At 70.1% G+C, this 44,526-nt stretch carries 40 protein-coding genes and 2 pseudogenes (1 of these 42 running past the window's edge); 27 read left to right on the top strand and 15 right to left on the bottom strand.

The window, feature by feature from the left end:
* From ACYVO6_RS26040 to ccrA, 3 genes are all read left to right on the top strand, one after another.
* Positions 1-1,095, top strand: a 1,095-nt coding sequence (locus ACYVO6_RS26040; protein ID WP_461065121.1) for a non-ribosomal peptide synthetase, incomplete at its 5' end; no start/stop codon positions are given.
* Positions 1,096-1,119: 24 nt separating this feature from the next.
* Entirely contained in the window at positions 1,120-2,124 is a 1,005-nt protein-coding gene (locus tag ACYVO6_RS26035) for an alpha/beta hydrolase (RefSeq protein ID WP_461065119.1), read from the top strand.
* Positions 2,125-2,153: 29 nt separating this feature from the next.
* Complete coding sequence (gene ccrA, locus ACYVO6_RS26030; RefSeq protein WP_461065117.1) at positions 2,154-3,458, top strand: crotonyl-CoA carboxylase/reductase; 1,305 nt, start codon at positions 2,154-2,156, stop codon at positions 3,456-3,458.
* 28 nt (positions 3,459-3,486) lie between these two features.
* Here ccrA and ACYVO6_RS26025 read toward each other — a convergent pair whose 3' ends face one another.
* Entirely contained in the window at positions 3,487-4,968 is a 1,482-nt protein-coding gene (locus ACYVO6_RS26025) for a cytochrome P450 (protein WP_461065115.1), read from the bottom strand.
* A 370-nt stretch (positions 4,969-5,338) separates the two neighbouring features.
* Between ACYVO6_RS26025 and ACYVO6_RS26020 the strand changes: the two genes are divergently transcribed.
* From ACYVO6_RS26020 to ACYVO6_RS26000, 5 genes are read left to right on the top strand one after another with little or no spacing between them, the layout of a single operon-like run.
* Entirely contained in the window at positions 5,339-7,024 is a 1,686-nt protein-coding gene (locus ACYVO6_RS26020; RefSeq protein WP_461065113.1) for an ATP-binding protein, read from the top strand.
* A gap of 5 nt (positions 7,025-7,029) precedes the next feature.
* Positions 7,030-7,440 carry a roadblock/LC7 domain-containing protein gene (locus ACYVO6_RS26015; protein WP_033319016.1) on the top strand — a complete coding sequence of 137 codons (411 nt, stop codon included), beginning with the start codon at positions 7,030-7,032 and terminating at the stop codon, positions 7,438-7,440.
* The gene (locus ACYVO6_RS26010; RefSeq protein ID WP_165254733.1) at positions 7,437-7,808 is read left to right on the top strand and encodes a DUF742 domain-containing protein; all 372 of its coding nucleotides are present in this window, start codon (positions 7,437-7,439) and stop codon (positions 7,806-7,808) included. The genes ACYVO6_RS26015 and ACYVO6_RS26010 overlap by 4 nt, the downstream gene beginning before the upstream one ends.
* Entirely contained in the window at positions 7,789-8,409 is a 621-nt protein-coding gene (locus tag ACYVO6_RS26005; protein WP_461065110.1) for a GTP-binding protein, read from the top strand. Before ACYVO6_RS26010 ends, ACYVO6_RS26005 begins: the two co-directional genes overlap by 20 nt.
* Positions 8,406-9,659: a cytochrome P450 gene (locus tag ACYVO6_RS26000; RefSeq protein WP_461065108.1), complete on the top strand. Its 1,254-nt coding sequence runs from the start codon at positions 8,406-8,408 to the stop codon at positions 9,657-9,659. The genes ACYVO6_RS26005 and ACYVO6_RS26000 overlap by 4 nt, the downstream gene beginning before the upstream one ends.
* A 94-nt stretch (positions 9,660-9,753) precedes the next feature.
* Here ACYVO6_RS26000 and ACYVO6_RS25995 read toward each other — a convergent pair whose 3' ends face one another.
* From ACYVO6_RS25995 to ACYVO6_RS25980, 4 genes are all read right to left on the bottom strand, one after another.
* A complete protein-coding gene (locus tag ACYVO6_RS25995) occupies positions 9,754-10,785 on the bottom strand; it encodes a 7-epi-alpha-eudesmol synthase (RefSeq protein WP_461065106.1) in 1,032 nt (343 codons plus the stop codon).
* 273 nt (positions 10,786-11,058) lie between these two features.
* The gene (locus ACYVO6_RS25990; RefSeq protein ID WP_461065104.1) at positions 11,059-11,520 is read right to left on the bottom strand and encodes a peroxiredoxin; all 462 of its coding nucleotides are present in this window, start codon (positions 11,518-11,520) and stop codon (positions 11,059-11,061) included.
* 63 nt (positions 11,521-11,583) lie between these two features.
* The gene (locus ACYVO6_RS25985; RefSeq protein ID WP_461065102.1) at positions 11,584-11,892 is read right to left on the bottom strand and encodes a DUF4235 domain-containing protein; all 309 of its coding nucleotides are present in this window, start codon (positions 11,890-11,892) and stop codon (positions 11,584-11,586) included.
* A 57-nt stretch (positions 11,893-11,949) separates the two neighbouring features.
* Positions 11,950-12,990 (bottom strand): glutathione S-transferase family protein, encoded by a 1,041-nt coding sequence (locus tag ACYVO6_RS25980; RefSeq protein WP_461065100.1) that lies wholly within the window; start codon positions 12,988-12,990, stop codon positions 11,950-11,952.
* Positions 12,991-13,052: 62 nt separating this feature from the next.
* Here ACYVO6_RS25980 and ACYVO6_RS25975 point away from each other — a divergent pair.
* Positions 13,053-14,072, top strand: a pseudogene (locus tag ACYVO6_RS25975) (cation diffusion facilitator family transporter); the annotation flags it as partial.
* A gap of 156 nt (positions 14,073-14,228) precedes the next feature.
* Here the strand turns inward: ACYVO6_RS25975 and ACYVO6_RS25970 are convergent.
* Positions 14,229-14,678: a nitroreductase family deazaflavin-dependent oxidoreductase gene (locus tag ACYVO6_RS25970; RefSeq protein ID WP_461065098.1), complete on the bottom strand. Its 450-nt coding sequence runs from the start codon at positions 14,676-14,678 to the stop codon at positions 14,229-14,231.
* Positions 14,679-14,768: 90 nt separating this feature from the next.
* Complete coding sequence (locus tag ACYVO6_RS25965) at positions 14,769-16,229, bottom strand: aldehyde dehydrogenase family protein (protein ID WP_461065096.1); 1,461 nt, start codon at positions 16,227-16,229, stop codon at positions 14,769-14,771.
* A gap of 184 nt (positions 16,230-16,413) precedes the next feature.
* Here ACYVO6_RS25965 and ACYVO6_RS25960 point away from each other — a divergent pair, with 184 nt between their 5' ends.
* Entirely contained in the window at positions 16,414-16,935 is a 522-nt protein-coding gene (locus ACYVO6_RS25960; RefSeq protein WP_461065094.1) for a flavoprotein, read from the top strand.
* Here ACYVO6_RS25960 and ACYVO6_RS25955 read toward each other — a convergent pair.
* A complete protein-coding gene (locus ACYVO6_RS25955) occupies positions 16,920-17,741 on the bottom strand; it encodes an endo alpha-1,4 polygalactosaminidase (protein ID WP_461065092.1) in 822 nt (273 codons plus the stop codon). The two genes, ACYVO6_RS25960 and ACYVO6_RS25955, sit on opposite strands and share 16 nt — an antisense overlap.
* 142 nt (positions 17,742-17,883) lie before the next feature.
* On the opposite strand from ACYVO6_RS25955, the gene ACYVO6_RS25950 reads away from it, so the two are divergent.
* Both ACYVO6_RS25950 and ACYVO6_RS25945 read left to right on the top strand, forming a co-directional pair.
* Positions 17,884-18,900 (top strand): NAD(P)-dependent oxidoreductase, encoded by a 1,017-nt coding sequence (locus ACYVO6_RS25950; RefSeq protein WP_461065090.1) that lies wholly within the window; start codon positions 17,884-17,886, stop codon positions 18,898-18,900.
* A 10-nt stretch (positions 18,901-18,910) separates the two neighbouring features.
* Positions 18,911-19,558 carry an HAD-IA family hydrolase gene (locus tag ACYVO6_RS25945; protein ID WP_461065088.1) on the top strand — a complete coding sequence of 216 codons (648 nt, stop codon included), beginning with the start codon at positions 18,911-18,913 and terminating at the stop codon, positions 19,556-19,558.
* A gap of 426 nt (positions 19,559-19,984) precedes the next feature.
* On the opposite strand, the gene ACYVO6_RS25940 is transcribed toward ACYVO6_RS25945, so the two are convergent.
* Positions 19,985-20,818 carry a phytanoyl-CoA dioxygenase family protein gene (locus ACYVO6_RS25940; protein ID WP_461065086.1) on the bottom strand — a complete coding sequence of 278 codons (834 nt, stop codon included), beginning with the start codon at positions 20,816-20,818 and terminating at the stop codon, positions 19,985-19,987.
* Positions 20,819-20,882: 64 nt separating this feature from the next.
* Between ACYVO6_RS25940 and ACYVO6_RS25935 the strand changes: the two genes are divergently transcribed.
* Both ACYVO6_RS25935 and ACYVO6_RS25930 read left to right on the top strand, forming a co-directional pair.
* Complete coding sequence (locus ACYVO6_RS25935; protein WP_461065084.1) at positions 20,883-21,803, top strand: helix-turn-helix domain-containing protein; 921 nt, start codon at positions 20,883-20,885, stop codon at positions 21,801-21,803.
* 255 nt (positions 21,804-22,058) lie between these two features.
* Positions 22,059-23,909 (top strand): ricin-type beta-trefoil lectin domain protein, encoded by a 1,851-nt coding sequence (locus tag ACYVO6_RS25930; RefSeq protein WP_461065082.1) that lies wholly within the window; start codon positions 22,059-22,061, stop codon positions 23,907-23,909.
* Positions 23,910-23,930: 21 nt separating this feature from the next.
* Here the strand turns inward: ACYVO6_RS25930 and ACYVO6_RS25925 are convergent, their stop codons facing one another.
* A complete protein-coding gene (locus tag ACYVO6_RS25925; protein WP_461065080.1) occupies positions 23,931-26,342 on the bottom strand; it encodes a SpoIIE family protein phosphatase in 2,412 nt (803 codons plus the stop codon).
* A gap of 108 nt (positions 26,343-26,450) precedes the next feature.
* Here ACYVO6_RS25925 and ACYVO6_RS25920 point away from each other — a divergent pair.
* A pseudogene (locus ACYVO6_RS25920) lies at positions 26,451-26,768 on the top strand (discoidin domain-containing protein); the annotation flags it as partial.
* Here the strand turns inward: ACYVO6_RS25920 and qcrB are convergent.
* The 3 genes from qcrB to ACYVO6_RS25905 form a co-directional block, all read right to left on the bottom strand.
* A complete protein-coding gene (gene qcrB, locus ACYVO6_RS25915; protein ID WP_461065078.1) occupies positions 26,740-28,431 on the bottom strand; it encodes a cytochrome bc1 complex cytochrome b subunit in 1,692 nt (563 codons plus the stop codon). The pseudogene ACYVO6_RS25920 and the gene qcrB sit on opposite strands and share 29 nt — an antisense overlap.
* Positions 28,428-29,381, bottom strand: coding sequence for an RNA polymerase sigma factor SigJ (sigJ, locus tag ACYVO6_RS25910; protein ID WP_461065076.1), 954 nt, complete (start codon positions 29,379-29,381; stop codon positions 28,428-28,430). Before sigJ ends, qcrB begins: the two co-directional genes overlap by 4 nt.
* Positions 29,382-29,495: 114 nt before the next feature.
* Entirely contained in the window at positions 29,496-30,008 is a 513-nt protein-coding gene (locus ACYVO6_RS25905; protein ID WP_461065074.1) for a methylated-DNA--[protein]-cysteine S-methyltransferase, read from the bottom strand.
* A 165-nt stretch (positions 30,009-30,173) separates the two neighbouring features.
* Here ACYVO6_RS25905 and ACYVO6_RS25900 point away from each other — a divergent pair, with 165 nt between their 5' ends.
* The 3 genes from ACYVO6_RS25900 (at position 30,174) to ACYVO6_RS25890 (ending at position 32,802) form a co-directional block, all read left to right on the top strand.
* On the top strand, positions 30,174-30,419 hold the full coding sequence (locus ACYVO6_RS25900; protein ID WP_461065072.1) for a hypothetical protein: 246 nt from the start codon (positions 30,174-30,176) through the stop codon (positions 30,417-30,419).
* A 3-nt stretch (positions 30,420-30,422) separates the two neighbouring features.
* Positions 30,423-30,803 (top strand): toxin Doc, encoded by a 381-nt coding sequence (locus ACYVO6_RS25895; RefSeq protein ID WP_461065070.1) that lies wholly within the window; start codon positions 30,423-30,425, stop codon positions 30,801-30,803.
* Positions 30,804-31,164: 361 nt separating this feature from the next.
* Positions 31,165-32,802 (top strand): RICIN domain-containing protein, encoded by a 1,638-nt coding sequence (locus ACYVO6_RS25890; protein ID WP_461065068.1) that lies wholly within the window; start codon positions 31,165-31,167, stop codon positions 32,800-32,802.
* Positions 32,803-32,841: 39 nt separating this feature from the next.
* Here ACYVO6_RS25890 and ACYVO6_RS25885 read toward each other — a convergent pair whose 3' ends face one another.
* A complete protein-coding gene (locus tag ACYVO6_RS25885) occupies positions 32,842-33,417 on the bottom strand; it encodes a hypothetical protein (RefSeq protein WP_461065066.1) in 576 nt (191 codons plus the stop codon).
* A gap of 334 nt (positions 33,418-33,751) precedes the next feature.
* Here ACYVO6_RS25885 and ACYVO6_RS25880 point away from each other — a divergent pair, with 334 nt between their 5' ends.
* The 6 genes from ACYVO6_RS25880 (at position 33,752) to ACYVO6_RS25855 (ending at position 41,197) form a co-directional block, all read left to right on the top strand.
* Entirely contained in the window at positions 33,752-34,189 is a 438-nt protein-coding gene (locus ACYVO6_RS25880; protein ID WP_461065064.1) for a protease inhibitor, read from the top strand.
* 403 nt (positions 34,190-34,592) lie between these two features.
* Positions 34,593-35,498, top strand: coding sequence for an ABC transporter permease (locus ACYVO6_RS25875; protein WP_461065062.1), 906 nt, complete (start codon positions 34,593-34,595; stop codon positions 35,496-35,498).
* Positions 35,495-36,382, top strand: coding sequence for a carbohydrate ABC transporter permease (locus ACYVO6_RS25870; RefSeq protein WP_461065060.1), 888 nt, complete (start codon positions 35,495-35,497; stop codon positions 36,380-36,382). Before ACYVO6_RS25875 ends, ACYVO6_RS25870 begins: the two co-directional genes overlap by 4 nt.
* A 53-nt stretch (positions 36,383-36,435) precedes the next feature.
* Positions 36,436-38,094 carry an extracellular solute-binding protein gene (locus tag ACYVO6_RS25865; RefSeq protein WP_461065058.1) on the top strand — a complete coding sequence of 553 codons (1,659 nt, stop codon included), beginning with the start codon at positions 36,436-36,438 and terminating at the stop codon, positions 38,092-38,094.
* A 55-nt stretch (positions 38,095-38,149) separates the two neighbouring features.
* The gene (locus ACYVO6_RS25860) at positions 38,150-39,217 is read left to right on the top strand and encodes a LacI family DNA-binding transcriptional regulator (RefSeq protein ID WP_461065056.1); all 1,068 of its coding nucleotides are present in this window, start codon (positions 38,150-38,152) and stop codon (positions 39,215-39,217) included.
* Positions 39,218-39,235: 18 nt separating this feature from the next.
* Positions 39,236-41,197: a DUF2264 domain-containing protein gene (locus ACYVO6_RS25855; protein WP_461065054.1), complete on the top strand. Its 1,962-nt coding sequence runs from the start codon at positions 39,236-39,238 to the stop codon at positions 41,195-41,197.
* Here the strand turns inward: ACYVO6_RS25855 and ACYVO6_RS25850 are convergent.
* Positions 41,115-41,555 (bottom strand): STAS domain-containing protein, encoded by a 441-nt coding sequence (locus ACYVO6_RS25850; protein ID WP_461065052.1) that lies wholly within the window; start codon positions 41,553-41,555, stop codon positions 41,115-41,117. The two genes, ACYVO6_RS25855 and ACYVO6_RS25850, sit on opposite strands and share 83 nt — an antisense overlap.
* A 213-nt stretch (positions 41,556-41,768) precedes the next feature.
* On the opposite strand from ACYVO6_RS25850, the gene ACYVO6_RS25845 reads away from it, so the two are divergent.
* The 3 genes in view from ACYVO6_RS25845 to ACYVO6_RS25835 are tightly spaced (at most 54 nt apart) and all read left to right on the top strand, a layout consistent with a single transcriptional unit that may run on beyond the window.
* On the top strand, positions 41,769-42,302 hold the full coding sequence (locus ACYVO6_RS25845) for a GNAT family N-acetyltransferase (RefSeq protein WP_461065050.1): 534 nt from the start codon (positions 41,769-41,771) through the stop codon (positions 42,300-42,302).
* A 54-nt stretch (positions 42,303-42,356) separates the two neighbouring features.
* Positions 42,357-43,850: an ABC transporter substrate-binding protein gene (locus ACYVO6_RS25840; RefSeq protein ID WP_461065048.1), complete on the top strand. Its 1,494-nt coding sequence runs from the start codon at positions 42,357-42,359 to the stop codon at positions 43,848-43,850.
* Positions 43,851-43,860: 10 nt separating this feature from the next.
* On the top strand, positions 43,861-44,526 hold the start of the coding sequence (locus ACYVO6_RS25835) for an ABC transporter permease subunit (RefSeq protein WP_461065477.1). Its footprint extends 1,167 nt past the window's final position; only the first 666 of its 1,833 coding nucleotides appear in the window; the start codon lies at positions 43,861-43,863; its stop codon lies beyond the right edge, outside the window.

Genomic DNA, 44,526 nt, shown 5'->3' with positions numbered 1-44,526 from the left:
GACCGCGACATGAGTCCCGTCGAACGGCTGCGGCTGTGCGTGGCCGGAGTGATGGGATACAGCCCCGAACACATCGATCCCGACACGCCGTTGACCGACCTCGGCCTGGACTCGCTCACGGCCGTGCGCATACGGGCCGTCGTGGAGCGGGAGTTCGATGTCGAGGTCGAGCCCGGAGTGCTGCTGAAGCAGGGGACGTTGCGGAGGATGGCCCAACTGCTGGGCGCTGACGCTGACTTGGGGCACCCGGCCCTCCCCGTACCCGAGGCCCTTCCCGCACGCGAGTGGCCCACCGCACCGGAGCGCCTCCGCGCCTTCCCCGCCACCGGCCCGCACGCCCCCCTCTTCCTGGCCCACGCCGCAGGCGGATCCGCCGACGTCTACGCCCGGTTGGCCGCACGACTCGACGGTGACCGCCCGGTCCACGGCTTCGACCGACAGCCGGATCCCGACGATGTGCCGGGCCGGGCCGCGGAGTTCGCCCGGCGTATCCGGGAGGTCAGCCCCAACGGGCCCTGGGCGGTGGGCGGTTGGTCGTACGGCGGTGTCGTCGCCCAGGAGACGGCCCGGCTCCTCTCTCCACACGGCACCGTCTCCGCCCTGGTCCTGCTCGACTCGGTCCTGCCGCTGTCGACCGGGCTCACCGCCACCGAGCTGGCCCTGCGCCACTTCCAGGATTTCGCCGCGTACGTGGAGCGCGACTACGGCACCCGCCTCGATCTGCCGTACGACGAACTCGCCGGACTCGACGACATGGGCCGCATCGACCTCGTCCTCAAGGTGCTGAGCGAGACCGTCGAGCTGCCCGACTCCGTACTGGAGCACCAGCGCACCTCGTATCTGGACCTCCGCAGCGGCGAACGCCACACACCCGGGCCCTACACCGGCCGCACCCTCCTCTACCGCGCGAGCGAGTCCGCCCCGCACACGGTCCGCGACCCCCGCTACGAGCGCGAAGACCGGGCGCTCGGCTGGGACGCCCACTGCACCGACCTCACCGTCGTCCCGCTGCCCGGCCACCACCTGTCACTGCTCGACCCACCGGTCGTCGACGTACTCGCCGGACTGCTGACACGCGATCTGCGGGACTCCTGAAGGAATCCTGAAGGGACTACACCTATGCCGCGTCCGATACCGCGTCTGCAGCGCCGCTGCGCTCTCGCCCTCGCGCTCACAACCTCCCTGTTCGGTACTGGAGTTGTGCTCGCCCCGCAGTCGTCCGCGGCACCCACGGCGGCGACCGTGGCAGACGTGGACGGCGCCGCCATCGTGGGGGAGAACTGGCTGGACGCCCGCACCGTGGACCTCATGGTCGACTCCCCGGCGGTCGGCGCCACCCTGCCCGTACGCGTGATCCTGCCGACGCGTTACACCGCGCAGCCGAACCGCACCTGGCCCGTCCTCTACCTCCTCCAGGGCGCCCACGACGACTACACCTCCTGGACCCGCGAGACGGACGTCGCCGACTTCATGGCGGACAAGGACGTCCTCACCGTGATGCCGGCATCGGGTCCCACCGGCATCCCCACCGACTGGTGGAACAACGGCAGCGCCGACGCACCGGACTACGAGACGTTCCAAGTCGACGAACTGATGGGCCTGTTGGCACAGAGATTCAGGGCCGGTACGAAGCGTGCCGTCGCAGGAGTCTCCACCGGCGGCTACGGAGCCCTCGCCTTCGCCGCGCGGCACCCAGGCACCTTCGGGGCGGCGGCCTCGTACAGCGGGATCCTCGACACCACCGCCTTCGGCATGCCCACCGTCCTCAACGCGATCGTCGCCCGTGAACAGTTGCCGCCCCTGACGCTGTGGGGCAGCCCGCTGTTCCAGCGTGACAACTGGACCCGGCACAACCCCTACGCCCAGGCACGTCACCTCAAGGGCACCAAGCTGTACATCTCGCAGGGCAGCGGACTGCCCAGCGATGACCTCGGCAACATCGAAGGTGCGGTGCTCGAAGGCGTCCTGTGGTCCCAAGCGCACCGATTCGCAAGGCAGTTGGAGGCTCTGAACATCCCGGCCGAGACGCACTTCTACAGCGGGGGAGTACACAACTGGCCGAACTGGCGGCAGGAGTTCAAGGCCTCGTGGCCGACGCTCGCAGCGGGCCTCGGCCTGAGCTGACCTCTCAAGGCCCCACCAAGGAGGAAAACATGGACGCGCTGGCCCAAGCCGTGGTGGCGGGAGCCACCCGTGCCGAACTGGAACAGCTTCCCCTGCCCGGTCACTACACCGCCGCCCATCTGCGGGCGGAGGACATCGACAGCTTCACCGGAGTCGCGGACAAGGACGTCCGCAAGTCCATCCACCTCGGCTCCGTACCGATGCCCGAACTCGCCCCGAACGAGGTGCTGGTGGCCGTCATGGCGAGCGGCATCAACTACAACACCGTCTGGTCGGCGATGTTCGAGCCCATCCCAACCTTCACCTTCCTGAAGCACTTCGGCCGCCAGGACCGCTGGGCGGCCCGGCACGACCAGCCCTTCCACGTCATCGGCTCCGACGCGTCCGGCGTCGTCGTCCGCACCGGCTCCGGCGTGCGCAGGTGGCGGGTCGGCGACCAGGTCGTCGTGAGCCCGGTGTACGTCGACGAGGAGGACCCGGCGACCCACGCCGACGGCATGCTCGGCTCAGGCATGCTGGCCTGGGGCTTCGAGACCAACTACGGCGGGCTGGCCCATTACTGCATCGCGCGCACCAGCCAACTCCTGCCGAAACCAGCCCACTTGACGTGGGAGGAGGCGGCCTCGAACCCCCTGTGCGCGGGCACGGCGTACCGCATGCTCGTCAGCGACCGGGGCGCCCGGATGACACAGGGCGACGTCGTCCTGATCTGGGGAGCGGCCGGCGGGCTCGGTGCGTACGCCGTCCAACTCGTCCGTAACGGCGGCGGGATCGCCGTCGGCGTCGTCAGCAATGAGCGGAAGGCGGAGTACGCCCGCAGCCTGGGCTGTCACGTGGTCATCAACCGGGAGGAGATCGGTCTCACCAGCAGTGCGGCGCCCGCCGATCCCACGGTGATCGGCAAGCGGCTCGGGAAGCTGATCCGGGCCGCGACGGGCGAGGATCCGCACATCGTCTTCGAGCACGTGGGCCGGGCCACCTTCGGTGTCTCCGTGTTCGTCGTGCGGCGTGGTGGCGCGGTCGTGACCTGTGGCTCCAGCACCGGCTATCAGCACGAGTTCGACAACCGCTACCTGTGGATGCGGCTCAAGCGCGTCATCGGCAGCCATGGCTCCAACCTGCAGGAACAGGCCGCCGTCGGCCGCCTCCTGGACCTCGGACACGTCACCCCCGCGCTCACCGAGACCTATCCCCTCACCGCCACGGCGGAGGCCGCCCGTCTGGTCCAGAACAACGAGCACCTCGGCAAGGTCGGCGTCCTCTCCCTGGCGCCCGCCCCCGGCCTCGGAGTCAGTGACCCCGAGCGCCGGGAACGCTTCATGGCGGGGGCGTGAGCGCGTTATACATGCGATATGCGCGCCATCAGACGGGCTGTTCCGCCTTCTCCTCCGTCGTCTTCGGCACCCTCAGCTGCGGTGTCATCGAGAGCTTGTCCGGCTTGACCGTGACGATGGCCTGTGGGCGTGGGGGAGCCGATGTCAGGGTCAGGCGCCAGCGCTGGACGACGGTGGCCAGGACGATGAGGAGCTCGGTCCAGGCGAACTCCTCGCCGATGCACTTGCGGCGGCCGTCGCCGAAGGCGAGGAACGAGGTGCGGTTGATGCTCTTGGCGCGCTCCGGCTCCCAGCGGTCCGGGTCGAAGGCCTTGGGGTCGGCGTAGACGTCGGGGTCGTGCTGGTGGACGTACGGGCTGTAGACGACGTCCGCGCCCTCGGGGATCGGGTGTCCGTCGAGGACGACCGGGCGCGTGGTGCTGCGCGTGACGAGCCAGGCGGGGCCGTACATGCGCATGGCTTCCTTGAGGACACTGCGCATGTACGGCAGCGAGCTCAGGTCCTCCTGGCGCAGCGGCCGGTCGCCGCACACGGCGTCGAGTTCGTCGTGCAGCCGCCGCTCGATCTCCGCGTTCCGGCTGATCTCGTACAGGGTCCAGGCGAGTGTCGTCCCCGTGGTCTCGATGGCGCCGGTGAGGAGCGTGATCGCCTCGTCCTGGAGCTGCTGGCGTGAGAGGGGGCCCGTCTCGGGGTCGTCGGCAGTGAGGAGGGTGGAGAAGAGGCCGCCTTCGGACGAGTTGCCCGTCGAGTTACCCGTGGGCCTGTCCGTCGGGCTGCCCGTGTGCGCGGGGCAGCCGGCGGGTGGCCCGGCCGACGTGTCCGGTGCCGCGGCCAGTTGGGCGCGGTGATGGTCGATGGCCTGGTCGATGAGCGTCCGCAGGCGCGCGACCCGCCGTTCGTGCGCGCGGTTCGCGGGCAGCGGCAGCTTCGTCACCCAGCCCGGCAGGATGGTCTGCCGGATCGTGCCGCGCATGATCGCCGGCATCAGGCTCTGGAACTCCTCCTCGACGTGCCCCGGCAGTCCCGAACCGAAGAGCGCGACGAGGAAGGTCGACAGTGTCAGGTCGTTCATGTCCTCGTACGTGTCCCGCGCGACCCCCTCCGCCCACGCCTCGGTCGCGGCCCGTACGTGTCTGATCATGACGTCGCCCCGGGTGGCGATGTGTGCCTTGTTGAACATGGGCTGCATCAGCCGTCGGTGCTTCAGGTGCAGGTCGCCGTCGGCGATTGTGGCGAGCCCGTCGCCGAAGAACACCCGCAGCGCATCGATGATCTTGCCGCCCTTGGCGAACGCGTCGACCTCCGTCACCAGCACCCGGCGGGTGACGGCCGGATCGGTGACCACATAGGCGGCGGTAGGTCCTATCAGGATTTTGACGACGCTGCCCTGACTGCGCAGCGAGTCCATGAACTCCAGGGGACGTCTGGCCAGTTGGTGCCCGTGCCCGATCAGGGGCAGGCGACCGGGCGCGGTGGGAGCCGCCGCAGAAGTACCTGATATGCCGCTCATTGGTACATCTCCTCAAGGTCAACCCGGGGTAGGGGGGCGATCATGGAATGCATGCCCGTGTGTCCCATGGCGTATCCGCGTGCTTGTGTCACACCGTCATGAAGGGTCGGGGAGACGGGTAAAGGGATTTGTCGACTCGAATGTCCCAGGTCGGAGCGTGGCGAAAGCCGTATGGATGTGGGCCGGGAGGTTGATAGTCAGGAGATCAAACCCGATAAGGTTCCTTGTGGCGCGGCGAGTTGGCGCGGTAGCACTCCGTTGTTAGCTCGCTGTCCACGCATGCCCGCCGCGCGGTTGACCGCCGCGCGTCGAGTGCGTCCACGAGCTTCTCCCACCCCCCTGTTCGACCGTGTTGCTTCGAAGGATGCAGATGGAACTTGCCACTCCGCCACCGGCGGCGCGGGCTCCGGTCTCCTGGTACGGCTGGTGGCTGCTGCCTCTGAGCCTGGGCGCCGGGACCGTGGTCGCCGCTTTCGCGGAATCCGATCAGACCCGAATAGCCGCGATCGTCGCCGGGGCTCTGACGACGACGGCAAGTGCCTTCTGCGTACGTTTACTGGTTCGCTCCCAGCATCAACTGCGACGTAGCGCGGGCGAGTTCAGGAACGCGCAGGCCGAGCATGCCCAGCAGTGGCAGCAGCATGTGGCCGGTCTTGAGCGGAAGTACGCCGCCGAGCGCGCGGCCCGCGACGCCCAACTGGGCGAGCAGGCCCAGGCGTACGAGGCGCGGATCGCCGAGCAGGCCCAGGCCTGGCAGGTGCAGCTGGACCGCCAGCAGGCCGCCGTGGCGCTGCTCGCCGACACCCAGCTGCCGGACGCGCTGAAACGGCTGCGCAGCGGTGAGGCCATCGACGATGTGCTGCCCACCGTCAACCAATGCGCGGAGGTCAGCGCCGACCTGCGGGCCGAGTTGCGCAAGGTGCTCAGGACCTCGCTGATCGGCGTGGAGGAGGAGTTCAACCGCTCCACCTCGGCCGAACAGGCCGTCATCAGCATGGGCAGCCGTATCCACGTGCTGACCAGCAAGCTGCGCGGACGCCTGCACGAGATGCAGGGCGAGCACGGCAGGCTGCCCGCCGTGGCCCAGGGCCTGATGGAACTCGACCAGGAGATCGGCCCCGCCGACTGTCTGGCCGCGAGCATCGGCGTACTCGGCGGCTCGGACCGGCCCGGCCGGCAGTGGCAGGAACCGCAGCGGCTGCTCAGCGTGGTCCGCGGCGGCATCGGCCGGATCAAGGACTTCGACCGGGTCCAGGTCCGCCATCTGCCCGAACTCGGCGTCGACGGCGGCCTGGTGGACCACCTCACGCTGATCTTCGCCCACCTTCTCGACAACGGCGCGCGCTACTCGCCGCCCACCGAGCCCGTGGTTGTCTCCGGCAAGGAGGTGCCGAACGGCGTCGGTATCGAGATCCAGGACTCCGGCAAGGGCCTGAACGAGGAGAAGAAGCAGGAGGCGCTCGCGGCGCTCGCGGGCGAAGCAGCGGGCCCCGGTCTCGGCGGTGTGTCCGAGGACGCCCACCTAGGGCTGCGCGTGGTGGGCGCCCTGGCCCGCCGCTACGGCATCAGGGTCACGTTCGCGGACTCGCCCTGGCTCGGCACCTCGGTCGTCGTGGTCGTACCGCACAAGTACTTCAGTCCGCTGCCCGCCGCCGTCGCGGCTCCGGCTCCCGCCGCACAGGTCTCTGCCACGCCCGCGGCGCCGAGCACCGAGGCCGCCGAGGCCGAGCCCGCTCATGCCTCGGCCGAGGAGGCCGGGGACGGCTGGGCTGCTGGGGCAGCCGTGGACACCACACCCGGCGGTCTGCCCAGGCGCCGCAGGCGCACGGAGTCGGGAACGGAGCCGGGACGGCCGAAGCCGGTCGTACGCGACGAGACGGCCGCGACATCTATGAACACGGCCTCGCACGCCGTGCCGCCGGACGCGTCCTTCGCCGGCCTGGCCGCCTTCGCCACGGCTGGACGCGAGCCGACCGACGGAGGCGGGTCCACCGCGGGACATGAGTCCGCCGCGGGACCCGAGTCCACCGAGCACCGCACTGAAGAGAGCGACTAGTCCACATGACGCAACAGGGAACCGACGTGAGCTGGGCGCTCCGCGACCTGGTCGAGAGCATCAAGGAGATCCGCTTCGCCCTGGTGGCCTCCAGCGACGGAAAGGCCATCACCTCCTACGGCGCCGACGACCCCGACGACGTGGACCGGTTCGCCGCCGTGGTGGCGGGACTGCAGGCGCTGGCCCAGCCGGTCGCCGGGCAGTTCCCTGCCTACGCCGGGCAGCTGCGCCTCGCGATGATCGAGGTCGACGGCGGCCACCTCTTCGTGGTGCGGGCCGGCGTGGAGACATACCTCGGAGTCCTCGCTAGGGAAGGCCTCGACCAGGGCCTGCTCGGCCATCAGATGAGGGATCTGGCCCGCAGAATGGGTGAGCTCCTCGGTACCACTCCGCGCCTGGAGGAGCACTCTGGATGAGTGGTCCCAGCCGACCCTTGAACCCGTCCGGTCTGGAGCGCTACTACGTCCTCACAGGCGGCCGCAGCGGACCGGGCGGTTCGGCGTCGAGCCTCGATGTGGCGACCCTCATCATCTCCCGCGCCGCCGCCGTCCCCGGCATGCAGCACGAGCACGAGGAGATCCTCCGGCGCTGCCGCGATCCGCTGTCGGTCGCCGAACTCGGCGCCCACCTCGGATTGCCGTTCAACATTCTCGCGGTGCTCCTGGCCGATCTGCTGGACGCAGGCCGTATCGAAGCCCGTGATCCCATCCCGGCGTCCGGCGCCGGTCGCGGGCCCGACCTCGCGCTCCTTGAGGAGGTACTCAGTGGACTTGAAAGGCTTTGACCATCCCGACCGGCAGTCGGCGGACGGCACGCTGCCGGCCGGCGCCCGCTCGGTGAAGGTGATGATCGCCGGCGGATTCGGCACCGGAAAGACCACCATGGTCCGCTCGGTCAGCGACATCAAGCCGCTCACCACCGAGGAGACCCTGACCCAGGCCAGCGCCGACGTCGACAACCTCATCGGGGTGGCGGACAAGCAGGAGACCACCGTCAGCCTCGACTTCGGCAAGATCGGCATCAATGAACAGCTGGTGCTGTACCTGTTCGGGACGCCCGGCCAGGAGCGGTTCTGGTTCCTGTGGAACGGACTGTTCAAGGGCGCGCTCGGCGCGGTCGTTCTGGTCGACACCCGTCGGCTGGCCTCCAGCTTCCGGGCCATCGAGGAGATGGAGCGGCAGAACGTCCCCTTCGTCATCGCCCTCAATGTCTTCCCCGACTCCAAGGAGCACCCGATCGAAGAGATCCGGGACGCCCTGGACATCTCCCCGCACACCCCGGTCGTGGCCTGCGACGCCCGCGACCGGGCCTCCAGCCGTGACGTACTCATCGCCCTGATACGTCACCTCAAGGAACGCTCCGCCGTCGCTCTGGAGTCCCGATGACCGACCAGCCCTTGAACGGCCCCGATGCCCCGAACGGCTGCCCCGTCGCGCACGGCGGGGGAGACGACTTCACCCGCCTCTACGGGCCCGAGGCGGCGAGCGACCCGCACGGCATCTACGCCAGGCTGCGCAAGGAACACGGGCCGGTCGCGCCGGTACTCCTCGAAGGCGACATCCCCGCCTGGCTGGTGCTCGGCTACCGGGAGAACAGACGGGTGCTCGACAACCCCCGTCAGTTCAGCCGCGACGCGCGGATCTGGCGGGACTGGAAGGAGGGCCGCGTCGAGAGCACCTCACCGCTGATCCCGATGCTGGGCTGGCGACCGGACTGCGTGTCCCAGGACGGCGAACCGCACCGCAGGCTGCGCGGCGCCGTCACCGACAACCTGCAGGCCGTGACGGGCCGCGGTATACGTCGCCACGTCACGCACTTCGCGAACAAGCAGATCGACGCCTTCGCGGGCGCGGGCAGCGCCGACCTCGTGGCCGAGTACGCCGAGTACCTGCCGATGCTCGTACTCACCAGGATCTACGGACTCGCGGAGGGGGAGGGGCGGCGGCTGGCCGAATCCTCCGCGCAGGTGCTCAAGGGCGGCGAGGACGCCGTCCTGCACAACGACCGCATCATGCAGATCCTCGGCGAACTCACCGAGCGCAAGCGCCTGGAGCCCGGCTCCGACTTCACCACCGGGCTGCTCGAGCACCACGCCGACCTCGACGACGACGAGGTCCTCAGCCACCTGCGACTGGTGCTGATCACCGCGCACACCACCACCAGCAACCTCCTCGCCAGGGTGCTGCAACTGCTCCTCACCGACACCACCCGGCTCGCCGGTCTTGTCAGCGGGCAGCTGAACATCTCCGCGGTCGTCGAGGAGGTGATGTGGAACACCCCGCCGCTGGCCGTCCTGCCGGGCCGGTTCGCCGCCACCGACCTCGAACTCGGCGGACACCGGCTCCAGGAGGGCGACCTGCTGGTGCTCGGCCTGACCGCGGGCAACGTCGACCCGGAGGTACGGCCCGACGTCGGTATCTCCGTGCACGGCAACCAGTCGCATCTCGCCTTCAGCGGCGGCCCGCACGAGTGCCCGGGGCAGAACATCGGCCAGGCCATCATCGAGACGGCCGTCGACGTCCTGCTGCACCGCCTGCCGGGCCTGCGCCTCGCGGTGGCAGCCGAGGAACTCACGTCGACGGCTTCCACGTGGGAGGCGCGGCTGGATCGGCTGCCGGTGGAGTTCGCGGCGTAGAAGTCCGTACGGCGGCTTGGGAGTTCGTTCGGCCGGTCACCAACGAGGGTGGCCGGCCGAACCGTTCCATACGTGTCTGTAAGTGCCGTACGCCTCAGACCGCGAGCAAGTCGTCCAGCGACCCCCGGCCCGCCAACTCGGCGGCAGCCGCCGGGCTTTCCTTGTCGGCGGCGTACCGGCCCGAGGTCAGGGCCCACTCGTAGTTGCCGTTGATCCAGTGCTGGATGGCCTCGACACCCATCCGAACTTGGTCCCGCTGTTCCTCGTCCAGGCCGAGCCCGTCGCACATCTTCGGTACCTGGGCCTCCAGTTCGAGGTACCTCTCGAGGCAGTCCGTGGTCATCCGGAACGCCTCGTCGGCCGCCTCCTCCCAGGTGCACCGGCGCTCCCGGTGCAGCACGGCTATCAGGTTGTGTCCGTCTCCTCTGCGCTTCTCGCGCTCGAAGGAGTGGATGTCGTTCATGAACCCGATGGTGTCCGCGGCCAGATCCCGCATCCTGATCATCAGCGGATGGGCCTGCACCTGCGCCGGAACCTCGAAGCCACGGCTGCGCTCACCGGCGTCGATGCTGTGGTGAATGCCGACCGTACGGCGGCGGAACTCGGCGTACTCCTCAAGACCGAGCGTGCCTTCCAGGCCGCGGGCCGCCAGGTCGACCTCCTCGGTGTGCGCCACGAGGAACCGGCCCCAGGAGGCCGCGAACCGCGTACGCCACGTCAGCGACATGTCCTCCGAAAGGTGCGCCCAGACCTCCGCCCAGGCCACCGTGATCGGGCAGTCCACCCGTGGCGTGCTCCCCGCCGGACGCAGTGGTGTGACGATGAGCTCGCGCGCCACCTCCGCTATGCGGTCGGCGCGGTCCGGCCTGCCGGCGTCGAACTGGTCGTCGAAAAGGAAGGCCAGCGAGAACCAGTTCATGAGGACGACCATGTCCTCGGCCGAAGCGTGCGGATACGTACGGGCGGCGGCCTGCGGCAGATCCCAGGACTGGTACTCCTCGAAACCTTCCTTGCTGCGGACCAGGCGACGGTCCCAGACCCAGCGCAGATGACGCGCCCGGGCGTACTCGAGATGCTCGCTGATGGGGGTGGTGAAGGGGAGGTCGAATTTGACGTCCTGCGGCATTCGCATCCTCTCTTGGAGACGATTCACAGGGCCCCCCACCCTGCGCGCGAGCGATCGGAACCGATCGACCGCTGACTCGAACTGCGCTTCCCGAGACGAAAGTTGACTCGATTGCGCTACGAGGCTGCCCCGATCGTAAATGATCTATGCCGTGACCTTCGTGACTTCGCCGTGACCTTGGTTACTCTTCAGACGATCTTGGCCAAAAGCCCGCGTTGGATGGGCGGCGGGTGGGAACACCGCCGCCAGGTCGGGCTGAGCGCAGAGTGGCAGTCAGGCTGAGCGCAGGGCCGCCAGGGCGCGGTCCGCGTGCGCGCTCATCCTGAACTCGCTGCGCACCACCTCGAGTACCTTCCGGTCCTTGGAGATGACGAACGTGACCCGCTTCGTGGGCGCCATCGTGAAACCGCGCTTCACGCCGAACCGCTCCCGGATCGCCCCGTCCGGGTCGGACAGCAGCGGAAACCCCAGCGTGTGCTTCCCGGCGAACTCCTGCTGCCGGTCGACCGGATCGCCGCTGATCCCCACCGGCCGCGCCCCGGCGGCGGCGAACTCGGCGGCCAGATCGCGGAAGTGGCACGCCTCGGCGGTACAGCCCGGCGTGAGGGCGGCCGGATAGAAGAACAGGACGACGGGACCCTCGGCCAGAAGCTCGGAGAGCTTCCGGGGCGTGCCGGTCTCGTCGGGCAACGCGAAGTCCTCGACGGTGTCGCCCACCTCTGGCTGGTTGCTCACAGCTCGCTCTCCTGCCTTCCGGCCGTCGATCCGGAAGCCAACCTTACGGGACGGTAAGGGAGTTCAGTCCCGGCCTCCCTTTTCGCCGGACGGCCACACTCCGGTCCTGCGCTCGATGAACGCGGCACCCGTACGGTCCACGGCGCTGCGGACGACGGCGAAGATGGCCCCCTGGACGGCTGCGGCCAGCAGGATCTCGCCCCAATTCCGCTCCTTGTCCAGTGCGTCGGGCGCGTCGTCCTCGTGCCGGATCGCCTTCCACGTCTTCTGGAAGGCCTTGGTGGCGAGCGTTCCGCTCGTCCAGCCGAGCAGGAAACCGAGGGGTTTGTAGGCGAGAGGCAGCTTCATCTTCTTCTTCTGCTTCTTCGGCATCGCTGACTCCTTATGTCTTTGTCCATATGTCGTTGACCGTGTTCTTGTACGCGCGGGTCAGGGCCGCCCGGCTGCCGGGACCCGCTCGCCCTCGGGCACGGGCCCCGGCGGGGTCCCGTCGCCGAACGGGCGGCCACCGAGCTCCTCACGGCGATGCGGCGTCAGCCAGCCGGACAGGTCGGGGCCGAGCGGCACGATGCGGGTCGGGTTGATGCCCGTGTGCACCTGGTAGTAGTGCCGCTTGATGTGGTCGAAGTCGACGGTGTCGCCGAAGCCGGGCGTCTGGTAGAGATCGCGGACGTACGCCCACATCACCTGATCCTCCGTCAACTTCCAGCGGTTGCACTTGAAGTGGCCGTGATAGACGGCGTCGAAACGGACCAGCGTGGTGAACAGCCGGATGTCTGCCTCCGTGATCGTGTCGCCGACCAGATAACGCCGGCGGGCGAGCCGCGCCGACAGCAGCTCCAGCCGCCGGAAGAGTTGCTCACAGGCCGCCTCGTACTCCTCCTGGCCGGTGGCGAAGCCGGCCCGGTACACCCCGTTGTTGACGTCCTCGTACGCCTCCTCCATGACCTCGTCGATCTCGTCGCGCAGCCGGGCCGGATACAGGTCCGGCGCTCCGTCCCGGTGCAGGGCCGTCCACTCGGTGGCCAGGTCCAGGGTGATCTGCTGGAAGTCGTTGGTGACCAGGCGGCCACTGGGGACGTCCACGATCGCGGGGACGCTGACGCCGCCCGGATAGTCCCTCTCGCGTGCGTCGTACGCCTCGCTGAGGAACCGGATGCCGAGTACGGGGTCACGGCCGTCCGGGTCCAGCGTGAAGCGCCAGCTGCGGTCGTCCTGGATGGGGTCGGCGATGGCCAGCGACAGGGCGTCCTCAAGACCCAGCAGCCGCCGGGAGATCACCGCGCGGCTCGCCCAGGGGCAGGCCCGGCTGACGACCAGCCGGTAGCGGCCGGCCTCGACCGGCCAGCCGTCCCGGGCGTCCGCCGTGATGCGGTCCGTGAAGTGGCTCTTGGACCGCTTGAACGACTTCCTGCCGTACGCCTCGTTGCCGTCGATGGCGCTCATGTCGTTGCCGTCGGTGTCACTCATGGCTCCCGTCCCTCCTGTCCTTCCTGGCCTGTCCTTCCTGAGGTGTGCCCCGACCTGCCCTGATGACAGGAGTTCCCCGAATTCGGCGCTCACCTCCGTGTGAGGGCGCGCGACTGGGGCAATCGGCCGAAGTGAGCCGTAAGCCGTTGACCACCTCGGACCGCAGAACCCGTGTCACCGTGCTGGTGGCGCTGGCCGCGAACGTCGTGATCGCCGTGGCCAAGACGGTGGGCGGCCTGGTCGCGGGCTCGCCCGCGCTGCTCTCGGAGGCGGCGCACTCCGTGGCCGACAGCATGAACGAGGTGTTCCTCCTCGCTGCCCTGAGCCGCAGCCGGCGTCCCGCCGACAGCCGCCATCCCTTCGGCTACGGCATGGAACGCTTCTTCTGGTCGCTCCTGGCAGCCGTCGGCATCTTCGTGATGGGCGGCTGCTTCTCCTTCTTGCAGGCCTTCGAGGCCTTGCGCAGGGGAGCAGCCGAGTCGTACGACGGCTATGTGGCGGGGCTCGTCGTCCTCGGGGTCGCCCTCGTCTCCGAGGGGATCTCCTTGCTGCGGGCCCTGCACCAGGTGCGCGTCCAGGGCGGCGCCTCCGGGGCTCGTGATCCGGCGCTGCGGACGGTCGTCGCCGAGGACGTCACCGCCGTGCTCGGCGTGACCCTCGCGATCGCCGGGATGGCGCTCCACATGGCCACAGGCCAGGTCGTCTGGGAGGCTATGGCCTCGCTCGCCATCGGGGCGCTGCTCGTGTACGTGGCGTACCGCCTGGGCCGCGACGCCCGCGACCAGTTGATCGGCCGGGCCGCGGACCCCGAGCAGAGCCGCCGTATCCGGGCCCTGCTGGAGGCGCAGCCGGAGATCGACTCCGTGGAGTCCCTGCTGACGATGGAGCTGGGCCTGGACTCGACCCTTGTGGCGGCCCGGATCGACCTGACTCCCGGCCTGGACAGCGAAGAGGTCGAACTGGTCGCAGAACGCATCAAGCGCACCGTGTCCTACGCGATCCCGGAAGCCGACCAGATCTTCCTCGACATCACGGACGCACTGACCGCGAAGCGAGCCGCCCGCCGCGAGCCACGCGGCGGCTGACCTGCGAGTTCTCCCCCGTCCCTGACAGCGGGCGACCCCGCCGCGACGGGGGAGCGCGGCGGGGCCTGAGGGTCGTGTGCCCGGCGCACGGCGCTTCAATCCTGCCGGACCTGCCGGATCGGAGGAACATCAGCACACGCCGGGTGCGGCGGATCAGCGCTCGTCGACCGGTTCCAGTACGAAGACCGGGATCTCGCGGTCCGTCTTCTTCTGGTAGTCGGCGTAGGGCGGGTATGCCGCGACGGCGCGTTCCCACCACACCGCCTTTTCCTCACCGGTCACCTCGCGTGCCGTCATGTCCTGGATGACCGTGCCATCCCGGAGTTCCACGTGGGGATCGGCCTTGACGTTGAAGTACCAGACCGGGTGCTTGGGGGCACCGCCCAGAGAGGCGACGGCGGCGTACGTGCCCTCGTGCTCCACGCGCATGAGGGGCGTCTTGCGTATCTTGCCGCTCTTGGCGCCTCGGGTGGTCATCAGGATCACGGGCATTCCCGTGTCCATCAACGTCGTCCCCTGCGTCCCGCCGGAGCTCTCGATCAACTCCACCTGCTCACGTACCCACCCGGCAGGGCTGGGCTCGTACTCACCTTCAAGAGGCATGCCATCGTTCCCATCGTCGTATACGTGGTGAACCACCACAGAGGCGCACTCACCACCTACTACCCCACAGCACCCGGTGAAACGAACGGCTCAGAACGGATAGTGCGCGTGCTGCGTAGCCAGTGTCACCCAGCGGGTGTTGCTGAACGCCTCGATGCCCCAGCGCCCGCCGAACCGGCCGTATCCGCTGGCCTTGAAGCCGCCGAAGGGAGCGTTCGGCTCATCGGCGACGGACTGGTCGTTGACGTGCACGATGCCGGTACGGATCCGGCGGGCGACGGTCAGCCCGTGGGTGCCGTTCTCGGTGATGATGCCGCACGTCAGCCCGTGCTCGGTGGAGTTGGCGAAGTCGATCGCCTCGTCGTCCGTGCCGAACGTACTGATCACGGCGAGCGGGCCGAAGGCCTCGCCGTGGTACAGCTCGGCGTTCTCCGGCAGATCGGTGAGCACGGTCGCCGGGTGTACGGCACCCTCGGGAGCCGTACCGCCGGTCAGCACGGTGGCGCCCTTGGCGACGGCGTCCTCGACCAGCGCCGCGACCCGGCGGGCGGCGTCCGGGGTGACCAGCGGGCCGACCACCGTGTGCGGGTTGGCCGGGTCGCCGGACACGAGCGACTCGGTCTTCGCGACGAACTTGGCTGTGAACTCCTCGGCGAGGCTCTCGTGGACGAGGAGCCGGTCGGCCGACATACAGATCTGGCCGGCGTTCATGAACACGGAGAAGACGGCGGCGTCGACCGCGTAGTCGACATCGGCGTCCGCCAGCACGATCACGGAGTTCTTGCCGCCGAGTTCGAGGAGCGCGGGCTTGAGGTGCCGGGCCGCGTGGACGCCTATGACGCGGCCGACGCCGGTGGAACCGGTGAAGTTGACGGACCGTACACGAGGGTCGGCGATCAGCGCCTCGGCGACGGTGGCCGCGTCCTCGGGGGCGTTGGTGATCACGTTCAGTACGCCGTCGGGCAGGCCCGCGTCCCGCAGGATGTCCGCGACGAAGAGACCGCAGGCCAGCGGGGCGTCCTCGCTCGGCTTCATCACGACGGTGTTGCCCGCGGCGAGCGGGGCGGCGACGGCACGGACGCCGAGGATGACCGGGGCGTTCCACGGCGAGAACGCCGCCACGACGCCGACGGGCTCCCGGACCGCGAGGCCGAGCGCACCCTCCGTCTGGGCGCTCAGCACCTCGCCGCGCGGGGCGGTGACCGCGGCGGCGGCCTCGCGGAGCATGTTCGCGGCGAGGCCGACATTGAACATGGCCCAGGGCCGCGTCCCGCCCACCTCGCCAGCCATCGTCCGTACGGCGTCCTCGACGCGGGACTCCAGCAGGTCGGCCGCGTCGAGGAAGATCTTGCGCCGGACCACCGGGCTGGTCGCGGCCCAGCCGGCGAACGCGGCATCCGCGGCGTCCACGGCGCGCGTGACATCCTCGACGCCGGCCGCGGCGACCGTGGCGTACACCTGGGAGCTGTACGGATTCACGTCCTCAGCGGTGCGGCCGGAGGCGGCGGGCAGGTCCTTGCCGCCGATCAGCAGGTCACGATGGAGGGTCATGGGGGGCTCTTCCCGTCGTGCGGGGCAAGACGACCAGGCCCCCGAGGCTCAGCCGCTTGTCCGCCTGGTGAACGTTTCTTCGTTGAATGTTGGATTGAGTCTGCAACGTGCCACGGTCCCAGTCAATCAGCGACGTTGATCGACCGCGCGTTGGATCCTAGATCCGTTGAGTACGGTTTCCAGGGTGACTGATCCAGCCCGGAAACCCTTCCTCTACGTCGTCGTCTGCGCTGCCGGAGTCGCCGAGGACGTCGGCGAGTTGATCAGCCTGGCGCAGGGGCGGGGCTGGGATGTCGGAGTCATCGCGACCCCGCCCGCCATGGGCTTCTTCGACACCGCGGCGGTCGAGGAACAGACCGGGCGGATCATCCGGTCCGCCTGGCGGTCGCCGGGCGACCCGCGCCCGTTCCCGGACCCGGACGCCGTCGTCGTGGCGCCCGCGACGTTCAACACCCTCAACAAATGGGCGGCCGGAATCGCCGACACCCTTGCCCTCGGCACCCTCTGCGAGGCGTACGGCCTCGGCGTGCCGATCGCCGTACTGCCCTGCGTGGGCGAGGCGTTGACCGCGCACCCCGCCTACCAGGAGAGCCTGAAGCGGCTGCGCGCGATGGGTGTCCGGTTCGGCGAGCGCGCCTTCGGCGGCCCGGACGACGGGTTCCGCTGGGAGCGGGGCCTGGAGCTGCTGGCTCACTCGCGGACGTAGCCGTCATCGCCCGGCGTCGACACCTGCACATCCCGGCGCACGATGCTCAGCCGGTCCCCGAAGCCCGAACGGGCCTTCTCCAGACCGCGGCCGGTGTACTCGATCACCACGACCCGGTCGTCGAAGGCCTCCGCGTACGCACCGCACTCGTTGTACGCGCCGCACTCCTCCGCCACCGCGAAGTCCAGCCCCGTACGGGACTTGAGGCCGGCCAGCTCCACGGTGTTCTTCTGCGCGATGGCCAGGCCACGGGCGTGCGCATGCACGGAGAGCAGCTTGATGAAGGACATGGCGTCGTTGGCGGTCAGCAGGCCGCGTGAACGGGTGTAGCTGTCGTAGTTGTCCGGTTCGACGGCGTCGTACCCCTTGGCCGCACAGTCGTCGACCCACTGGTTGATCCGGGCGGCGATGCGCCCCCGTTTCGCCGGCGTGCCGATGTCGAGCAGCGCCTCGTCCCAGTCGCCGTCCATCACGACCTCACCGTTCTTGTCGCGCAGCAGCAGGTCGGCGGGCCAGTCGTCCCGTGCGTCCGGCTGGGCCTGGAAGGCGTTGACGTAACAGATGTTGTAGAGGCCCGGGGCGGGGTCATCCCCGTGGTCGCGGGCGACGATACGGACGCCGGCCGGCGGGGGATAGGCGCCGCCGATCTGGTAGTCGAAGCCGGCGTTCCGGGGCGGCAGGCGAACGGTCCCGGGCTTCGGCGGTGCGGTGGTGTCCTCGCCGGACCCGGACGTACAGGCGGCCAGCGCCACGAGGGCGGCCAGGGCAACGGCAACCCGCTTGACGGGCCTGCCCGTTCGGTCCATCGCGAGTCCTGCACGCCTCGGCACGCCAGGATCAAAGCTGGGGGGCGACGCGCACGTCAAGTTCGCACAGCGGGGCCCATCGCGGAGGCGGTTACCGTTTCGTGAGGACGCCGCCTGTTCCCGTACGGATGCAAGGAGAGCCGTGAGCACCCCCGACAAGCCGCTCGTGATCCTGCGCGCCGCCCCCCACCCCACCGACCGCATCTTCACGCCGGACGCGCTCACCCGGCTGCACGACCGCTTCACCGTCATCGAACCGGACTCCGAAGCGGCCCTCGACGAGGCCCTGCCCGACGCTTTCGCCGTCGTCGGACAGCCCGAACTGCCGGCCGAACGGCTCGCTCGGGCAGGCAAGTTGAGGGCCGTGCTCAACGTCGAGGGCAACTTCTATCCGCACGTCGACTACGAATCCTGCTTCGAGCGCGGCATCCACCTCCTCAACTGCGGCCCCGCGTACGCCCAGGCCGTCGCCGAGTACGCACTCGGGCTCGCGCTCGACCTGGCGCGCGGCATCAGCCGCGAGGACCGGGCCTTCCGCGCCGGGCGGGAGCGGTATGTGTCCGAGGGTAACGCCGATGCCGTACTGCTGCGGGGCTCGGACATCGGCCTGATCGGCTTCGGCCAGCTCGGCCGTGCCCTCCACCCGCTGCTGGCGGCCTTCCGCCCGACCCTCCGGGTGTACGACCCCTGGCTGCCGCCCGCCGTCCTGCGCGAGCAGGGCCTTGTGCCCGCCACGCTGGACGAGACCCTGAGCCGCAGCCGGTTCGTGTTCGTGCTGGCCACCGTCACCGACGAGAGCCGCCATCTGCTCGGCGAGCGCGAACTGGACCTGCTGCCGGACGGTGCCCGGCTCGTGCTCATCAGCCGGGCACCCGTCGTCGACTTCCCGGCTCTGCTCACGCGGGTCGCCGAGGGCCGGCTGCTGGCGGGTATCGACGTCTGGCCCGAGGAACCCGTCGCCGCCGACGACCCCGCTCGCGGCCTGGACGGGCTGGTGCTCTCCGCCCACCGCGCGGGCGGCATCCCGGAGGCGTTCTGGACCATCGGTGACATGGTGGTCGACGACCTGACACTGATCGCCCGGGGCCTGCCGCCCGCCCGTATGCAGGTCGCCGCGCGCGAACTCGTCGGCCGATACCGCAACCGTCCCGTCAGCTGAAGGACCCCGCATGAAGATCCCCTGCCAAGGCCTCCTCTTCGACAACGACGGCGTCCTGGTCGACTCCGACGCGGGCGTCGACCAGGCATGGAGCCGGTGGGCCCGGGAGCGCGGCCTGCCGGCCGAGGAGGTCACCGCGATGGTGCACGGGCGGCGCTCCGCCGACACCGTCGCGCTGCTCGTCGCCGACCCGGACGAGCGGCCCGCAGCGCTCGCCGAGATCGACCGCCTGGAGCTGAAAGCCACGGCCCTCACGACCGCGCTGCCCGGCGCGCACGACCTGCTCACCAGCCTGCCGCAAGGGAGTTGGGCCATCGTGACCTCCGGCGTCACCGCCCTCGCCCGAGCCCGCCTCACTGCCGCCGGCCTGCCGCTGCCACCCGTGCTCATCACCGCGGACGACGTCACCCACGGCAAACCGGCCCCGGACGGCTACCGCGCGGCGGCCGAGAAGCTCGGACTCGCCCCGGCGACGACCGTCGTCTTCGAGGACAGCGTCGCGGGCGCGACCGCGGGGGCCGCGGCAGGGGCGTACGTCATCGGAGTCGGCGAACGGGGCCTGGCCACGGACGCCTCCGTCGTCGTGTCGGATCTGCGGGGGCTGACCTGGCAGGACGGCGTCCTGGACCTCACCGGGGCGCGGCTGTTGCGGTCCTGACGCCTACTGGGGTGGGGGGAGGTTTCTTTCCCCAGCCCCGCCCCTTCCCGAAACTGGGGCTGCGCCCCAGACCCCATCAGGGGGTGGGTGACACGCCGTGTCGCGGCTGCGGGTGCGTCGTGGCTGGTCGCGCCGTTCCCCGCGCCCCTGAAGGGGCGCTCCCGGAGCCGCCAGCCACCATGCTCACCAGCCCCCACGTGCCCGCAGCCTCCCACCGGCGGGAGGGGACGTGGGCCGGTGCGTCAAATGCCCGTCGCGTAGGTTCGGTCTCGGAGAACCAGGACCGTGTACCAACACCGGGTCGTACGCCCGGCCTGCGACGGGCTGACGCACCGGCCCACGGCCCCGACCCGCCCACCGGACCCAAAGGGGCGCGGGGAACGGCGCGAGCAACCACCCACCAACCCGCAGCTTCCCGCGGAGCGCTCAGTGTGGGCCCGCCGGAGCGAACTCCGTCCCGCAAGGCCCCGCCCCCTCGCTCTCCCGCAGCGGAACGGGATCACCGCTCATCGTCAGCGTGCGGTAGTGGCTCCCGATGCACTCGGCCGACCGCCCCACGTAGTGGGCGATGAACGACCGGCGGAACCGGTCGGCGCTACCGTTCGGCTGCGAGCCGTGCACCAGGGTGCCGTTGAAGAACAGAACGTCACCCGGCGACATGTCGACCGGCACGGCGGCGAGGCCGGGCGGCGGCGGTACGTACTCCCGCGCGAACGACAGCCCCTCGTCGGCCTCCTCCGGGCAGAACAGGTCCATCTTGTGCGTGCCGGGAACGACCTCCAGGCCGCCGTTCTCCCGGTCGATCACATCGCAGGCGATCCACGCGGCCACACAGGTGCCCGGCTCGACACGGAGATAGAAGTTGTCCTGGTGCAGGGCCTGGCCTCGGGCGCCCGGCGGCTTGAAGTAGAACATGCTCTGGGCGGCGAGGACCTCCTCGCCGAAGAGGGTCTCCAGGACGTCGCGCAGTCGCGGTTCGAGAAGGAAGCGCAGCGCCAGGTCGTTGATGCGGTGCGGATGCATCACGCGGGGGTAGCGGTGCAGCGGATCGGCGGGCCCCAGCGTTTCCGACACGCGCGGCTCGAAGTGGCCGGGCACCGGACCGGCGGCGTGCAGGGCCATGAACTCCGCGTTCAGCTCGGCGATCTCGTCCCGGCCGAACAGTCCGCGCAGCACCGTGAAGCCGTCCTCCTCGAACTGCCGGTGGCCGGCCTCGGGCAGGATGGGCTCATGGAAGGCGCCGATGTCCGTGACTGTCATGCGTTCACCCTTTCCGGCGGGGGCTTCGTCCATTCCACGCTAGGCCGCCGCGTCTTTCGGGAGGATGCCCGTGAACGCTGAGGGATTGCCCGAGCCTGCTGTCCCGGCCCCGCCGCCGGGTCTCGTCACCGTCGGCCGCTTCGACGAGCGGCCCGGCTACAGCGTCAACCGGCCGCGCGGCGCGGACAGTTGGCTGTTCACCTGGACCACGGGCGGGCACGGACGGCTGAGCCAGGGCGCCGTCGAAACGCGGGCGGGCTCGGGAGATCTGGTGGTCCTCGGACCGGACGTACCCCATCGGTACGCGGTCGCGCCGGGCGCGCGGCACTGGGCGTTCTGGTGGGTGCACTGCCAGGCCAGGCCGTCGTGGGCGGGCTGGCTGCGGCCGTACGCACGCGGGGACCGGCTGTACGTGGTGACGGTGGTCCCGGGCGACGTGCACGAGCGCGTGGAGTCGGCGTTCCGGCGGATGCTGGCCGACGCGCGGTGGACGGGGGAGGGCGCACCGCCCGGCCGGATCGCCACGCCGGGCTCCGCCGAGCCCGGTCAGGTCGCCATCGCCCATGGAGCCGCGGCCCGCGAACTGGCCCTCTGCTCCCTGGAGTCGATCGTGCTGCTCGCGGCCGCCACCGCGCGCTCGGAGCCGCAGCGGTCCGGCATCGACGTACGGATCCGCCGGGCCGAGGCGCTGATCGCGGCGGATCCGGGCGCGCCGCACACCGTGGAGTCGCTGGCCGCGGGCGTGTCGCTGTCGCCCTCTCGGTTCGCGCACCTGTTCAGCCAGCAGCTCGGTCAGTCCCCGATGCGGGCCCTGCTCGCCGCACGACTGCTGCACGCCGCCCGGCTTCTGGAGGCCACCGACCTGCCGGTGGAACGGGTGGCGGCGGCCTCCGGCTTCACCAGCCCGTTCCACTTCAACCGCGTCTTCAGACGGCGTTACGGGACGCCTCCCGGCGCGTATCGGGCCGGACTCCGCGCCCCGTAGAACATCCGACGTCTGCCCTTCCTGGACGGCAAATCGGCACATACTCCAGGTAACTTCGAGAAATGAAATTCGAATCACCTCGGAGCGAACTCTTGTTGACGCCTTGTCGGCTACAACTACTCGGGTAGAAACGGGCGTTGAGAGGTTTCGCTTGTACCGGGATGGTGCGCTGTGCAAGGGTGCGTTTGGTGGTGTGGCAATTCCATACCGACTGGTATGCACTGATTTCGGCAAGGTCCTTGGAGGAAAGTGCACGTGAACGGCGCGACGGACGAGCAACTGCTGGCACGACACTGGGCAGCGGTCCACTCGTACGCGCGACTGTGCACCAGCAGTACGCAGTACGCCGGAATGCTCACCACCGCCGCATTCACACGGGCGTTCGGTGAATACGAGCGGCGGACGGGATCGACCGTGGCATGGCTGCCGCGGCTGCTGGTCACCGTGCGCGGTATCGCGGCCGAATGGGACGCGGACCACCGGCGCTCCCAGCTCCACCCCGATCTCCACTCCGGCCCCGAGGACGGCGACCGCGCCACGGCACGGCTTCTTCCGCCGGAGAACCGGCGCCTGGTGTCCCGCGCATTTCAGGAGCTGCCGGAGCCCGCCCGCTGCATTCTGTGGCACGTGGAAGTCGAGGCGGAGGACCTCGCGATACCGGCCGAACTGCTCGGCCTGACCGCCGCCGACGCTCCCGCACAGCTGGAGCGGGCGCGTGACCTCTTACGTGTGGGCACTCTCGAGGCGCACAGCGAACTCGCCCCCCGGGAGGAGTGCCGTCGCTACAACCGACTGCTGGACGCCTCGCTCCGGCGCGGCAGCAATACCTGTCGCGACCTGCTACGGCACCTGAACAAATGCGGGTACTGCCGGTACGCGGCCGACCAACTGGACCAGTCCGGCGGCCGGCTGCCGGTGCTGCTGGCCGAGGCGGTGCTCGGCTGGGGAGCACGGCCCTATCTCGACTCCCGGCCCGGCCGCCGTGCCCGTTTCGAGGAAGCACAGGCGGGCCCCCTCGTGGCCCAGGCACCCACGGGCCCGCTCATGGAGGAGCCGCCGCCGGGCCCGGTCGTGCCCCTCACCTCGGGCGAATCCTGGACCACCGCCCCCGCGGGCGCTCACCACCACGAGGCGCAAGCCCCCACGTACCCCGACGACCTCACCGAGCAGCACTTCGACCTTCCTCCCGCGGAGCCTCACCTCCTCGAGCCCGGAAGGCGCTCGCGCGGCCGGAGAACCCTCGCCCTGGCCGCGCTCGCCGTGAGCGCGGGCGTCGTCGTATCGCTCGTCCTGTGGGCCGGCGACAGGGACGACTCTCAGCCCCCCTCCGACGCGGGAACGGGGACGGCGTCCAGGACACCCGGCTCCCAGGCGCCCGATGCCGATCCGTCCAGAGCCGGCTCGGACGACTCGCCGTCCGGCACCGTGCGCGGCCGGCTGCGCAATGCCGGGAACGATCTGTGCGTCGGCATCGCCGGCAGCAAGACGGTCAAGGACGCGGAAGCCGTGCTCACCACCTGCACCTCCTCCGCCCGGCAGCAGTGGTCGTACGAGAGCGACGGCCTCCTCCGCAGCCTCGACGCCCCCGAGCTGTGCCTCGACTCCCGCCTCGCCTCCTCGGTCCGGCTGGGCAAGTGCGAGGGCCGGACCAAGCAGGACACCAAGAACATGCGGTACGACCTCACCCTCGACGACAGCCTGGTGCCGCTCGCACGCGCGGAACTGGCCCTGACACCCGCCGCGCCAGAAGGCAAGACGGACCTCGTCCTCAAAACCCGGGACGACAGCGAAACCCAGCGCTGGCAGTTCGACACCTCGGTGGACTCGCTCCAGATGGAGTGGATCAACGCGTACACGGACGGCGACTCGCCAGAACCGACGCGCAGCGCCCGGCCCACTCCCGGCCGCACACCGTCTCCCACGCCGACGCCCACGCCGTCCGAGTCGACCCCCACGCCCGACCCCGACCAGCCCTGCTACGGCTACTTCTGCTCGAACGACGGTTCCGACGACAGGTACGACGGCGGACGCGACGGCGGGTACGGCTTCGGAGGCGGCGGCGGATACGACTTCGGAGGCGACGGAGGCGGGGGCGGCCGACGATGACCCGAAGGGCGCTGGAGGACGTCAGCCCTCGTCCAGCGTCAGCTCCGCCCAGATCGTCTTCCCCTCGGGCGTGTACCGGCTGCCCCACCGCTGGGTGAGCTGGGCGACCAGGAGCAGTCCGCGACCGCCCTCGTCGAAGGTCTTGGCGCGACGCAGATGCGGAGCCGTGTGGTTGGCGTCCGACACCTCGCAGATCAGCGTGTCGGCATCGTGGATGAGGCGCAGCCGGATGGGACGCTCGCCGTACCGGATGGCGTTGGTGACGAGTTCACTCACCACGAGCTCCGTCGTGAACGCCGCCTCGTCCAGGTCCCAGGTCCCCAGCTGCCGGACGACCTGCTTGCGGACCGGGGCGACGAGGGCGGGGTCGGCCGGGATGTCCCAGGTCGCCACCTGAGAGGCCGGAAGTCCACGGGTACGCGCGAGGAGCAGGGCCACGTCGTCGGCAACGCCGGTCGGCGGGAGCAGAGACTGGAGGACGTGGTGGCAGGTGTCGTCCAGGGAGCTCGAGGGGCGGGCCAGCGCCTGGCACAGCATTCGGTGGCTGATGTCGATGTCCCGGTCGCGGCTCTCTACCAGGCCGTCGGTGTAGAGGGCGAGCACGGTCCCTTCGGTGAGCGTGAGCTCGGTGGACTCGAACGGCAGCCCGCCGAGACCCAGAGGCGGCCCGGGCGGTACGTGGATCTCCTGGGGCGGGCCGTCCGGCGGCAGCATCACCGGAGGCGGATGCCCGGCCCGCGCGAGGGTGCAGCGGCGACTGATCGGGTCGTACACCGCGTACAGGCAGGTGGCGCCGACCTCGCCCGTCGTGCCGTCGGTGCCCGCCTCGGTGGACAGCCTGAGGACCAGGTCGTCGAGGTGGGTCAGCAGCTCGTCCGGAGCCAGGTCGATGTCGGCGAGCGTGCGGACGGCGGTCCGTAGGCGCCCCATCGTGGCCGACGCCTGGACGCCGTGGCCGACGACGTCCCCGACGACCATGGCGGCCCGCATGCCCGACAGCGGGATCACGTCGAACCAGTCGCCGCCGACCCCGGCCTGGGCCGCGGGCAGATAGCGGGAGGCCGCTTCGAGGGCGGCCGTGCGCGGCAGCGTCCGGGGCAGCAGGCTGCGCTGCAGGGCGAGCGCGGTCGCGCGTTCGCGGGAGTAGCGGCGGGCGTTGTCGATGCAGACGGCCGCCCTGGCCGCGACCTCCTCGGCCAGCAGGACGTCGTCGGGCGTGAAGGGCTCGGCCCGCCGGAACCGGGTGAAGACGACGACGCCCAGGGGCGCGCCGCGGGCCTGCATCGGGACCGACATCGTCGAGTGGATGCCGTACTCCTTGACGCGCTCGAAGCGCGGCCGGTCCCAGGCGAGCCACTCCGACAGCGTGGACGCGAGGTCCGAGGCCACGATGGGCCGGCCCGCCAGCAGGGAGTCGGCCTGCGGCGAGGACGCCGGGTAGACGTCGACCTGGCCCGGCTTGACCATCGCCTCGGGGTTGCCCGGGTTCACCGACCGGTGGGCGGCGCGGCGCAGGCTGACAGGGGCGGACAGCCGTCCGGAGTTCAGTTCGCCGCTCTGGTCCTCCGGATCGATCAGGTCGACGCTGACGAAGTCGGCGAGCGCGGGCACGCACACGTCGGCCAGTTCCTGGGCCGTGCGTCTGACGTCGAGGGTGGAGCCGATGCGGATGCTCGCCTCGTTGACGAGCTGCAGGCGTTCCCGGGCAAGGCGCTGCTCGGTGAAGTCGTGGGCGGTCAGACAGACGCCGCGCACCCTGCCCTCGGGATCCGTGAGCGGCGCGATGCGGGCCAGCCAGGCGTGCGGCTCCCGGACGTCGCCCACCCGCATGTACGTCTGCACATCCTCGGGCTGCCCGGACAGCAGCACCCGGATCAGATGCCGTTCGAGGTCCTCGCTCTGCGGCTTGCCGCCGATCTCGGGGAACCGCAGCCCGCGGATCCGTTCCTCCGGGAGGCCGATCGCGATGGCCATCGCCTCGTTGATCCGGCGCAGCCGCAGCCGCTCGTCGTAGATCGCCGTGGCGCAGGGGGACTGTTCCAGAAGCGCGGTCGTCAGGGGATCGCCGTCGGGCAGCGGGTCCCTGCCGCCCAGGGGCGAGACGAGGAGCCAGTCGCTGCGGTCGCCGCGCTCGGGCCGTCGCCGGTGCGCGAGCAGCCATACGTTCCGGGGGCGGCCGTCCTGATGGCGCAGCGCGAGCTCTCCGCTCCAGCGAGTGCTCGTCGACTCGGGCCCCGCGGCCTCGCCGCCCGGGGCCAGCAGATCCGCGGCGGGCCGGCCGAGGACATCGGCCGGGGCATGGCCGAGCAGGCGCCGGGCGCCCTCGCTCCACTCGACGATGATGCCGTCCGCGTCGAGGACGGCCCGTGCCGTGGCGGTCTCGTCGAAGGGGTAGTCCGGACCGTCGGGCGGTGTGTCGTCGTGGCTCCTCATCGTCGCCACACTCCATTGCGTCCCTTGCGGACACTGACAGTGATCAGATGCGTCACTTGGGTCCCAGGGTAGTCCGTGGAGGGGGCCGTACACCGCCTGGAGCACACCTTCAGCGGCGCTCGCGAGGAGGGCTGGGTCTCCGTCGACTGGGGACGTGCCCGCACCCTGGACCGTATCGAGGTCTCCTTCACCGTCGACGCCACGCACACCCTGCCCGCCACGGTCGAGGTCGCGTACTGGGACGGCCGCCGCTACCAGCCCGTCAAGGGAGCCGAGATCGACTGGGCCACCGCGTCCGATGCACCGACGGTGATCACCTTCGACGCGATACGCGGCAGCCGGATCCGGCTCACCATGACGAGCCGTCACCCGGGCGAGGCCCGGGGCGCCCAGCGGATCAGCCGTCTGGAGGCCCCGCCTCGCTGACCGCGCGGGCTTCCTGACGCTCCTCGACCTCCTCATCGGGATGGGCCTCGCGGTACTCCTCGGCCGTCGGCTTCGCCACCTGCGTTCCGGCGCCGTACAGACCGCGGGAGAGGAGAGCCCGCAGCCGCCCCTTCGAGCCGTTCGGGTTCGGGACGCCGTTCGCGTCGCGTGCCGGGCCCGCCTCGAGCGGCCGGGGCTGCTCGTGCTGGGTCAGGACATGCAGTTCGGCGGGGGAGAGCGGCTGGTGCACCTCGACGAACTCGCCGTGCGGCAGTCGTTTGATGACGCCGGTCTCGCGACCGTGCAACACCAGGTCGCGGTCCCGGCGTTGCAGCCCCAGACAGATGCGCCGGGTGACGATGAAGACCAGGACGGGGACGACGAGCACCGCGATCCGGGCCGCCCAGGTGACCGTGTTGATCGACAGATGGAAGCGGGTGGCCACGATGTCGTTGCCGCCGGCCGCGAACAGGATCAGATAGAGGCTGATCCAGGCCGTGCCGATGGAGGTACGGATGGGCCGGTTGCGCGGACGGTCCAGCAGGTGGTGCTCGCGCTTGTCGCCGGTGATCCAGGACTCCAGAAACGGATACACGCCGATGAAGACCAGCAGGAGCGGGAAGGCGACGATCGGGATCAGCACGCCCATGACCAGCGTATGGCCCGCCACATTGATCTCCCAGCCCGGCATGATGCGCACCAGACCCTCCGCGAAGCCCAGGTACCAGTCCGGCTGGGCTCCCGTGGACACCTGGTCGGCGCGGTAAGGGCCGTACGACCAGACCGGGTTGATCGTCGCGATCGCCGCGATCAGCGTGATCACCCCGAACACCAGGAAGAAGAACCCGCCCGCCTTCGCCATGTACACGGGCATGAACGGCGCGCCCACGACGTTCCGTTCGGTCTTTCCGGGCCCCGGGAACTGGGTGTGCTTGTGGTAGAAGACCAGGATCAGATGGGCCACCACCAGGGCCGCCATGATGCCGGGGATCACCAGGATGTGCAGCGAGTAGAAGCGGGCGATGACATCGTCCCCGGGGAACTCACCGCCGAACGTGAAGAACGACAGATACGTCCCGACGATCGGCACCGACAACAGCGCGCCGTCCACGAACCGCATCCCGGTGCCCGACAGCAGATCGTCCGGCAGCGAGTAGCCGAAGAGCCCCTCGAAGATGCCGAGGAACAGCAGCGTCCAGCCGAACAGCCAGTTGATCTCACGGGGTTTGCGGAACGAGCCGGTGAAGAAGTGCCGCATCATGTGCATGAGCATCCCGGCGATGAAGATCAGCGCGGCCCAGTGATGGATCTGCCGGATCAGCAGACCGCCCCGTACGTCGAAGCTGATGTCCAGCGTGGAGGCGTACGCCTCCGACATCCGGACGCCGTTCAGCGGGACGTAACTGCCGTGGTACGTCACCTCGTTCATCGACGGATGGAAGAACAGCGTCAGATAGACGCCCGTGAGGATCAGTACGACGAAGCTCCACAGGCAGATCTCCCCGAGCAGGAACGACCAGTGGTCCGGGAACACCTTGCGCAGATACTTCCTGCCGAGGCTGTGGATGCCAAGGCGGCCGTCGAACCAGTCGGCCACGCGCTGACCCGAGGACGCTTCGTCAGCCGCGGGACGGCGCGAGGGCGCCTTCTCGTACGTGGTCATGCGTCGTCGTCCTTGCGTACGTGGATGAGCTTGTCGGGGTTGGTGACGATGTAGACGTCACAGACCTGGTCGCCCTCCGGGGTGAGGTCCATGACCATCACGGCGTACGGGGACTTCCCCTCGAAGATCACCGCGGAGTCGTCGCCGTTGACGCGCCGGTAGCTGATGTCCAGCCGTGCCCCGCCCCTCCTCGTCAGCCCCGTGACCAGCCGCACGACCTTGTCCCGGCCCTGCACCGGCCGCAGCCCCGCCCCACGCGCTTTGCCCCCGCTGTCGCTCCACACCGTGACGTCGGGCGCGAGGATCTCCATCAGCGCACCGATGTCACCGCCGAGCGCGGCCTGCACGAACCGCTCGGTCGCCTCCCTGCGCACCCGCGGATGCGCCTCGTACCGCGGGCGCCGGGAGTGCACATGCTGCCGGGCGCGGTGCGCGAGCTGGCGTACGGCGGCGGGGCTGCGGTCGAGGACGTCGGCGATCTCGGTGTGGGCGTAGCCGAACACCTCGTTCAGGACGAACACCGCCCGCTCCAGCGGGGTCAGCGACTCCAGGACCACCAGCATCGCCATCGACACGGACTCGGCGCGCAGGGCGGGATCGGCGGCATCCGGGGGCGGCTCGTCGGTGGCCTGTGCGACGAGCGGCTCGGGCAACCACGGGCCGACGTACGTCTCGCGCCGCCGACTGATCACGGCCCGCCGCGTCAGCGCGTGGTTCACCGCGATGCGGACGAGATACGCACGCGGGTTGCCGATCTCCTTCAGCGGTGACCGGCTGCGACTCCCGGACCAGGACAGCCAGGTCTCCTGGAGCACGTCCTCGGTGTCGGCGACACTGCCGAGCATGTTGTAGACGATCGCGAACAGCAGCTCGCGATGGTCCATGAACAGGCGGGTCGCCGTGTTCAGGACCTCGTCGGTCGCCGTCTGCGGTACCGGACTTCTGGACATGCCTGTGCCTCCCGTAGCGCGCCTCACTACTGCGAGGGCTACGGAGGCCGGGAGTGTGACATCCGGCGGGGGAGAGTGACGTACGTCTCAGCCGGTACGTGTCGGGAGTACGGGTCAGATGAGCGTCGGCTGCAGCGCGCCCTCGAGCGTCAGCAGCCGTACCTTGCGCTCGACGCCGCCCGCGTACCCGCGCATCGAGCCGTCCGCGCCGATCACGCGATGGCAGGGACGTACGACGAGCAGGGGATTGGCCCCGATCGCGGCGCCCAGTGCACGGACCTGGGCCCGCGGCACGCCGAGCCGTTCGGCGAGCGCGCCGTACGTGGTCGTGGTGCCGTAGGGGATGTCCTCCAAGGCCCGCCAGACCTGCCGCTGGAACTCCGACCCGCTGACGGTGAACTCCAGCTCGAATGCGGTGAGTTGGCGTTCGAAGTACGCGGACAACTGCCGTGCCGCCTCCGCGAACGCTTCGTCGTCGCGCCGCCACGCCTTCCCGACGGCCGGGGCGTTCTTCTGCCCCGGGACGGACAGCGAGGCGAGGGCGATGCCGCCCGGTGCCGTGGCCGACTCCTCGCCCACGAGGAGCAGTTCGCCCAAGGGGCTGTCGATGGTCGTGTACGCCGTCATGGATCCGTTCCTTTCCCATCTCTCGATACGTACGAGTCTGGTGCCCGGAGCGTCGCATCACCGGCGGGAATCGGACATCACGCTCCCACCCGCTTGGTACCGCCATGCGTATCACCTGACCTGCAACTATTTACGAGTAAGTACCCGCGCGGTACCGTGAGGGGCATGCCAGCTCTCAACGTGGAATTCAGCGAGCGCGAGCTCGAGGATCTGCGGCAGATCGCCAAGGAGCGCGGTACGTCGATGAAAGCCCTGGTACGCGAGGCGGCGGCGGCCGACATCGTGCGGCACCGCGCGTTGCAGGAAGGTGCGGACGTTTTCCGCCGGTTCTTCGCGGCGCACGCCGATGAGTTCGCCGCCGCCTTCCCCGAGGACGAACCACCGGGCACAGGCGAGGGGCGGGCCGCCTGAGCCATGGCCGCTTCCGTCATCCATATCGACGTTCCGTGGCTGCTCCAGCGCCACGAAGAGGTCCTGCCCGACCAGCCCACGGTGAACGACTTCTCCGTGCTCGTGGCCGCCGTGGCCCGGCACCGCGTGGACCCGCCGCGGCTCGGCGTGGACTCGGACCCGGCCTGGCGCGCCGCCGCGCTGCTGCACACCCTGGCCATGCTCAAACCCCTGCCGTCCGCCAACGCCCGCTTCGCCTGCGCGACGGCGGTCTCGTACATGTTCGTCAGTGGCGTCGGCATCGACCCGCCCTACGGGGCCCTCGTCGACCTCGCGCGCGACCTGATGTCCGGCAAGGCGGACGTCTTCGGGGCGGCCGACCGCCTGCGCTCCTGGCAGATCTGAAGGCGCACGCCTGCCGGCAGTTCGATTTTGAAAACCGTTGCAAGACAGGCGACTTGGCGGCCGACCTTGACTTTCCTTCAGACGTCGGATGTTGCTGAAGTCGCCCAAGTGGCTTGTTGGCTGTGAGGGATTTGTGCAAGGGTGAACTTCCTCGTACATGGTTAATGGCCGGGTCTGATTCGATGCTCGAGTTTTAGTTCTGCCGGTTTTGCTCAAAAGGCGGTCGGCCGACGGCTCGACCGGGCCACCCCTCCGGCCGCTTTCCATGCGCCAAGCCAGAAAGGTATGCACCAACCAGGAGCACCTTTTCGGCGGTCAGAACTTCTGTGTGCCATCTTGTGCCTTGGAAGGACCCCGCTCAGTGCACACCCCCCACCCGCCTCGTCCTACATATCCCCCGCGCCCCGGCGTCGCCATCCCCGGGGGTGCCGCCGCTCCCGGGGAGTCGGACGAGAGTCTCGCCGCTCTCCTGCGGGCGCAGCCGGAGGGCGAACTCGCCCAGTCCGTCGCGCTGTTGATGGCGCGTCACTGGCAGCCCGCGTACGACTACGCGGTCATCTGCCTGGCCACCTCGGCGAGCGTCGCCTCGATGGTCACAGCCGCCGCTTTCCAGCAGGTCCTCGACCGCCTCAAACGCGCCGAGTCCGCCGCCGCGCTGCGCCCCCACCTGCTGGTGACCGTGCGGGACACGGTCCGGGCCTGGTCCGCCGCGGACCGCATATCCGGCGTTCTGCCGGAACTCCGGAAACCCGCCGGAGGCCGTGGTATGCGCGCCACGAAGTCGATGACGCCGGAAAATCGCAAGCTCGCCGAGCGTTCTTTCCAGGCCCTCCCGGGACTCGCCCAGTGCGTGCTGTGGCACACCGAGGTCGAGGCAGAGCACATATCCGTACCCGCTGGTCTGTTGGGTATGGATCCCGACACCGCGTCGGCCGCTCTGGACCAGGCACGGGAGCAATTCCGCCAGGGCTGCGTACGGGCCCACCGCGAACTCGCGCCGAACAAGGACTGCCGCTACTACAACCGTCTCCTGGACGTCCCGATTCGGCGTGGCGGCACCTTGCTCCCCGATGTCCAGCAACATCTGCTGGAGTGCCGCTTCTGCCGTTACGCGGCCGAGCAGCTCAGCCATTTCGAGGGCCCTCTCGGCGTTCTGCTCGCCGAATCGGTGCTCGGCTGGGGCGCCCGCCGCTATCTCGACTCACGTCCGGGGCGGGGCCAGTCCGCAGCGCGGCCCAGCCGTTCCGGCGGCAGACGGCAGGGCGGCGGCGGCCGTCATCGCGGGCGCGTGCTGCCCCAGTTCCCCTCCGGGGGCCGAAGGGCCGCGCAGGGCCCGGGGAACTCGAAGGCCCTGCTCACCGGGGTGGGCGTGGTCTCGGGGGCACTGCTGGCGACCGTACTGATCACCACCCTGTGGCCGCAGGACGACGGAGGTGACCCCTCCGCCTCCGGCACCCCCGGCCCCGAACAGAGCGCCACTCCCGGTCCCCAGGCGCCGCCCGCCGGGTCGACGTCCCCGCCCCCCGCACTTCCCACGCCTCCCGTTCAGACCCGGCTACGCAATCTCGCCGCGGATCTCTGCCTGGACATCAAGGGGGGCAAGGCGCAGTCCGGTGCCTCGCTCAAGCTGGAGGCGTGCTCCTCCGCTGGCACCCAGCAGTGGTCCTACGAGGAGGACGGACTGCTGCGCAGCGTCGCGAACCCCGACCTGTGCGTGGACTCCCACGTGGACGCCGGCGTGGTCGTCCTCGGCAGCTGCGCCTCCGCGGGCTCCAAGCGGGCCGACGACGTCCGCTACGACCTCACGGTCCAGGGCGAGTTGCTGCCGCGCTGGCAGGAAGACCTCGCGGTCGCCCCCGCCGCCAAGGACGAGGACGCGGACGTGGTCGTCAAGATCCGCGACAGGACGGACGAGCAGCGCTGGCGCTCGGACGGCAGCACGTCCTCGGCGAGCCCGGAGTCCTTGTCGGTGGCGGAACCGGTGAGCGACTCGGACTGAGGGCTCCGCCCGGCGCTCTGCGGGGGCCATCAACTCCGGTCACTTCTCGGTCTGTTCGTCGCTTGGCGTGTCCTCCGGTTCGGCCTCTTGAGCCGGGGCGTCGGGGCCCTGTGCGCGGACTCGCTGGACGTGCTCCAGGGAGTCCCTCAGTTCCGTGAGCCAGTCGTCCGTGTTGCGCTCGACGAGGCGTACGCACCAGGCGAGTGCGTCGCTGCGGCTGCGGGCGACACCGGCGGCGATCAGGGTGTCCAGAACCTGCCGCTGGGGCTGCCGCAGCCGGGTCATGACGGGGGCGGCGACATGGGTGAACAGAGCGCGCTCGCCCCCGCACTCCACGCCCCACGAGACCTTCTTGCGGAAGCGGTGCTCGGCCTCGCGGGCCACCGCGACCCGGTCGTCGCGGGTGCGCTCCCGGAACTCCTGGATACGGGCCTTGACGGCCGCCTCCTTCTCGGCGTCCGAGACGCCCTCGGCGAGCCGGGGCTCGGCTATGCGGCCGACGACGGTGATCTCCTCGCGGTCGACCGTCACTTCACTGAGGCTCTCGAAGAGATCGTCGGGCAGTCGGCCGGCGAACCAGCCGCGCAGTTTCTCGTGCTGCTCCGTTGTAATCATGTAATGAGCCTTACTCCGCCGCGCAGTGAAGGCAAGGCTTCCGCTTCCGCTGGAAGCGGAATGTTTCCGGCCTATTGCTGAGCGGTGCAAATCCGGCCAGGGCGCCTCTTCCGCACCGCGGCACCCGCTCGGTTACGGGCTCGGCGCGCTCAACTTCCGTAACTTCACGCCACTGATTCAACACACAACGTTACTGAAACGTGCGGGTTCGACGTGTGTTTCCGTCGCGGACTCGGCAGACTCGCGCTCGCCGGTCCGGCACTCAGGATCCGGCACCCGAATGTTCCGGAACGCAAACGATCCGGAACGCCATCCAAGCGGAAGGATGCACACAATGCCGAACACCGCGCGCTGGGCAGCGACCCTCACCCTGACGGCCACCGCCGTCTGCGGCCCCCTCGCCGGAGCCGCCCACGCCGCCCCCGAGCCCGCCCCGTCCACGCTGTACGCTCCCTCGGCCCTCGTGCTCACCGTGGGCCGAGGCGAGAGCGCGGCCACCGCCGCACCCGAGCGTGCGGTCACCCTGACCTGTGCCCCGACCGCCTCGGGCACGCACCCGGTCGCGGCACAGGCCTGCGCCGAACTGCGCGCGTCCGGCGGGGACTTCGATGCCCTGGCCGGCAGAGGCCAGGGCATGTGCACCCGCGAGTACCGGCCCGTGGTCGTCACGGTCGACGGCGTCTGGCAGGGCCGTCGCATCTCCTACGAGCGCACCTTCGCGAACGAGTGCGTGAAGAACAACTCCCACGGGAGAGCCGTCTTCACGTTCTGAGGGACCGGGATCGCGCACCGCCCGCGAACCTCGACCCGGGGCCCGCAGTTGGGGAGTGCGGCCCCTGTCGCGGACGCCACGCGATCTCGCACCGGGGGTCGGCAGGGACGGAGTGGGGCCGTCCTGCCGACCCCCGGCATTTGCGGCCGGGTTCGGTCGAACCCGTTCCCCGTCGTACGTTGCTCGCTAAAAACGTTTTCAATAATCAGTGCAGGTCGGGGTACAAGCATCGCCAAGTCCCAACAGCCAGCTGTGTCAGAACTGTTGACCCCGTGTTGGAAACGTTTTAATTTCTCCGCACCCCGACAGCCAGAGGTGAGGAGGCTCCGTGGCCGCGGTGTTGCGGGAGCGCACGGGCAAGGAGGCGGTGAGCCCTTCTCGCCGTCGTCCGCCTGATGCGCGTATGAAGCGAAAAGGTTTCCGTGCCCGCAGAAGCCGGACCTTGTTCCTGCTGATGCTGCCCGGGCTCGTGTATTTCCTCGTGTTCCACTACGGCGCGCTGGTGGGCAACGTCATCGCGTTCAAGGACTACGTGCCCTTCGACGGCATCTGGGGCAGCCCGTGGGTCGGCCTGGAGAACTTCCAGCGGATGTTCCAGGACACCGCGTTCTGGGACGCGGTCCTCAACACGCTCTGGATCGCGGTCCTGCAGATCGTCTTCTACTTCCCCGTCCCGCTCGCGCTCGCCCTGCTCCTGCACACCCTCACCTGGAGCACCGTCCGGCGTTTCGTGCAGTCGGTGGCGTATCTGCCGCACTTCATCTCATGGGTGATCGTCGTCGCCCTGTTCCAGCAAGTCCTCGGCGACACCGGCCTGGTGAACAGCTATCTCGGCGACGCCGGACTGAGCACCGTCGACATCATCGGCAACCCGGACGCCTTCAAACCGCTCACCGTCGCCCAGGTGATCTGGAAGGACGCCGGCTGGGGAACGATCATCTTCCTCGCCGCGCTCTCGCAGGTCGACGAGCAGCAGTACGAGGCCGCCGCCATCGACGGCGCCGGACCCTGGCGGCGCTTCTGGCACGTCACCCTGCCCGCGATCCGCCCGGTGATCGTCCTGCTGCTCATCATGCGGCTCGGCGACATCCTCTCCGTCGGCTTCGAGCAGATGCTGCTCCAGCGCGACGCGGTGGGACCGGAGGCCGCCGAGATCATCGACACCTTCGTCTACTACCAGGGCATCGTCGGCGGCGACTACGGATTCGCCGCGGCGGCGGGCCTGTTCAAGGGCGTCATCGGCGCCCTGCTCGTCTACGCGGCCAACAAGGTCGCCCACCGACTCGGCGAACAGGGGGTCTACAAGTGAGTGCCCATGTCCGGCCCGGCTGGATGGAGAAGCCGAAGCCGCTCACCCAGGCCGCCAAGGCGGTGGCCCTCATCGCGGTCGTCCTGCTGGTCTGCGTGCCCTTCCTGGTCATCGTCTCGACCTCGCTGGCCTCGCAGCGCGAAGTGGTCGAGGGCGGCGGCTGGGTGCTGTGGCCGCAGAACCCCACCCTCAAGGCGTACCAGGACATCCTCGACGGCGGCATCGTCACCCACGCCCTCGGCGTGAGCGCGGGAGTGACCGTCGTCGGCACCCTGCTCAGCCTCGCCTGCACGGTGACCCTCGCCTACGCCCTGTCCCGCCCCGGCGTCTTCGGCGGCAAACCCGTGCTGCTGCTGGTGCTGTTCACCTTCCTCTTCCCGCCGGGCATGATCCCCAGCTTCCTGGTGGTCAAGGAGCTCGGCCTGCTCGACTCGTACTCCTCGCTGGTCCTGCCGGTGCTGGTGAACGTCTTCAACCTGGTCGTCCTGCGCGGCTTCTTCCAGGGCATCCCCGAGGAGCTGTACGAGGCCGCACGCCTCGACGGGGCGGGGGACTGGCGCGTGCTGTGGTCTGTCGTGCTTCCGCTGTCGAAGGCGGCACTTGCGGTCGTCGGCCTGTTCTACGCGGTGGCGTACTGGAACTCCTGGTTCTACGCCTCGCTCTACCTGGAGAGCGACCACTGGCCGCTCCAACAGGTGCTGCGTACCTATGTGGTGGCCGGTACGGACCTCACCGACACCGCCACGAGCGAGGGCACCGTCAACGCCCCGCAGACCGTGCAGATGGCGGTCCTGGTGATCGCCACCGTACCGATCCTCCTCGTCTACCCCTTCCTGCAGAAGTACTTCACCAAGGGCGTACTCACCGGCGCCATCAAGAGCTGAGCGCTCCGCTCAGCCGTCCAGAGCCAGTCATCAAGAGCTGGGAGAGAACACGCATGTCCGGTATCTCGCTGTCCCGCCGTGCCCTGATGCGCACCGCCGCCGTGGGCAGTCTCGCGCTCGCCGCTCCGGCCACCCTGACCGCCTGCTCCACGGAGTCCGGCGATGACGGGGTCTCCAACGCGGGCAAGAAGCTGGCGCCCTGGCCCACGTACAAGGCCTTCACAGGGCCCAAGCCAGACCTCGCGCCGACCGCGGAAGGAGTCCAGCCCGGCTACACCTCCTACCCGTCCGACCTGGCGAAGTCGGTCTCCCGCACCCCCGGGGACGGCTCCACGGTCAAGGTGATGACCATCAGCTTCGGCGTGCCCCCGAAGGGGCGGGGGGAGAACCGGTTCTGGCAGGCCGTGGAGAAGGCCCTCGGCGTGAAGATCGAGTACACGATCATCTCGCAGCCCGACTACCAGAAGAAGATGGCCACGGTGATGGCCGGCGACCCGGGTGAACTCCCCGACATCATCAACATCTTCTCCGGGTTCGTGCTGCCGCGCGAGGCCCAGTTCGTGCAGCGTCGCGCCGAGGACCTCACACCGTTCCTCTCCGGAGACGCGGTCGCCGACTACCCGAACCTGGCGAACATCCCCACCCACGCCTGGCGCGACATGGGCCGCATCGGCGGCCGCATCTACGGCATCCCCCTGGAACGCCCGCTGCCCGGCTCCACGCTCTGGCTCAACCAGGAGTCCTTCGACGCCGCCGGGATGAGGGAAGGCTGGACGGACCAGGACTTCGCGGCGGTCGCCAAGAGGGGCACGGGCGGGAAGAAGTACGCCCTGGGGGCGGCGGAAGGGTCCGTGTTCGGCGACGGTTTCCACTCCGCGGCGCACGGCGTCCACGCACGGGGCTGGTCGGTGGGCAAGGACGGTACGTTCGTCCCGTCCGCGGCCGACGAGCGCTACAAGCAGATGCTCGACTTCCAGCTCCGGCTGCGCAAGGCGGGCTCCTACCACCCCGACGCGACCTCGAGCGCACAGCCCGAGATGATCGACCTCTACTACAACGGGACGGTCGGCTCCATTCAGGACGGTTTCGGCGGCTACCTCCCCAAGTTCCTTGAGAAGGGCCGGGAGTTCACACCGGCGCCGGCCCTTCCGTACAGCGCGGGCGGGGAGCCTGGGGGCATTGTCGGGGCACGCCGCTCGTTCGGCTACACCATCGTCAAGAAGGCGAAGAAGGAGCGTATCCAGCTGCTGCTGCGCGTACTCGACTATCTCGCGGCGCCGTTCGGCAGCAAGGAGTGGGAACTCGTCCACTACGGCCAGGAAGGCACCCACTTCACCCGGGCCAAGGACGGCTCGCCCGAGCCCAACGACCTCGGCCAGGTCGAGAACAACACCAACCTGCCGCTGAAGTACCTCGCCGAAGGACCCCAGGTGCTGTTCGTGCCCGGCATGCCCGACGCGGTGAAGGCCCTGCACGCCTGGCAGGTGAAGACCGTCCCGCACGCCATCCGCAATGCCTCGTACGGGCTCCAGTCCCGGACGTTCACCTCCCAGGGCACCACCCTCGAGACGCTCCTCAAGGACACCGCCACCGGGATCATCGCCGGACGCACGCCGCTGTCCGAGTGGGACGCGGCGGTCAAGACATGGCGTCAGCGAGGTGGCGACAGAATGGCCGAGGAATTCGCCGAGGACTACGCCGCCAACACATGAGGCGGCAGGGACCGGCAGGTCACGGGCGAAGTGGACCAGAGGAACGGGGAACGACATGGCGTCAAAGGGGCGGGTCACGATCCGCGAGGTCGCCGAGCGGGCGGGCGTGTCCGTGGCCACCGTCTCGCGTGTGCTCAGCGGGAACTACCCGGTCCCACCCGCGACACGGGCCCGCGTGCTGCGCGCGGCCCGCGAACTCGACTACGTCGCCAACGCGCACGCCCGCGCCCTGGTCGGCGGCGGCCGCAAGATGGTCGCCGTCGTGCTGCGCCAGGTCACCAGCCCCTTCTACGCGCAGGTCGCCGAGGGCGTCGAGGCGGAGGCGGCCGAGCGCGGCTGGGTCTGCGTGTTCGGCGCCACCGCCGGGGATCCGCAGCGGGAGATGGACTTCGTGCAGCTCATGCGCGAAGAGGGCGCCCGGCTGGTGATCCTGGTCGGCGGGGTCGTCGAGGACGACGCCTACCGGGAGCGGGTGGCGCACTACGCGCACGCCCTCGACTCGTCCGGAGCGCGGCTCGTGCTGTGCGGCCGGCCCGCGCCCGACCCCGACATCCCCGCGCTGGTCGTCGAGTTCGACAACGAGGCCGGGGCCCGCGCCATCACCGGCCATCTGCTGTCCGCGGGCCACCGCCGCATCGCCTTCCTCGGCGGGCTGCCCGGCAACACGGCCCTCGACGCCCGCGTCGCCGGATACCGCGCCGCGCTCGCCGAGCACGGACTGCCGCCCGAGGCCGCGCATGTCGTCGACTGCGGTCTCGGGCGGGCGGCGGGCCACCGTGCGATGACCGAACTCCTCAAGAGCACAGACGGCACAGGGGAGTTCACCGCCGTGTTCGCCGGGGACGACATGGTCGCCGCGGGCGCGCTGCGGGCCATCGCCGACGCCGGGCTGCGGGTGCCCGACGACATCTCCGTCGTCGGCTACAACGACATCCCGCTCGCCGAGGACTTCAGCCCACCGCTCACCACCGTGCGCACCCCCGCCGAGGAACTCGGCCGGGCCGCCGTGCGCATCGCCCTGCGCGACCCCGAGCACGCCGCGGGCGCCCACCATCTGCTCGGCACCCACATCGTCGTACGCGACAGCGTCTCGCCGCCCCCGCCGGGGCGCGCCCCCAAGTGACGGAGGATCCGCCCCCGTATGACCGCGCCGCATGTGTCGCTCCCCGACCCGACGCACCTTCCGCACCTCCCACCCCTCGATCCGATCGGCTCGCCCATCACCGGCTGGACCCGCGCCCACTGGGAGACGATCGCCGACCGCCTGCTGGACGGTCTGCTGCCGTACACGTCAAAGGAGTTGGCGCACTACCGGCTGCCTGGCCGGGCCAGCCACTCCGGAGACTGGTCGGACGGCCTGGAGGGGTACGCGCGCTCCTTTCTGCTCGCCGCCTTCCGCATCGCCGGCTCCGGCGGACAGGTCTCCGAGGCTCTGATCGAGCGGTACGCCGCCGGGCTCGCCGCGGGCACCGACCCGCACGGCGCCGATCGCTGGCCGCCCATCACCGACCGGGCCCAGCCGATGGTCGAGGCCGCCTCCATCGCGATCGCCCTGCACGAGAGCCGCCCCTGGATCTGGGACCGGCTCGACGACGCGGTACGCCAGCGGGTGGCCGACTGGCTCGGCGGCTTCGTCGGAGCCCGGGCGAACGACTCCAACTGGCGGCTCTTCCAAGTCATCACGGAGGAGTTCCTCGCCTCCGTGGACGCCCCGCACAGCCGGGCCGACATCGACGGCGGGCTCGCGCGCCTCGAGGACTGGTACCGGGGCGGCGGCTGGTACACCGACGGAGACGGCCGCAAGTTCGACTACTACAACGCCTGGGCCCTGCACCTGTATCCGGTCCTGTGGGCCCGGATGGCCGGACCGCGCGCGGATCCGGCCCTGATCGCCGCCCACCGCTCCCGCCTGTGCGAATTCCTGGGCGTGTACCAGTACTTCTTCGGCTCGGATGGCGCGCCCGTCCACCAGGGCCGCTCGCTGACGTACCGCTTCGCCACGGTCGCCCCGCTGTGGGCCGGAGCACTCGTGGACGCCACCCCGCTGCCGCCGGGCCGCACCCGGCGCCTCGCCTCCGGGGCGCTGAAGCACTTCGCGGAGCACCAAGTGCCCGACGAGCGGGGGCTGTTGAGCCTGGGCTGGTACCGGCCCTTTCTCCCCGTCACCCAGCAGTACTCGGGGCCCGCCTCGCCGTACTGGGCGAGCAAGGCGTTCCTCGGACTGCTGCTCCCCGCCGACCATCCCGTGTGGACGGCGCCCGAGGAGCCGGGCCCGGTGGACACCGCCGACACGACGCTGGCGCTGCCCGCCCCCGGCTGGCTGCTGCACTCGACGTCGGCCGACGGCATCGTACGGCTGGTCAACCACGGCAGCGACCGCCTGCCACCGCCCCCGGCCGAGGCCGACGACAGCCCGCACTACGCGAAGTTCGCATACGCGAGCGCGGCGGCTCCCGACACCCCACCGGACGATCTCCGAATCGGCCCCGACAACCACATCGCGCTCCTCACGGCGGACGGCACAGCGGCCTCCCAGCGGGGCCGGATCCATCCCCTGGGCGTGAGCGGACGGCACGCGGCGTCCTGGCACCGCGCCGTCCTCCCGGACACCGACGAGGGCCACCGCATCGAGACGACCAGCGTGGTGCACGGGTCCTGGGAGATACGAGTCCATCGCGTCGAAGGGCCGCACGGAGCGGTCGTACGCGAAGGGGGGTGGGCCGTGGCCGACGACAGCGGGCCGCTGGAGGAGGCCACGGGGGAGGGCTGGGCGCTGGCGCGACGACCGGGGGACGGGCTGACGAGCGCGATCGTCGCGTTGCACGGGTGGGAGGCGGCCGAAGGCGCGGTTGCGCACGCCCGGGGCGCCAACGCCTATGGCGAGTACTCCGCCACGCCTTGCCTCCGGCTGCCCGCCCACCCGGGTCGCGGCCACCTCCTCGTCAGCCTCATCGTCCTCAGCGCTGATCCCGAACGGCCTTGTGAGCCAAGTGAGTTGAGGGTGCAGGTGAACGTCCGGGTCACTCCTGAGGGAAAGGTCCTGATCCGCTTTCCGGACGGCACTCAGGAGGAAGTTCCGCAAGCGGCGGGAAACGTCCGATGAGTCCCGAGACGCGCAACAGCCGGTGGATGCGGGGCTGATCGGAGACAAGACGCAGGCTGCCGCCGCGCTCCTTCGCGCGGCGCTCGGCCCGGCACAGCACCCGCAGCCCCGAGCAGTCGAGGAAGTCGATGGACCGCAGGTCCACCAGGACCTGCGGCTCGGGACGGGCGGTCGCGGCGTCCAGGTGCTCGGTCAGGGCGTCGACCGCCGCCATGTCGATCTCGCCGCGCACCATGACCACGGTGAGCCCACCGCTCTGCCGGCTGTGGGCGTACGCATTCGCCGCGGGGAGACTGGAGTAGTACGCCGCACTGCCCTCGGGCAGTGCGGCGGCACGGTCATCGGCTTCCGGCGGCATGTCGGCTCCACCTCGTGCAGGGGAGGGCGCACTTGATCCAGGCAGTTACCCCGGTGGGCCGGGAACCATCCCCGCCACGCCGACCGTAAGATCCAATCTCACCCGAACTGATGAATCTTGGGCGTGACCATTGACTTTGGAGGTCAGGTTACAGGCGGCCCGCGGATTGCGCCCCCGACGGAACGCCAGGAGCTTAATGCATATGATGTGCAGGTGCGTGACTACTGCATAAAGACGGCCACCCCCGACGACCTGGACGGCGCGCGGTCCGTCATGCTCGACACCGTCTACCGCGACTTCGGCACCGGCTACGTACCGCGCTGGCATCGCGACATCGTCGATCTCGACCACGCCTATGTCGCACCCGCCCGGCACACTCTGCTCGTCGCGGTCGACGAGCGGGACGGCACGGTCGTCGCGACTGGCGCGCTCGACTCCCGCGGACCGGCCCATCCGCCCAACCCGCGCCATCTCGCCGAGCGTTACCCCTCGGGAGAGACCGCCCAGTTGCGCCGTGTGTACGTGCGTCCCGGGCATCGACGGCGGGGCCTGGCCCGGCAGTTGGTCGACGAGCTGCTGAACTTCGCGGCGGCAGACGGCGGTTACCGCTCCGTCTATCTGCACACGGACCCGGCGGTGCCGGGCGCCGAGGCGTTCTGGCGCTCGCTGGGCAAGGTGGTGCTCGACGAGCGCGAGGGACCCGGCGGCGGCCAGCGGGTCGTGCACTTCGAGGTCCCGCTGCCCTGACGGAAACCCCTTCGCACCCACCGTCCCCCACGAAGCCCCACGAAGAAAGAGACCATGCGCTCTCTGCCTCGCCGTCGGTTCCTCGCCGGCCTGCTGCTCGCCCCTCTGCTCACCGGCTGCTTCGCTTCCGGTGGCGGGGAGCCGTCCGACACCTCGGACGGCTCCCGGCTACGGGTCGCGCTCGCCTTCCCGCCCGCCGAGAACTACTCCCCGTACGGCGCCGACGCCACCCTCCTCAGCCGCCTCGGCGTCACCGAGGGACTGACCCGACTCGACGCCAACGGCACGGCGGTCCCCGCGCTCGCCGAGTCGTGGAGCCGTGAGAACGACCGGAGCTGGCTGTTCACCCTGCGCGAGGCGGCCTTCCAGGACGGCACCGAGATCACCCCGAAGGCCGTCGCCGCCTCGCTCACCCGGGCCACCCGAGCCAAGCCCGTGACCGCCGCGCTGTCCGGGGTCGAGCTGACCGCCGAGGCCGCGGACGGCGGACGGGTACGGGTCACCACCGCCGACCCGGATCCCGTACTGCCGCTGCGTCTGTCGAGCCCCGGTCTGGCCGTGCTGTCGGCCAAGGCGTACGCGAAGAAGGACGCCGTCAGTCCGGTCGGCACCGCCACCGGACCCTTCGAGCTCACCAAGGTCACCGGCACCACCGCGGCCACACTGGACCGCTTCGACGACTACTGGGGTGGCCGGGCGCAGGCCTCCGGGATCGACGCGAAGTTCATCGCCGACGGCACGGCCCGTACGAACGCGCTGCGCACCGGCGAGACCGACATCGCCGAGGCCGTCCCGGTCTCGCAGGCCGCCTCACTGGACAAGGCGACCCGCCGCGACACAGCCACCACGCGCACCACGAGCCTGCTGCTCAACGCCAAGTCCGGCCCCTTCAAGGACTCGAAGATCCGGGCCGCCGCACGCGAGGCGATCGACACCTCCGCCTTCGCCAAGGGCGTGTACGAGGGATACGCCGATCCCGGCGCCGGCATCTATGGGCCCGCCCTGACCTGGGCGGCCGACAAGCGAGCCAAGCCGGTCGGGCGGGCCGAGGCCGGGGGCGCCGACGGGACTTCGGTCACCGTGGCGACGTACGACAACCGGCCCGAACTGCCCGAGGCCGCCCAGGTGCTCAAGCAGCAACTCGAACGGGCCGGATTCAAGGTCGAGTTGGAGGTGCGCGAGTACTCCCGGCTCGAAAGCGACGCCCTGGCCGGGAAGTTCGACGCGGTCGTCTCCGCCCGCAACACCATGCTCGACACCGGCGACCCCGTCTCCATCCTCGCCAGCGACTACACCTGCGACGGCAGCTACAACCTGGCCCTGCTGTGCGACAAGACGGTCGACAAGGCCGTCGCCACGGCGGAGTCGATCACCGACACCGCCGAGCGGCAGGACGCGTCGATGGCCGCGGAGGCAGCGGTCCTCGGCACGGACGCAGTGGTGCCGCTCGTGCATCAGCGGATCATCACCGGTGTGGACGCCGAGGTGAGCGGTGTGCTGCTCGACCCGTACGAGCGCGGACTCGTCGGGGTCGGGACACGGCGCTGACGTGACTGTCGTGCGGGGGCTCGTTCCGCTGTGGCGTGCCGTGCTCGTCGGTGCGCTGCTGTGCGGGGTCGGGCTGCTGCCGTGGCTGTCGCGCATCGATCCGGCGCTCACGGTGCTCAAAGCGCGGTCCGCGGAACGTGATCCCACGCCCGAGGTACTGGAGGCCGTTCGGTCCCAACTCGGCCTGGACGCAGGCCCGTTGCAGCTGCTCGAGAGCTGGCTCGGCGGGCTGCTGCGCGGTGACGCGGGCCGGTCGTGGATCTCCGGGGCGGAGGTCACGCCCGCGGTCCTCCAGGCGCTCGGGGTCTCGCTGCTGCTGATGGCCGGGGCGCTGGCCGTCGCGGTGCTCACGGCGGGTGCCGTGTGCGCGCGGACGCTGTGGCTCGGGGCGCGGCGGCAACTTGCCGGGCGTCCGTCCGGAGGCACCGGCTCGGCGCTCCTGTCCACGCTGCCCGACTTCCTGACCGCGTCCGTGCTGGCCGCCGTCGTCGGCGTACAACTCGGCTGGCTGCCCGCGCTCGGCTGGTACGGGCCCCAGTGGATGGTGCTGCCCGCGCTGTCACTCGGCCTGCCCGCGGGCGCGCTGCTCGGGCGGCTGCTCGACGATATGCTGCCCGGCGCCTTCGCCGAGCCCTGGGCGCTCGCGGCCGCCGCACGCGGAGTCCCCGGCCGAAGC

Source organism: Streptomyces pseudoechinosporeus (genome assembly GCF_054783935.1).
Note: the sequence above shows the minus strand (reverse complement) of the source record. Positions and strands in the feature narration are given on the sequence as shown.

Bases quoted from the DNA above. Each gene is read 5' to 3' on its own strand.
- ACYVO6_RS26035 (WP_461065119.1), top strand. From the start codon at position 1,120: ATGCCGCGTCCGATACCGCGTCTGCAGCGCCGCTGCGCTCTCGCCCTC.
- ccrA (WP_461065117.1), top strand. From the start codon at position 2,154: ATGGACGCGCTGGCCCAAGCCGTGGTGGCGGGAGCCACCCGTGCCGAA.
- ACYVO6_RS26025 (WP_461065115.1), bottom strand. From the start codon at position 4,968: ATGAGCGGCATATCAGGTACTTCTGCGGCGGCTCCCACCGCGCCCGGT.
- ACYVO6_RS26020 (WP_461065113.1), top strand. From the start codon at position 5,339: ATGGAACTTGCCACTCCGCCACCGGCGGCGCGGGCTCCGGTCTCCTGG.
- ACYVO6_RS26015 (WP_033319016.1), top strand. From the start codon at position 7,030: ATGACGCAACAGGGAACCGACGTGAGCTGGGCGCTCCGCGACCTGGTC.
- ACYVO6_RS26010 (WP_165254733.1), top strand. From the start codon at position 7,437: ATGAGTGGTCCCAGCCGACCCTTGAACCCGTCCGGTCTGGAGCGCTAC.
- ACYVO6_RS26000 (WP_461065108.1), top strand. From the start codon at position 8,406: ATGACCGACCAGCCCTTGAACGGCCCCGATGCCCCGAACGGCTGCCCC.
- ACYVO6_RS25995 (WP_461065106.1), bottom strand. From the start codon at position 10,785: ATGCCGCAGGACGTCAAATTCGACCTCCCCTTCACCACCCCCATCAGC.
- ACYVO6_RS25985 (WP_461065102.1), bottom strand. From the start codon at position 11,892: ATGCCGAAGAAGCAGAAGAAGAAGATGAAGCTGCCTCTCGCCTACAAA.
- ACYVO6_RS25980 (WP_461065100.1), bottom strand. From the start codon at position 12,990: ATGAGTGACACCGACGGCAACGACATGAGCGCCATCGACGGCAACGAG.
- ACYVO6_RS25970 (WP_461065098.1), bottom strand. From the start codon at position 14,678: ATGCCTCTTGAAGGTGAGTACGAGCCCAGCCCTGCCGGGTGGGTACGT.
- ACYVO6_RS25965 (WP_461065096.1), bottom strand. From the start codon at position 16,229: ATGACCCTCCATCGTGACCTGCTGATCGGCGGCAAGGACCTGCCCGCC.
- ACYVO6_RS25955 (WP_461065092.1), bottom strand. From the start codon at position 17,741: ATGGACCGAACGGGCAGGCCCGTCAAGCGGGTTGCCGTTGCCCTGGCC.
- ACYVO6_RS25945 (WP_461065088.1), top strand. From the start codon at position 18,911: ATGAAGATCCCCTGCCAAGGCCTCCTCTTCGACAACGACGGCGTCCTG.
- ACYVO6_RS25940 (WP_461065086.1), bottom strand. From the start codon at position 20,818: ATGACAGTCACGGACATCGGCGCCTTCCATGAGCCCATCCTGCCCGAG.
- ACYVO6_RS25935 (WP_461065084.1), top strand. From the start codon at position 20,883: ATGCCCGTGAACGCTGAGGGATTGCCCGAGCCTGCTGTCCCGGCCCCG.
- ACYVO6_RS25925 (WP_461065080.1), bottom strand. From the start codon at position 26,342: ATGAGGAGCCACGACGACACACCGCCCGACGGTCCGGACTACCCCTTC.
- qcrB (WP_461065078.1), bottom strand. From the start codon at position 28,431: ATGACCACGTACGAGAAGGCGCCCTCGCGCCGTCCCGCGGCTGACGAA.
- sigJ (WP_461065076.1), bottom strand. From the start codon at position 29,381: ATGTCCAGAAGTCCGGTACCGCAGACGGCGACCGACGAGGTCCTGAAC.
- ACYVO6_RS25905 (WP_461065074.1), bottom strand. From the start codon at position 30,008: ATGACGGCGTACACGACCATCGACAGCCCCTTGGGCGAACTGCTCCTC.
- ACYVO6_RS25900 (WP_461065072.1), top strand. From the start codon at position 30,174: ATGCCAGCTCTCAACGTGGAATTCAGCGAGCGCGAGCTCGAGGATCTG.
- ACYVO6_RS25895 (WP_461065070.1), top strand. From the start codon at position 30,423: ATGGCCGCTTCCGTCATCCATATCGACGTTCCGTGGCTGCTCCAGCGC.
- ACYVO6_RS25885 (WP_461065066.1), bottom strand. From the start codon at position 33,417: ATGATTACAACGGAGCAGCACGAGAAACTGCGCGGCTGGTTCGCCGGC.
- ACYVO6_RS25880 (WP_461065064.1), top strand. From the start codon at position 33,752: ATGCCGAACACCGCGCGCTGGGCAGCGACCCTCACCCTGACGGCCACC.
- ACYVO6_RS25875 (WP_461065062.1), top strand. From the start codon at position 34,593: ATGAAGCGAAAAGGTTTCCGTGCCCGCAGAAGCCGGACCTTGTTCCTG.
- ACYVO6_RS25865 (WP_461065058.1), top strand. From the start codon at position 36,436: ATGTCCGGTATCTCGCTGTCCCGCCGTGCCCTGATGCGCACCGCCGCC.
- ACYVO6_RS25860 (WP_461065056.1), top strand. From the start codon at position 38,150: ATGGCGTCAAAGGGGCGGGTCACGATCCGCGAGGTCGCCGAGCGGGCG.
- ACYVO6_RS25855 (WP_461065054.1), top strand. From the start codon at position 39,236: ATGACCGCGCCGCATGTGTCGCTCCCCGACCCGACGCACCTTCCGCAC.
- ACYVO6_RS25850 (WP_461065052.1), bottom strand. From the start codon at position 41,555: ATGCCGCCGGAAGCCGATGACCGTGCCGCCGCACTGCCCGAGGGCAGT.
- ACYVO6_RS25840 (WP_461065048.1), top strand. From the start codon at position 42,357: ATGCGCTCTCTGCCTCGCCGTCGGTTCCTCGCCGGCCTGCTGCTCGCC.